General features: G+C 39.6%; 49 protein-coding genes, 1 tRNA gene and 3 riboswitches. Of the genes, 32 read left to right on the forward strand and 18 right to left on the reverse strand.

All coding sequences use genetic code 11. The annotated features are described in order from the left end of the window. Positions 1 to 264 precede the first annotated feature (264 nt). From spxA to pepF, 4 genes are all read left to right on the forward strand, one after another. On the forward strand, positions 265 to 660 hold the full coding sequence (gene spxA, locus WKU33_RS12850) for a transcriptional regulator SpxA (RefSeq protein WP_156854564.1): 396 nt from the start codon (positions 265 to 267) through the stop codon (positions 658 to 660). 761 nt (positions 661 to 1421) lie between these two features. Continuing rightward, complete coding sequence (gene mecA / locus WKU33_RS12855; protein WP_188859117.1) at positions 1422 to 2105, forward strand: adaptor protein MecA; 684 nt, start codon at positions 1422 to 1424, stop codon at positions 2103 to 2105. 98 nt (positions 2106 to 2203) lie between these two features. After that, positions 2204 to 3379 carry a competence protein CoiA gene (locus tag WKU33_RS12860; RefSeq protein ID WP_188859119.1) on the forward strand — a complete coding sequence of 392 codons (1176 nt, stop codon included), beginning with the start codon at positions 2204 to 2206 and terminating at the stop codon, positions 3377 to 3379. A gap of 105 nt (positions 3380 to 3484) precedes the next feature. Beyond that, positions 3485 to 5293 carry an oligoendopeptidase F gene (pepF, locus tag WKU33_RS12865; protein ID WP_340454996.1) on the forward strand — a complete coding sequence of 603 codons (1809 nt, stop codon included), beginning with the start codon at positions 3485 to 3487 and terminating at the stop codon, positions 5291 to 5293. Between the two features lie 36 nt (positions 5294 to 5329). On the opposite strand, the gene WKU33_RS12870 is transcribed toward pepF, so the two are convergent. The 4 genes from WKU33_RS12870 to WKU33_RS12885 form a co-directional block, all read right to left on the reverse strand. Beyond that, a complete protein-coding gene (locus WKU33_RS12870; RefSeq protein WP_156854556.1) occupies positions 5330 to 5509 on the reverse strand; it encodes a hypothetical protein in 180 nt (59 codons plus the stop codon). A gap of 1113 nt (positions 5510 to 6622) precedes the next feature. Continuing rightward, on the reverse strand, positions 6623 to 7483 hold the full coding sequence (locus WKU33_RS12875; protein ID WP_188859123.1) for a DsbA family protein: 861 nt from the start codon (positions 7481 to 7483) through the stop codon (positions 6623 to 6625). A gap of 18 nt (positions 7484 to 7501) precedes the next feature. Then, positions 7502 to 7888, reverse strand: a complete 387-nt coding sequence (locus WKU33_RS12880) for a globin domain-containing protein (RefSeq protein ID WP_340454998.1) — start codon at positions 7886 to 7888, stop codon at positions 7502 to 7504. Between the two features lie 95 nt (positions 7889 to 7983). After that, positions 7984 to 8571 carry a CYTH domain-containing protein gene (locus WKU33_RS12885; RefSeq protein ID WP_340454999.1) on the reverse strand — a complete coding sequence of 196 codons (588 nt, stop codon included), beginning with the start codon at positions 8569 to 8571 and terminating at the stop codon, positions 7984 to 7986. A 135-nt stretch (positions 8572 to 8706) separates the two neighbouring features. On the opposite strand from WKU33_RS12885, the gene WKU33_RS12890 reads away from it, so the two are divergent. Genes WKU33_RS12890 through WKU33_RS12900 form a run of 3 tightly spaced genes read left to right on the forward strand, consistent with a single transcriptional unit; the run spans position 8707 to position 11071 of the window. Further along, a complete protein-coding gene (locus WKU33_RS12890) occupies positions 8707 to 9315 on the forward strand; it encodes a GTP pyrophosphokinase (RefSeq protein ID WP_156854548.1) in 609 nt (202 codons plus the stop codon). Positions 9316 to 9345: 30 nt separating this feature from the next. Continuing rightward, entirely contained in the window at positions 9346 to 10164 is an 819-nt protein-coding gene (locus tag WKU33_RS12895) for an NAD kinase (protein WP_156854546.1), read from the forward strand. Between the two features lie 16 nt (positions 10165 to 10180). After that, complete coding sequence (locus WKU33_RS12900) at positions 10181 to 11071, forward strand: RluA family pseudouridine synthase (protein WP_340455003.1); 891 nt, start codon at positions 10181 to 10183, stop codon at positions 11069 to 11071. Here WKU33_RS12900 and prpE read toward each other — a convergent pair. Further along, a complete protein-coding gene (prpE, locus tag WKU33_RS12905) occupies positions 11068 to 11808 on the reverse strand; it encodes a bis(5'-nucleosyl)-tetraphosphatase PrpE (RefSeq protein ID WP_156854994.1) in 741 nt (246 codons plus the stop codon). The two genes, WKU33_RS12900 and prpE, sit on opposite strands and share 4 nt — an antisense overlap. Positions 11809 to 11939: 131 nt before the next feature. Here prpE and mgtE point away from each other — a divergent pair, with 131 nt between their 5' ends. Together mgtE and WKU33_RS12915 are read left to right on the forward strand one after the other, a co-directional pair. Then, complete coding sequence (mgtE, locus tag WKU33_RS12910; protein WP_156854542.1) at positions 11940 to 13325, forward strand: magnesium transporter; 1386 nt, start codon at positions 11940 to 11942, stop codon at positions 13323 to 13325. A 546-nt stretch (positions 13326 to 13871) separates the two neighbouring features. After that, on the forward strand, positions 13872 to 14318 hold the full coding sequence (locus WKU33_RS12915) for a CotO family spore coat protein (protein WP_340455005.1): 447 nt from the start codon (positions 13872 to 13874) through the stop codon (positions 14316 to 14318). A 385-nt stretch (positions 14319 to 14703) separates the two neighbouring features. Here the strand turns inward: WKU33_RS12915 and WKU33_RS12920 are convergent, their stop codons facing one another. Beyond that, positions 14704 to 15183: a CotY/CotZ family spore coat protein gene (locus tag WKU33_RS12920; RefSeq protein ID WP_156858098.1), complete on the reverse strand. Its 480-nt coding sequence runs from the start codon at positions 15181 to 15183 to the stop codon at positions 14704 to 14706. Positions 15184 to 15386: 203 nt separating this feature from the next. On the opposite strand from WKU33_RS12920, the gene WKU33_RS12925 reads away from it, so the two are divergent. Further along, positions 15387 to 15644: a hypothetical protein gene (locus WKU33_RS12925; RefSeq protein WP_156858097.1), complete on the forward strand. Its 258-nt coding sequence runs from the start codon at positions 15387 to 15389 to the stop codon at positions 15642 to 15644. A gap of 22 nt (positions 15645 to 15666) precedes the next feature. Here WKU33_RS12925 and WKU33_RS12930 read toward each other — a convergent pair whose 3' ends face one another. The 6 genes from WKU33_RS12930 to WKU33_RS12955 form a co-directional block, all read right to left on the reverse strand. Next, positions 15667 to 16371, reverse strand: coding sequence for a DUF421 domain-containing protein (locus tag WKU33_RS12930; protein WP_188859132.1), 705 nt, complete (start codon positions 16369 to 16371; stop codon positions 15667 to 15669). A 121-nt stretch (positions 16372 to 16492) separates the two neighbouring features. Beyond that, entirely contained in the window at positions 16493 to 16921 is a 429-nt protein-coding gene (locus tag WKU33_RS12935; protein WP_188859134.1) for a GNAT family N-acetyltransferase, read from the reverse strand. A 4-nt stretch (positions 16922 to 16925) separates the two neighbouring features. Further along, positions 16926 to 17438 carry a YjcG family protein gene (locus tag WKU33_RS12940; protein WP_188859136.1) on the reverse strand — a complete coding sequence of 171 codons (513 nt, stop codon included), beginning with the start codon at positions 17436 to 17438 and terminating at the stop codon, positions 16926 to 16928. Between the two features lie 155 nt (positions 17439 to 17593). Beyond that, positions 17594 to 18319 carry an alpha/beta hydrolase gene (locus WKU33_RS12945; protein WP_340455009.1) on the reverse strand — a complete coding sequence of 242 codons (726 nt, stop codon included), beginning with the start codon at positions 18317 to 18319 and terminating at the stop codon, positions 17594 to 17596. Positions 18320 to 18918: 599 nt separating this feature from the next. Next, complete coding sequence (locus WKU33_RS12950; protein WP_340455011.1) at positions 18919 to 20748, reverse strand: ABC transporter ATP-binding protein; 1830 nt, start codon at positions 20746 to 20748, stop codon at positions 18919 to 18921. Beyond that, the gene (locus WKU33_RS12955; protein ID WP_340455013.1) at positions 20738 to 22477 is read right to left on the reverse strand and encodes an ABC transporter ATP-binding protein; all 1740 of its coding nucleotides are present in this window, start codon (positions 22475 to 22477) and stop codon (positions 20738 to 20740) included. Before WKU33_RS12955 ends, WKU33_RS12950 begins: the two co-directional genes overlap by 11 nt. Positions 22478 to 22686: 209 nt before the next feature. Here WKU33_RS12955 and WKU33_RS12960 point away from each other — a divergent pair, with 209 nt between their 5' ends. From WKU33_RS12960 to WKU33_RS13020, 13 genes are all read left to right on the forward strand, one after another. Then, on the forward strand, positions 22687 to 22938 hold the full coding sequence (locus WKU33_RS12960; RefSeq protein ID WP_336251830.1) for a hypothetical protein: 252 nt from the start codon (positions 22687 to 22689) through the stop codon (positions 22936 to 22938). A 222-nt stretch (positions 22939 to 23160) separates the two neighbouring features. Further along, positions 23161 to 23355 (forward strand): YjfB family protein, encoded by a 195-nt coding sequence (locus tag WKU33_RS12965; RefSeq protein ID WP_336251829.1) that lies wholly within the window; start codon positions 23161 to 23163, stop codon positions 23353 to 23355. A gap of 76 nt (positions 23356 to 23431) precedes the next feature. Next, a tRNA-Val gene (locus WKU33_RS12970) sits at positions 23432 to 23504 on the forward strand. 316 nt (positions 23505 to 23820) lie between these two features. Next, positions 23821 to 24714: a GNAT family N-acetyltransferase gene (locus WKU33_RS12975; protein ID WP_340455015.1), complete on the forward strand. Its 894-nt coding sequence runs from the start codon at positions 23821 to 23823 to the stop codon at positions 24712 to 24714. Between the two features lie 359 nt (positions 24715 to 25073). Then, positions 25074 to 25454, forward strand: a complete 381-nt coding sequence (locus tag WKU33_RS12980; protein WP_336253595.1) for a thiol-disulfide oxidoreductase DCC family protein — start codon at positions 25074 to 25076, stop codon at positions 25452 to 25454. 84 nt (positions 25455 to 25538) lie between these two features. Next, complete coding sequence (locus tag WKU33_RS12985; protein WP_336251827.1) at positions 25539 to 25973, forward strand: PH domain-containing protein; 435 nt, start codon at positions 25539 to 25541, stop codon at positions 25971 to 25973. Positions 25974 to 26451: 478 nt separating this feature from the next. Continuing rightward, positions 26452 to 27306, forward strand: coding sequence for a 3D domain-containing protein (locus tag WKU33_RS12990; RefSeq protein ID WP_340455018.1), 855 nt, complete (start codon positions 26452 to 26454; stop codon positions 27304 to 27306). Positions 27307 to 27526: 220 nt separating this feature from the next. Next, positions 27527 to 28444 carry a LysR family transcriptional regulator gene (locus WKU33_RS12995; protein WP_156855687.1) on the forward strand — a complete coding sequence of 306 codons (918 nt, stop codon included), beginning with the start codon at positions 27527 to 27529 and terminating at the stop codon, positions 28442 to 28444. A gap of 237 nt (positions 28445 to 28681) precedes the next feature. Continuing rightward, positions 28682 to 29095, forward strand: coding sequence for a GlcG/HbpS family heme-binding protein (locus WKU33_RS13000; protein WP_156855688.1), 414 nt, complete (start codon positions 28682 to 28684; stop codon positions 29093 to 29095). A 739-nt stretch (positions 29096 to 29834) separates the two neighbouring features. Next, the gene (locus WKU33_RS13005) at positions 29835 to 31985 is read left to right on the forward strand and encodes a tetratricopeptide repeat protein (protein WP_340455021.1); all 2151 of its coding nucleotides are present in this window, start codon (positions 29835 to 29837) and stop codon (positions 31983 to 31985) included. Positions 31986 to 32512: 527 nt separating this feature from the next. Continuing rightward, positions 32513 to 33184, forward strand: a complete 672-nt coding sequence (locus tag WKU33_RS13010) for a YczE/YyaS/YitT family protein (protein ID WP_188858651.1) — start codon at positions 32513 to 32515, stop codon at positions 33182 to 33184. A 133-nt stretch (positions 33185 to 33317) separates the two neighbouring features. After that, entirely contained in the window at positions 33318 to 34733 is a 1416-nt protein-coding gene (locus tag WKU33_RS13015) for a hypothetical protein (protein ID WP_188858653.1), read from the forward strand. A 322-nt stretch (positions 34734 to 35055) separates the two neighbouring features. Next, a complete protein-coding gene (locus WKU33_RS13020) occupies positions 35056 to 35652 on the forward strand; it encodes a DUF421 domain-containing protein (RefSeq protein ID WP_336251824.1) in 597 nt (198 codons plus the stop codon). Between the two features lie 219 nt (positions 35653 to 35871). Here the strand turns inward: WKU33_RS13020 and WKU33_RS13025 are convergent, their stop codons facing one another. Further along, positions 35872 to 37299 (reverse strand): amidase, encoded by a 1428-nt coding sequence (locus WKU33_RS13025; RefSeq protein ID WP_336251823.1) that lies wholly within the window; start codon positions 37297 to 37299, stop codon positions 35872 to 35874. A gap of 123 nt (positions 37300 to 37422) precedes the next feature. Here WKU33_RS13025 and WKU33_RS13030 point away from each other — a divergent pair, with 123 nt between their 5' ends. The 4 genes from WKU33_RS13030 to WKU33_RS13045 all read left to right on the forward strand — a co-directional run bounded on the left by WKU33_RS13030 (position 37423) and on the right by WKU33_RS13045 (position 41255). Next, entirely contained in the window at positions 37423 to 38889 is a 1467-nt protein-coding gene (locus tag WKU33_RS13030; protein WP_156855694.1) for a sodium:solute symporter family protein, read from the forward strand. A gap of 447 nt (positions 38890 to 39336) precedes the next feature. Further along, positions 39337 to 39606, forward strand: coding sequence for a holin (locus WKU33_RS13035; protein ID WP_156855695.1), 270 nt, complete (start codon positions 39337 to 39339; stop codon positions 39604 to 39606). A gap of 118 nt (positions 39607 to 39724) precedes the next feature. Next, positions 39725 to 40747, forward strand: coding sequence for a DUF3231 family protein (locus tag WKU33_RS13040; protein ID WP_156855696.1), 1023 nt, complete (start codon positions 39725 to 39727; stop codon positions 40745 to 40747). 37 nt (positions 40748 to 40784) lie between these two features. After that, on the forward strand, positions 40785 to 41255 hold the full coding sequence (locus WKU33_RS13045) for a hypothetical protein (protein WP_156855697.1): 471 nt from the start codon (positions 40785 to 40787) through the stop codon (positions 41253 to 41255). 1043 nt (positions 41256 to 42298) lie between these two features. On the opposite strand, the gene WKU33_RS13050 is transcribed toward WKU33_RS13045, so the two are convergent. Beyond that, positions 42299 to 42613: a DMT family transporter gene (locus WKU33_RS13050; protein ID WP_336251821.1), complete on the reverse strand. Its 315-nt coding sequence runs from the start codon at positions 42611 to 42613 to the stop codon at positions 42299 to 42301. Beyond that, a complete protein-coding gene (locus tag WKU33_RS13055) occupies positions 42613 to 42954 on the reverse strand; it encodes a DMT family transporter (RefSeq protein WP_156855699.1) in 342 nt (113 codons plus the stop codon). Before WKU33_RS13055 ends, WKU33_RS13050 begins: the two co-directional genes overlap by 1 nt. Positions 42955 to 43024: 70 nt before the next feature. Continuing rightward, positions 43025 to 43120, reverse strand: a riboswitch (guanidine-I (ykkC/yxkD leader). A gap of 147 nt (positions 43121 to 43267) precedes the next feature. Between WKU33_RS13055 and WKU33_RS13060 the strand changes: the two genes are divergently transcribed. Both WKU33_RS13060 and WKU33_RS13065 read left to right on the forward strand, forming a co-directional pair. Continuing rightward, entirely contained in the window at positions 43268 to 44728 is a 1461-nt protein-coding gene (locus WKU33_RS13060; RefSeq protein WP_336251820.1) for a protein adenylyltransferase SelO, read from the forward strand. 331 nt (positions 44729 to 45059) lie between these two features. Next, positions 45060 to 45142, forward strand: a riboswitch (ZMP/ZTP riboswitch). Positions 45143 to 45238: 96 nt separating this feature from the next. Beyond that, positions 45239 to 45314, forward strand: a riboswitch (glycine riboswitch). A gap of 127 nt (positions 45315 to 45441) precedes the next feature. Next, positions 45442 to 46641: a phosphoglycerate dehydrogenase gene (locus WKU33_RS13065; RefSeq protein ID WP_188858662.1), complete on the forward strand. Its 1200-nt coding sequence runs from the start codon at positions 45442 to 45444 to the stop codon at positions 46639 to 46641. A gap of 169 nt (positions 46642 to 46810) precedes the next feature. On the opposite strand, the gene WKU33_RS13070 is transcribed toward WKU33_RS13065, so the two are convergent. Continuing rightward, complete coding sequence (locus tag WKU33_RS13070; protein WP_188858663.1) at positions 46811 to 48355, reverse strand: multicopper oxidase family protein; 1545 nt, start codon at positions 48353 to 48355, stop codon at positions 46811 to 46813. A gap of 530 nt (positions 48356 to 48885) precedes the next feature. Between WKU33_RS13070 and WKU33_RS13075 the strand changes: the two genes are divergently transcribed. The 3 genes from WKU33_RS13075 to WKU33_RS13085 all read left to right on the forward strand — a co-directional run bounded on the left by WKU33_RS13075 (position 48886) and on the right by WKU33_RS13085 (position 50838). After that, entirely contained in the window at positions 48886 to 49527 is a 642-nt protein-coding gene (locus WKU33_RS13075; RefSeq protein ID WP_336251819.1) for a deoxynucleoside kinase, read from the forward strand. Continuing rightward, on the forward strand, positions 49524 to 50216 hold the full coding sequence (locus WKU33_RS13080) for a deoxynucleoside kinase (protein WP_156855704.1): 693 nt from the start codon (positions 49524 to 49526) through the stop codon (positions 50214 to 50216). The genes WKU33_RS13075 and WKU33_RS13080 overlap by 4 nt, the downstream gene beginning before the upstream one ends. Before the next feature lie 67 nt (positions 50217 to 50283). Further along, positions 50284 to 50838, forward strand: a complete 555-nt coding sequence (locus WKU33_RS13085; RefSeq protein ID WP_336251818.1) for a hypothetical protein — start codon at positions 50284 to 50286, stop codon at positions 50836 to 50838. Between the two features lie 51 nt (positions 50839 to 50889). Here the strand turns inward: WKU33_RS13085 and WKU33_RS13090 are convergent, their stop codons facing one another. Both WKU33_RS13090 and WKU33_RS13095 read right to left on the reverse strand, forming a co-directional pair. Continuing rightward, positions 50890 to 51927, reverse strand: a complete 1038-nt coding sequence (locus tag WKU33_RS13090; RefSeq protein WP_340455027.1) for a PTS transporter subunit IIC — start codon at positions 51925 to 51927, stop codon at positions 50890 to 50892. Positions 51928 to 52132: 205 nt separating this feature from the next. Next, on the reverse strand, positions 52133 to 52528 hold the full coding sequence (locus tag WKU33_RS13095; protein WP_336251816.1) for an RDD family protein: 396 nt from the start codon (positions 52526 to 52528) through the stop codon (positions 52133 to 52135). Positions 52529 to 52897 lie beyond the last annotated feature (369 nt).

A 52897-nucleotide genomic window follows, 5' to 3' on the forward strand; every position in this document is an offset into this window, starting at 1 on the left:
TCAGAGATCGTGTCCCGGTTTTTTCAATTAACTAGGGATTAAAGGGTTTAATTGAAAACAGTTCGGGTACAATACCGAGTAGACAGTCGTTTATGCGGGCGAATTGGAAATCTACAAATAATCGTGATTACCCCCTACTTTTTTAAAGGGAAATGTAGTATACTATAAAAGGGTTTTATTTAAACTTATTTTAATATAAGAATGAGAAATAAGTTTAACCAATGCTTGCGTACCGATAGAAATAAATATTGAGGAGTGAAGTACATGGTAACACTTTATACCTCACCAAGTTGCACGTCCTGCAGAAAAGCTAAAGCTTGGTTGGAAGAACATAACATTCCGTTCAAGGAGCGAAATATTTTTTCGGAACCGCTAACAATTGAAGAAATAAAAGGAATTTTGCGGATGACGGAAGATGGGACAGATGAAATCATCTCGACACGTTCAAAAGTATTCCAGAAGTTAGATGTAAATATTGATCAATTACCAATGCAGGATTTGTTTGATCTCATTCAAAAAAATCCCGGCTTGTTAAGAAGACCGATTATCCTTGATGAAAAACGGCTTCAGGTTGGATATAATGAAGATGAAATCAGACGATTTCTTCCTAGAACCGTTCGTACATTCCAATTAAAGGAAGCACAACGAATGGTAAACTAAAGGAATTTATACATTTAAAGCACAGGACTAAGTACAACGTCTTGTGCTTTTATTTATCACGTATTAACGGTCTGTAATCCCCCACCTCTAAACATGAGGGAAGTCCAACATATGAAGGTAGGGGATAAACAGTCCGTAAATTCCTGATTCTGTTCAACTAACATTCAGTGGGGAGGAAAGGAACGTCCCACTGAATGAAGTTTCACTTTATCTTAAGCAGAGGCGCCCTTACAGACTAAGTACGTGATTCGTTTCGCAACGCCTGGGACTGCGATTACTCGTCCCACTGAGGAGCGTTTGTACTAGCACATCCAGTAGTCGCAGCAACGTACGGACCGGGCCATCTAGGACGTAAGGTAGTTCGATGTTGCCACAATGAGAGCGTTGTTAATCGAACTTCCTATTTTACCTATAGGAGGCAAAGGGAGCGATGTTGATTTTTACTACTTAGGCATAAGTGCAGCTAAGCTTCATGTCTTAACCAATCGGCAAGGCTTCTTTACCGCGTCCTGAGGTGAAGAAAATCCGTTAGTCGCTGGGCTCTGGAGCTGGATGTTGTGATGATTAAAAGAAAATGCGTGACAAATTGTTCAAACTGCTTTAGAATAAACATTTAATTATAGGCATATTCATTTCCAAACCGCCATACTTTATCATACAATAGCTATAAGTTAAGGAGGAACACACTTTTCTTAGCTAAACAGTCCGTACGCATATTATTTTAATAGATTCAAATCTTCGCTTGAAGGGAGAGTAGAAGAATGGAAATAGAAAGAATAAACGAAAATACGATTAAGTTTTATATTTCGTATCTGGATATTGAAGATTTAGGCTATAAGAGGGAAGACATTTGGTACAACAGAGAACGCAGTGAACAATTATTCTGGCATATGATGGATGAAGTGAATCAGAAAGAAGACTTTAGTCCGGATGGCCCGCTCTGGATTCAAGTGCAAGCGATGGAAAAAGGTCTGGAAATTATCGTTACGAAAGCCAAGATTTCTAAACATGATGAGGCATACGAACTTGATGATGATGACCTTGAATTGAACGGGGAAGAGGATATTGATGATATCCTTGAAGACACATTCGGAAAGAGTGCAGACAATGTGGATGACAATCCTGGATTCCATGAAGAGAGACTGTGGGTCATCGTGAAGTTTGCCGATTTTGAAGATGTTATCCAGCTTAGTCATTTGATGAAGCATGACTATGAAATCCAAGAAGAAACACTCTACCATTATGAAGGTGCGTACTATCTTTACGTACAGTTTGGCATCGAGGTTCTGGATGATGACGATATTCAGACGAACCTTATGAGTAAAATCCATGAATTCGCAACGAACTCTGATATCTCCTTACATGTACTTGAAGAATACGGGAAAATAATAATCGAGGAAAACACGTTTGCTGAAATAAGAAAATACTTTCCAAGAGAAAAATAGACATCTGGACAGGATGTCTATTTTTTATCGGAAAAGATCTGCTTAAAAGCAGGAATTTATTGTTATTTGTCGAATATAGCGAGCATGGAGGTGTTTGCATGCTGCAAGCAAGATTAAAAAGTGGAAAATATATTATACCTGCTCTGTACCCGAAAAGTGAGCTTTTGCAATTAAGGGCAGGAGAAGAGTCGTTTTATTGCCCGGTTTGCGATGAAAAGGTCATCTTGCGGGTAGGTGAGAAAGTAGTTGCCCATTTTGCCCACACAGCAAACGTGAATTGTCCGTCCCGGGGAGGAGGGGAAGGCGCTTATCATGAACAAGGGAAACTGCAATTATATGAATGGCTCCTTCGTCAAGGTCTTAGTGTAGAGCTTGAAGCATATATGCCGGAAATTAATCAGCGACCAGATATACTGCTCCATCACGGTGAACGCAGAATCGTGCTAGAGTACCAATGTTCTAGAATATCCAATGAGGAAATCATTGAACGAACCAATGGATACAAAGAAATTGGCGTCCCCGTTATCTGGATTCTCGGAGAAATATTATTAAAGCGAAAAGGAAAACAGGCGCTACGGATTGATTCCTTTACGAGAACGCTCATCCATCAATTTACCTCAGCTTATCCTTTAAGTCTTTTCTACTACTGTCCCTTCACTTGTGATCTCATTAAATTCCAAGACTTTACTTTTACGAATAAGAACCGTGCACTAGGAAAACTAACAGTAAAACGGCTTGAAACAATGACGTTTCCCGAACTGCTTGCAAAAGAATTTTTACCGGATTATCATTTTATAACGATTTGGAAACGGGAAAAGAAATATTTCCGCTTAAGAAGGTGGGGTAAGCTGTTTGGAGAGGAGCGGAAGTGGCATCACTGGCTATATAGGAAAGGTTTGCATTTTGAAAAGCTACCTTCATTTGTTCATCTTCCCGTTTCCGGAGCTTATCGTATGAAGCTACCCGGTTGGATTTGGCAGAGTTGGATTCTGTTCGAAGTGATTGCACCAAGGCCGATCGGATCTATAATTACGACGAAAGCGTGCAATTATCTAGTTCAACATTATTTATTCCCCTGTGAATATTTCCCCTTGATTAAGTCTCCAGCACAACCCGTCCGCGAATATCTTACACTTCTTTGTTCAGCAGGCCTCTTACGGAGAACCAATACTGATACTTTCGAAAAGTTGACAGACATCGATCTACCCGAGCGACTTGAGCTAGCTATAATAGAAGACGGCGATTTTATTACAGAACTTTTTCAGAACAAATAAACATTATTCGAGCATGATAACCCATTAATTCGTTATACTAAAAGAAGGGGTTTTCTATAATTTTCTAGAATTAGTATAGTAAGCAGATATAAAGGAGGAAATTTGATGTCAAATACGACGAAAGAATTGAAATCAAGAAGTGAGGTTCCAGTTGAACGGACTTGGCGACTGGAAGATATTTTTGCGAGCGATGAGGATTGGAAAAAGGAACATGCACAACTTACAGAAGACCTGCCGGAAATTGAAACGTATCAAGGAAAGTTAGCTTCGTCAGCTGATACGTTATATGAATTATTGAAACTGCAGGATGACCTCTCCAGTCGGCTTGGCAAATTATATACATACGCTCATATGCGTTATGATCAGGATACGACAAATTCCTTTTATCAGGGGCTGAATGCCGAGGCGGAAATGCTGCTTACGAAAGCTTCCAGTGCAATGAGCTATATCGTTCCAGAGATCCTTGCGATGGATGAAGGCAAGCTGGATGAATTTTTGCGGGAGAAGGAAGAACTAAAGCTTTACGAAAAAGTATTAACAGATATTGCGAAGCGCCGTCCGCATGTGCTGAGTGAAAAGGAGGAAGCATTGCTAGCAGAGGCTGGTGAAGCTCTAGGAACGGGTGAACAAGCATTTGGTATGCTAAACAATGCGGATCTTACATTCCCGGCGATTAAGAATGAGAACGGGGAAGAGGTTGATGTGACCCATGGCAGATATTCAATCTTCCTTGAATCAAAAGATCGCCGAGTTCGTAAAGATGCATTTATGGCGATGTATGAAACATATGGTAAATTTAAAAATACCTTTTCAGCTACGTTAGGTGGAAATATAAAGAAAGATAATTTCTATGCGAAGGTACGTAATTATGATTCAGCAAGACAAGCAGCACTCTCGAGCAATCATATCCCTGAAGAAGTATATGATAATCTAGTAGAGGCAGTGAATGAGCGTCTGCCTTTATTACATCGATACGTGGAATTGCGGAAGAAGATTCTCGGTGTCGATGAACTGCATATGTATGACCTTTATACACCGTTAGTGACAGATGTCGATATGAAAGTTCCATATGAGAAAGCGAAAGAATATGTCGCTAAAGGACTGGAGCCGCTCGGTAGCGATTATCAGCAAATTTTAAAAGAGGCGTTTGAGAATCGCTGGATTGACGTGGAAGAGAATAAAGGGAAGAGGAGTGGTGCTTATTCCTCCGGTACGTATGGAACGAATCCATACATTTTAATGAACTGGCAAGATAATATCAATAATACATTTACGCTTGCTCATGAACTTGGCCATTCGGTGCATAGCTATTATACACGAAAACATCAGCCCTTCCGTTATGGAAACTACTCAATTTTCGTAGCTGAAGTAGCTTCCACGACAAACGAAGCGTTGCTGAATGATTATCTACTGGAAAATTTGGAAGATGAAAAAGAGAAAATGTATATTCTGAATCATTTCCTGGAAGGTTTCCGAGGCACCGTATTCCGCCAGACAATGTTCGCGGAGTTTGAGCATGACATTCATGTCCGGGCCCAGAACGGGGAAGCACTTACTGCAGATAGACTGACTGAGATTTATTACGACTTGAATAAGAAGTATTATGGTCCAGCGGTAGTAAGTGATGAGGAGATTGGGCTCGAGTGGGCAAGAATCCCTCACTTCTATTACAATTATTATGTTTATCAATATGCAACCGGTTATTCAGCGGCGACTTCACTTGCAAAGCAGATTTTAGAAGAAGGGGAACCAGCAGTCGAACGCTATACTGACTTTTTAAAAGCGGGTAGCAGCGATTATCCAATCGAAGTGTTGAAAAAAGCCGGCGTTGACATGAACTCCAAACAGCCGATTTCCGATGCACTTGATGTATTTGAAGAAAAGCTTAAGGATTTAGAAAATCTATTAGGGTAATGGGAAAGGGAGCTGGTTGCATAACCGCTCCCTTATTCACCGCATTCGCCGATATGCTTTTTTGCGGTGCAAGATTGAATAAAGCATGAAATAAATTGAAATAAATAACAATGGCAACGTCAAGAATAAAGGAATCAATCGCATTAAACCAATCATGTTAATAAATAAAGCAAGCACCGTTAAAATAAAAAACAAAACCGGATACAAATGGTTCATAAGCATCCCCCTCGTTTAGTATAAAATATGAAGCAGGAACGTAAATATACCGGATAAACGTAAATATTATTGAACAATTTGTGAAAACTTGAACATATATCTTGCGCATTGAAAAAATACCTGTTAATATATAATTGTAAGTTGAAGCAAACAAACCCCTTTTGTTTGATCATGAAACTTTCTCCCATCCCCTTTGTATTCATACAAAGACGGAATTTAGAGAATGTACGCTGCCCCGTATATTCTCTATTTTTTTGTTGTATAAGAAACTATAAAATAAAAATGCAGTGATAACTTAGGGACCCAGGGCTAGCCACGTCCGCTCTGCGCCTAGCAACTAGCAGATCTTTTGGTGGGACGAGCAGTGCGCAGTCCCAAACTTCACACTCCTCCAATCGATAAAGAAGACTTGCCGAGCGGTCTTTGTGAGGCCTAGTTGCCCTTATACCCTTGTGGTGAAAGCGGGCATCAACTCAAAACTAAAGGAGGGCCGCTTAAATACGGGCTAAAGCCCAACTCACGTCTACCCCTAAAGGGGCACGTTTCCTTTATCTCATTCCGGTAAAAAGGAAGTTCGATTAAGTTCGCTCACGTATGGGGCAACATCGAACTACCTCCCATCCTGGGAGGCACAGTTTGTACGTTGCTGCGACTACTGGATGTGCTAGTGCAAACGCTCCTCGGTGGGAGGAGTAATCGCAGTCCCAGGTGTTGCGTAACGAATCGCGTTTTTAACCTGCGAGGGTGCTTCCGCCTTTGTTCTCATTTTTAAGAGAGGGACGAAAAAAACCACCCCGGGCATAAAATGTCCAGAATTTGAACTTTTTGTGAACTATCACACAAAAGTATTGTCAAATCGATAATGAGTTGTTATGATATATACATAAGTTGAAACAAACAAAAACCCCTTTTGTTTGATCATGAAACTTTCTCCCATCCCCCCTTTGTATTCATACAAAGACGGAATAAGGATATACGCTGCCCCGTATATCCTTTATTTTTTTGTCTATTTTTGGGACATGGGGTCAGAGGGTCTGTCCCAATCCAAGTGGGACAGTTCCTCTGACCCCATGTCCCGAACCCAAAAAAATAGACCGACTAATGGTTAGTCCGTCAAATTTTTGGTTTCCAGTAGATTTCGTTATCTGCTTCAACTTTTTCTACTAGTTGCTTTAATTGTAATTTCTTCATTTCACTTAATGTTTTTGTTTCTGACCAGTCATAAATAATAGAGATTTCTTGGGTGCCGATAATTGTTGAACGGCTAACCAATTCTTCTAGTGACGGTTTCGTGGATGGAATCGGGTGATATTGTAAGATTTCGCTTAAAACAAGCTCATATATTTCATAAGGATATAGTCCGGAAACTTTTATTCCATGCTCTTCCACCGTCTGATTAAAGAATACCATTGTCGGCATCGCATCGACGTCCATTTCATTCGTAAGGCGCAAATCACATTGATAGGCCCTTTTTGCCGATGGAGAAACAATGTCTTTCTCAAATTCCTGCATATCTAATTTTGTTTCCTCTGCACAAGAGAACAGTACATCTAACTCGGAAATGTTCAAGCGCTCGATAAACAGCTTTTCTTGCAACTTTTGTAAAAACTCTTTCCCTGCCCGCTTTCCCTGCAACTCAGATGCCTTAATGGCGAGGGAGGTAATCAGTGGATGTGTGACTGGATAGCGTTCACTACTTTCACTTACCATTTCTGCATGATTTGCGAAGGGAGCGTGTACCTGTTGCCTGTTCACTAAAGAAAAGCGGCTATTTACAATCACTCGCACGGTGAAAAATCTGCCATATTCCAATGTTAGTTTCCTTAAATAAAACTGGAGAGACCAGCAATCTGCGGAAAAAGGATCCAAAAACAGATAAATTTCTACAGGCTTTTGGACAGAATCCGAATCATGATATGTTGCTGATGGATTAGAGTGATTCATACTCAATAACTCAGGCTGCTGCCAGCTCACATCAAGTCCTCCTTTCCTTTATTCTGGTGTATTCATCATGTGATTAGCTGTCATCGTTAATTTCTCAAAAATAATCGTCCGATAAGGCTCATCGATACCTGCTTCTTCCAGTGCCTCTTTCATACAATCCAGCCAGGCATCACGCCTGCTTGGTGTAATGGGGAAGGGGAGATGCCTTCTGCGCATCATCGGGTGACCTCTTTCCACTTCGTAAAGTCGAGGTCCGCCAAAGAACTGGGTGAGAAACAATTTTTGCTTTCTTGCTGTCTCCGTCAAATCTTCCGGGAAAATCGGAATGAGTAACGGATGTTTTGCTACTCGTGCGTAAAAACTATCAACTATTTTCTCAATTTCACTATAGCCGCCTATTGCGTCGTAAATGGAGCGGTGTCTAATGTCCTGCATATGGATTTCTCCTAATTTTGTTTTTCATTATTGTAGCAGGGCTTTAGTATATGAGCAACAAATGTGATTTATGATAGTGAATATTTACTTATCACCTAATGTCTTCCATCGAGATTCTGCAAATTCATAAAGAACCGTTCAATCTTGTTCGGTGTCTGCCGCAAGGGAATATGATTTGTTTCCAGTATCCATTTAAACACCTTTTCACCTTCAGCACGGTTTTTCGCTTCCAGTTCAAATTCATAATCATCTTGATTGTTATACATACTGTAATCAAGCACGTAAAGGGTGTCTTTATTTTCATATTCACGGCGTTCGGTTGTCAGGTCACCAAAGTATTTTAAATCTCTGAATTCGATTCCCAACTGCTTCAGCTGTTTTCCGGTATTCGCTTTTGCTACTGGTTTCCCGTTTAGCCAACTTGCAGCTTCCTTTTGCGATAATTTATCATGTGTCTCCAGCAATCCATCACCGAATGGTTCCTTTAATGTTAATGTAAACTCCCCGTTTTTCTCTCTGATCCTTAAGGCACTGCGTTGCTTCTTCAACCTCAGATCTTCAGTTTCAAAATAATGGTTCGTTTGTTTGAAGGGTTCCTTAGGGAAGGGGAATGTTTCCAGTAACGTATCAAATTCAGCTTTCGTCAATAAATTCTTAAATTCAATTTCAATTTCCTGTGCCACTCGAAATGCCTCCGTTGTAAAGTGATTATAATTGATTATGGCAATTTCTCAAGTAATATGCAATGAATAGCCTTTTTCTCTGCATGTGTTAAAATAGACTAGGTACATACTCAAACGGAAAGAGGAGTGGTGACTGTGAATTGGGAAGTAATCCTGGCTCCTTATGAACAGGTAGTTGAAGAATTAAAAGTGAAATTAAAAGGGATGCGCAAACAATTTGAACATGAATCAAGGCACTCACCGATTGAATTTATTACAGCAAGGGTGAAGCCAATCCCGAGTATCCTGGAAAAGGCGGAGAGAAGACAAGTGCCGCTGGACCAGATAGCAGATGAAATTCAAGATATTGCGGGAATCCGTGTTGTTTGCCAATTTGTCGATGATATTTATACCGTAGTCGACATGTTACGTGAAAGAAGCGATTTTACAATTCTTGAGGAAATCGATTATATAAAAAGTAAGAAAAGCAGTGGATACCGATCCTTTCATATGATTATTCAATATCCTACCGAAACGATTCACGGAAGAAAGCTCGTAACTGCGGAAATTCAAATCCGTACACTTGCCATGAACTTCTGGGCGACGAATGAGCACTCCTTAAATTATAAATATAAAGGAAGAATACCTGAAAAAATTCAAAAACGTTTACAGCTTGCAGCAGAAGCAGCTTTTAATCTCGACGAAGAGATGTCAAAAATCAAAAGTGAAATTCAAGAGGCGAATCGGATTTTCCACCGGTTGTAATCAGGCACTCGTATGTAAGGGGGAGGAAAAGTGAAATTTGTAATTGTTTCAAGGGACGATCATCGCTCCAAAACAATTAAAGCAACAATGAAGCAATATTTAACAGAATTTGATTTGGAATATAGTAAAGAAGAACCTGAACTTGTAATATCGGTCGGAGGAGATGGTACATTCCTGGAAGCATTCCACCGTTACCACCACAGATTGAAGGAAACTGCTTTTATTGGTGTACACACAGGGCATCTTGGCTTCTATGCCGATTACACACCGGATGAACTGGAGAAATTAATCATTGAAATTGCGAAGACGCCATTTCAAACGGTGGAGTACCCGCTCCTTGAAGTCATTATCCGCTCCAAAACCGGAGAAAAAGAGGACCGGTTACTTGCACTAAATGAAGTCATGATCAAAACAGCGGATGGATCTTCCGTTGTTCTCGATGTTGAGATTAAGGGTGAGCATTTTGAAACATTCCGTGGGGATGGTATTTGCATATCTACACCGTCAGGAAGTACTGCTTATAATAAAGCGCTTGGTGGTGCAATTATCCATCCTTCATTTGAAGCGATTCAGTTAACGGAGATGGCGTCGATAAATAATCGGGTGTTCCGAACGATCGGCTCACCGCTTATTTTACCGCAACATCATACCTGTATGCTGCGTCCGATGCGTGATAGCAGCTTTCTAATTTCGATTGATCATTATACGAACACGTATACAGATGTGAAATCAATTCAGTGCCGGGTTGCCAAGGAAAAAGTACGTTTTGCAAGGTTCAGACAGTTTCCATTCTGGAACCGGGTGCGTGATTCTTTCGTTTCTGAGGGAAATCAAAGGTTTGGAGAATAGAGAGGCAATTATTTAAATGAAATGGATAATTAAGGAAGAACAGGCAGGCATGTTAATCCGTGACTTTTTGCAGCAAGTGGGCGGGTTTTCTAGACGGATTTTAATTGCGGCAAAATCTGCTGAGGGGAATATTTTGCTGAATGGGGTAAAGCAGACGGTAAGGGGGCAACTGCAAGCGGGAGATGTCTTGGAGGTAAAGCTTCCCCCAGAGCCTGTGAGTAAATGGCTTTTTCCCGAATCACTTGAACTTTCCATTGTATATGAAGATGAAGCGGTACTAGTCATAAATAAACCGGCAGGGATGCCAACACTTCCCTCGCCAAAATATAAATCGGGCACTGTTGCAAATGGGGTGCTTGCCCATTATGAAAAAATCGGAAATCCTCATACAATCCATGTTGTCACAAGACTGGATAAAGATACTTCCGGTTTATTACTCATTGCAAAAGACCGACTGAGCCATAGCTTGCTAGCAAAAAGTCAACAGCAATTCACAATTAAGCGGAAGTATTTGGCGATTGTAGAAGGTGAGATGGCAGAGGATGAAGGGAAAATTAACGCGCCGATCGGAAGGAAGCCTGGTTCTATTGTGGAACGCGTTGTCACAGAGATAGGGAAGCCGGCAGTGAGTCACTATAAAGTGAAACAACGGATGGATGAGCATACACTTTTGGAAGTGGAACTTGAAACAGGGAGAACCCATCAGATTCGGGTCCATTTTTCACATATTCACCACCCTTTACTAGGGGATGATTTATATGGTGGGAAAAAAGACTACTTAAATCGTCAGGCTCTCCATTGCCATGAAATTAGTTTCTTGCACCCATTTACAAGGAAGCTTCATACAACGAATGCTCGCTTACCAGAAGATATGGAGCAGGCAATAAAGCAATTATCAAACGATTAATCGAATGTACGAAACTTGTCTTCGTTCAAAGGTTGTTGGGAACGAACGGAAACTAAATTTTTTTCGGGAAGCTGATAGGCCGAAAGTGCATTCCCGAATACACAGCCAGTATCAATATTTATCGTATGATTGACAATTCTTGGCTCCTTAACAGGGGTATGTCCATAAATAATCCAGCGTTTTCCGTGATAGTGTTTTGCCCAATCACGTCGAATTGGTCTGCCCTTTTCGTCGGATTCGCCGGTAATGTCCCCGTAGAGAACAAAAGTCTTCACCCGTTTATCCGTACGACCGATGTATTCTTCCTTTATTCCGGCATGACAGATAACGGCATTCAGTTCAGGGATTTCGAGATAGAGCGGGGCTTGTTCGTATAAAGTCATGAACTGTTTGCGAATGTGCTGCTTTTCATCTTTACTTAGCGACTCGAATTCCTGAACCGTTGTCTCCAGTCCATGCGTTTGTTGGACATTATTCCCTAGAAAGAAGCGGTACAGTTTATTACAATGATTTCCGGGCACATAGCGAGCGATTTTTTCCGTAATAACCATACGATAGACAAGACGGATTACCGCAAGCGAATTCGGGCCACGGTCAGTTAAATCACCGAGAAAAACAGGAACTCGGCCACCGGGATGCTTGAAAACTTGATTATCATAATGGTAACCTAAACTTTGGAAAAGATTGTGCAGCTCATCGATGCAGCCGTGCACATCACCAATACAATCAATTTTCATCATTCGTGCCTCCTTTAAGAACTATTGTACACAACATGACCGATATTAATAAGACTTTATTCTCTTCGTTTTTTTATTTTTATTCGTGGAAAGATATAAATGGAGAGGTTTGCAGGAAAGGATTGGTGAACATGAGCGAATCATTAGAGAGATACGAAGCAGAAAAGCAGGAAAACTACCAAGCCCGCTTTAATAAATTACAAATATCTCTTGAAGAAGACGATATTAAAGGCTTCCGGGAAGACTTTCTTGATATGCATACGTATGAACAGGCAAGTTTTTTCAGGGAACAGCCTGTAGAGCTCAGGCGTTGGATTTACGGCTATTTATCTCCAGCGGAATTTGCTGAGATTATCGAGAGTATGGATTTTGAAGAAACGCTAGAGTACTTTACAGAAATGGACCCACAGTATTCCGGCGCCATTATGACCGAACTTCCGGTGGACGATGCGGTCGATATTCTAAGTTTATTGGAAAAAGATGAAGTTGCAAGCTTCCTGACGCTCATGGACCAGGAATCCGCCGAAGAAATTAAACTCCTTTTAAATTATGAGGAAAAAACTGCCGGTAGTATTATGACGACGGAGTTTATCGCCTTGTATGATACACAAACTGTCGAACAGGTCATGAAACTGCTGAAAGAAGAAGCGCCTGATGCTGAAATGATTTATTATTTATATGTTGTGGATGAAGCGAAGAAAATTGTTGGAGTGCTCTCAATTCGTGATTTGATTGTTTCCGATTACGATGCATTGATTAAAGATGTAATGAGTGAGTGGGTCATCACTGTCTCTGCCGGCAAAAACCAAGAGGAAGTTGCACAATTGTTTATGGATTACGATTTTCTTGCTGTACCGGTTGTAGATTTTCAAAATCACCTTATCGGGATTATTACAGTTGATGATATTTTAGATGTAGTGGATGAGGAAGCGAGTGAAGACTATTCCAAGCTTGCTGGGGTAGCCGATGGCGAACACCACACAGACACACCATTTGAAGCAGCGAAGAAACGATTGCCGTGGCTTATTATACTTTTATTTCTTGGTCTGTTCACAGCAAGTCTTATCGGACAGTTTGAAGAAACACTGGAACAGGTTGCAGTTCTTGCAATATTCATTCCGTTAATTGCTGGGATGGCAGGTAATACCGGAACACAGTCTCTAGCGGTTGCAGTGCGTGGTCTTGCAACAGGAAACTTTGGAAAGCAAGGGAAATTTAAGTGGCTGCTGCGCGAACTTGGAACAGGGATGATTACGGGAGGTGTTTCTGGTGTAATCCTTGCTATTGTCATCTTTATCTGGCAACAGAATCTCGTTTTAGGATTACTTGTCGGGGTGTCGATTTTTGCGTCCTTAATTGTAGCGACGATAGCAGGGGCATTTATTCCAATACTCATGGATCGGCTAAAGATTGATCCGGCTGTCGCATCCGGCCCTTTCATTACGACGTTGAACGATATCACATCAATCCTGATTTACTTCGGCATGGCAACATCCTTCATGTCGTACTTGGTGTAAGAACAAAGGCTCCTTACAGGTTAAGTATGCGATTCATTTCGCGGGCGCAGTTTTTAATTTTTAAATCGAAAAAAGGGGGGAGTGTTTCTTCCCTCCTTTATTTCATTACCGGGGCCAATATCTTTGGTTCAAGTAGACGAACGTTATCTCACCTTTCTGATTAAAAAAATTGGTCAAAAGCCATGGACCTTGTGGAAAACCAAGACCTCTCTCAACGCTCCCGTACCAAGAAGTCCATATTCCCTAACAAGAGGGAATTTTTCTACAATACTCCTAAAAAATCTCCAGGTTTTACTGTGTTTACTCCTCTTTTCTTATCTGAATTAGGAAGACCTAAGGCATAATAAATGATTATGCTTAATAGCAGATTAATTTGTTCCCCTTTTAGAAATTGATAGTGGGCTCAGACAGGGGAGTGCCGGTTAATTCTATGTAGAGTTTATTCGGGTAAACAGGTCAGTATATGTATCCCATTTTACTCACACACGGCTGGGCGGTTCTCGCATATACTGAATATGAAAATTTAAAACAAAGGGGAGAGGGATTTTGGATAAGGAACGGTATGCCAAGGATCCATTGTTATATATTCATCAAACCCGTACGGAGAAGATTAATGCAAACATGCAACAGTACTATCGGTCATCCAAAATGAAGCCAGAAAGTGCAGAAGGAAAGCCACCCAGTCCCGGTCGGATTAAAAAAATGTCACCAGTCTATAATCATAACTCAGAGACAGATGAAAGCGAATCGGAAGACACGGAACAAATAAAGAATAAAAACTTCCAAGAAATGACGGTAGAAGAGCAGTTGGTTTACTTAACGGATAAACCTTCCTATGCGCCACGAATAGTTTGTGAGATTAGAACCAATCAACGAAGCTATAGGGGGGTAGTGTTAAATTATCTGGATGGCGTAGTAACAATCCGAAGTGGAAGGAGAAGACTGGAAATTTCCCGTGAAGAAATCGAACGAATCCGGCTGCTCAGCTTATAAAGTGAAGCTTCATTCAGTGAGGGTTTCCTTCCCTGCCCCACTGAATGTTGAACAGAATCAAGGATTTACGGACTGTTTATCCTCCACCTTCACATATTGGGCTTCCCTCATGTTTAGAGGTTGGGGTATTACAGACCGTTAATGCGTGCTAAAGTGAAACTTCATTCAGTGGGGAATTCCTTCCCTCCCCACTGAATGTTAGTTGAACAGAATCAGGTATTTACGGCCTGTATAACCCCCACCTTAACATTTGGTTTTCCCTCATGTTTAGAAGTGGGGTATTACAGACCGTTAATACGTGATAAATACCACAAGCAAATAAAAAAAGATAGGCGCCCAAAATGAGGGAACCCCATTCATCATCTGGGCGCTTAACTTATAAAGCTTAATGGAATACGCTGATTGCTGGAAGACAAGTGACATGGCAGAAACAATGCAAGTCGACCGTAATGCAAATCCCGGTAGCTTGTAAATTTTTCGTTTTCTGCTCGGTTGGATCTTTCAAATCATTGTAGCCACATGGCTGTTCATGAGCTAATAACAACTCTAAAACTGCACAGTCATTTTTATCGATGCTTTTCACACGGAAAATGAAGCTTGCAACAATTGGACCAATTTTATCTTCCCGCTTGCGGTCTGCTCCAAATCCTTTAAATGGCTTACACCCGTCTTCACAATATAAAATGATTGGGACGGTGTCTAAACCTCTGCCATGATCTGACTCCCCAAGTAGGTCATTGATGGAGCGTTCACAACTAGTGCTACAGTGATTTTCCACTACATCTCTCTGTGCTCTCTCTATTTCTTTCAATACGTCGATAACACAGCTCCCTGTGTCAAAATCTTTTCCACAACCACAGCTCATACATCATTACTCCTTTCACAAATTAATCACTTTCTGTAATAACATATGTGCAAATGGATGGTTGGTGTGGGCAAATTACTATCTAAAGTGGGCATACTTTTCAGAATAAAGGGTATAGAATAATAGAACTACCGCCATAATTCAACATTGATTTACGAAGCATTATCATAAGATGGAAAGATTAAAGGGGGAGGGGGAAGCTGATGGGCTACATTATGCCGATTGATCGATATCAATACATTAATTATCAGGAACGGATAAGTACAGATAAATTAGCTGTATCACCGGTGAGTGCCAGTTTTCGCCCGGTACTGGAAAGAAAACATGAAGAAATATCCAGTGAATACGAACGATTACTTCCGAGCAATTATAAAACAAACACACCACAACATCAGCAAACAGTAGAAGAGACCTATGCAGAGTTAACAGGGAAAGGAAGAAGGTTCAGTGAAATAATCTAAAAAACGGGATGTTTAATAATTATTAAACATCCCATTTTTCATGGTTCCGATTATGAATCGGATATAATTGGATATCTTTACCTTTTTCATACTCCGCGTGAAAAATGTCTTCCAACTTGTAATTCTGTTTCCTCAGTTCCTCAAGCAGCCAATCTTCTGTAAGATTCCTTTCCTTGAGATTATCATAAATAATTTCACCATCATTAATTAATGAAATCGGAAGTTGAACCGGTTGAGCCGCAAGCTTCATATCTTTCCTTGTCGGTGTTTGGTAATCCGATTTCCGTAATACCGAGACTGTTCCGTTCGCTTCGAGAATCGCATATTCCACTTGATCCATGGAGAAGATATCCTTCGCTCGTAACATATGTTTCAATTGATTGACGTCCAATTTATTCTTCTTCATCACGTCACGGATAAGCTTACCGTTGTAAATTACGATTTCCGGGCTTCCTTCCAACAGGTAACGCGAACCCTTGAAGCGCTGGGTTATATATTCCGTCGTATACATTAAACCACCCCAGACAATGACGACAAATCCGATATGAGGAATGCCAATTTTATCATCAAAAAGGGCATTTCCTATTAATTCACCAAGGACAATCGCAGAAATAAAATCAAATGCTGTAATTTGGGATATTTGTGTTTTACCAAGAATTTTCGTCAAGGCGAATAAGGAAAAGAAGCCAAAGACAAGATCAAAGAACATCTCGGCATAGCTAGACATAGCAATCTCCTCCAATCAACGAGTATAGTTTAACCGTAAACTCGTATTTTATTCGAGGAAAGTCTATCGAATGGGAAGAGGACAAAAAAATAAACCGCATGCTCCCATACGGTTTATTTCTTCATTCAAATTCTTTTATCATTGCTACGTGGGGAATCCCGGCATCCATAAAAACATTTTCTGATAGCTTTTCGTACCCTTGGTCTTCATAAAATCCGATTGCGTGGGTTTGAGCATTTAATTTAGCTTTCATGTAGCCGTCTTGCTGAAGTTGTCGTTCCATTTCCTCCATTAGCATTTTACCGAAGTGTTTACCACGAAATTCTTTTCGTACACAAATTCGTTCCAGCTTGCCGTATTCATCTACATAGCGAAGCCTGCTCGCAGCAACTGGTTCATCCTGAACATAACCAACAAAGTGAATAGCTGTTTCATCATATTGATCAAGTTCTTCATCTTCAGGAACATGCTGCTCCTTCACAAACACAATCATACGCACATAAATTGCGTCATCTCGTTCTTTCTGTGATGTCACTTTCCGTATTTCCATTCCATTATTCCCTTCCGAGTACAAATGTTTCATGGACCGTCCATTGGCCATTATCTAATTGGTACAATAATTGGAAACGATCAAACGTATCCTCATATTTATGATTTTCCATATTGAGTCTCCCGAGGATATCCGTAAATTCCACATGGGTTAGGTCCTGTGCTAACGTAACATGTGGTACGAATGGATGCTTGCGGGTATCTTCAAATTTTCCACTGTGTAGTTTTTCTTCTAGTTTTATGATTTCATCAGTCTTTTCCACTTTAAAATAAATCGTATTTGTCACCGGCTCAAAGGAGCTTACCTTTGTAATGTGAATCGGGAAAGGTTCGGTTTCCATTGCGATTCGTTGCAACTCAGTGATAACCTCATCCAGCTTTCCATCCTCAATCTTAAAGCTGTCCTTTAACGTAATATGAGGCGGGATGAGCGTGTAACGTGGGTCATAACGTTTTCTATATGAGTTGGCAGCATCTTGAATTTCTTTTGACGGAAAAAAAGCGATTCCAAAGTTCATCATAAAACCTCCCGTTTAATAGTTGTTTGTTCGAGTCGAGTACATGTAGGATGATGATTTTATTTTTAATTATAACAAACTTAGTAAATTATGCTACTTTTGTTTCAGAAAGTTAACAAAGTAGATGGAAATTATTGGCGCTGCCGTCTTTTTCTTTAGTCGATCGTCGTTGTTAATGCACGGATCATATCTTTCTGCCAATATTTCCACGTATGCTCGCCATCTTCTAACTCATAGTAAAAATAATTGCTGTTGCCTGCTTCTAAAAAGTCCCGCAGTTCACGGTTAGGTGTAAGTTGGTCTACTGTCCTTCCATCTGTCAGTTTCGCCTCATTTTCTTTCTCACCGATTGTGTGATAGATATCAAGTGCGGCATGGTCTTTCGCCTGTTTCACTTGTTCCATCACCGCTTCATCGATGAAAGGGGATTGCAGAATCACCTTACCGAATGTATTTGGGTATCGTAGGGCGGTTAGTAACGAAAATGTTCCAGCAAGGGAGTCACCCATCAAAATACGCGATTTCCCCATATGATAGGTAGGGAGCAGATCATCGAGTAATGGTACAACTTCCTTAACGACAAATTTCGTAAATGCATCGTATTCGTTACCGTTCGGATGGTATTTCCGTCGCCTATCTTCCGCATCTTTATAGTGGATTCCGACAAATATCGTGTTTGTCAGTTCATAGTCTTCATGCAGCCGGTCACTATACGTTGCAATCCGGCCCATTTGATAGTAGTCGTCTCCGTCAAACATGATGCAAATGTTGTACTTGTATAAGTCTGAAAAGCTTTCTGGATAATAGATTTTTAATACTTTTGTTTCATCTAGATACTTACTCTCAATTTCTTTGTCGATCATTTTACCTTTTCTCGCCAATGCTTCCACCCCTTGTATGTATTTTAACTCAACCTTCGCATTTGAAAAAAGAAACACTGACTCATGCTTTCATTCAGCGTAAGTGTTTTGCTCGTTCATTTAATTTGGCGCTCTAATCGCCGTTCAGTTTCCCGGAGGACGGATGCTTTCCGCGGGCTCCGCGCTGAGCCTCCTCGGAAGAAAAGCACTTCCTGCGGGGTCTCATCGTCTCCGCTTTCCCGCAGGAGTCACCGTCCTCCGGGAAACTGAACTGGTAGGGATGATTATTATGAATGGAAACTATCACCCTAAGATCAGCGTTCTATTCCTAAAATGAAAAATAGTGTTCCAAATTTGGCTTTCCCCTCGGAGCAGTCCAGACACCTCGAGACTCCTGCAGGAGGAAAGGCATAGGTGAGACCCCGCAGTACGCAAAGCGTACGAGGAGGCTCACCAGCCGCCTGCGGAAAGCGAGAGGTGTCTGGACTGCGGACCTCCAGGAGGAAGTTGCACACACTTACGCTGAATGAAAGTGATAGTCGCTTCAGTTCTTTTGTTCAAGCTGCGAAGGTTAAGACGTTAACTTTATAGTACCACGTAGGAAGGGCTTGTTCTAATCCTTAGTTTGCTTGTTCGAGCAGCTGGCTTTCATGAAGGTTGTAATAAGCGCCTTTCTGCTTAATGAGTTCATCATGACTTCCTTTTTCAATGATTTTGCCGTATTCAAGCATGATGATTGTATCTGCTTCTTTGACAGTATTTAGCCGGTGCGCAATAACAAAGCTCGTTCTTCCTTCCATAAGCCGTTTAAGAGCTTCTTGGATTTTTAGTTCTGTAATTGTATCAATATTACTTGTCGCTTCATCTAAAATCAAAATGGAAGGACTCGCAATCAGCGCGCGGGCAATTGTGAGTAATTGTTTCTGCCCTTGACTAATGCCGCTTCCGGACTGATCAAGAATTGTGTCATATCCATTTGGAAGTTTCGTGATGAAATCATGAGCATTCGCATCTTTTGCAGCTTGCTCGACTTCTTCATCCGTTGCATTAAGCTTTCCGTAACGGATATTTTCCCGGATTGTTCCGTGGAAAAGGAATGTATCTTGTAAAACGAATGCCATCTGTTTTCTTAAACTGCTCCTCGTTATATCTTTAATATCAACGCCGTCCAGTGTAATTTTCCCTGCATCATAATTATAGAAACGTGAAATCAGATTAATGATCGTCGTTTTCCCGGCACCTGTGTGTCCGACAAAAGCAACCGTCTCTCCAGGTTTCGCTTCAAAGCTTACCCGATCGATGATCGTTTCCTTTTCATAGGCAAACTGGACTTCATCGAATATTACATGTCCCGCAGTTTCAGTTAGCTCTTTTGCATTTTCTTCATCTCGTTCTTCTTTTTCCTCATCCATTACATTAAAGACCCGTTCCGCACCGGCAATCGCGGAAAGAAGGATGTTGAATTGGTTGGAAAGCTCATTCAGAGGACGAGTAAATTGTCTAGCATATTCGGTGAAGATTACGATAATCCCGACCGTGACAAGTTCTTGATTACTATAGATCGCAAGCAAGCCACCAGCAAAAGCAATCAATCCGAAGCTTAAGAAATTCAGCATGTTCATGATCTTCGGAGTGAGACCGGCAATCATCTGCGCCCAGAAACCAGTTCGCTTCAGTTCTTCGTTCCGTTCTTCAAAAGCCCGAATGACCTTATCTTCCTGGGAATATGTTTTTACAACATGCTGGCCGGAAACAATTTCTTCTACATAACCATTGACTTCCCCGAGATGCTTTTGTTGTAGTTTATAGAGCGGCCCGGTCCGGGAAGTGATCCATTTCATCGCGTAAAACATAAGAGGGACGATAACGAGCGTGACAACCGTTAAAATTGGACTGAGTATCAGCATGACAATCAGCGTGCCAGCAAGTGTCAGAACACTCGAGAAAATTTGGATGACCGATTGATTGAGTGTGTTATTGACGTTATCAATATCATTTGTCAACCGGCTCATCAATTCCCCGTGCTGACGTTTATCAAAATAAGAAATCGGCAGTCGATGGAACTGTTCAAATAAATCCTTTCGCAAGTCAAAAACCGTATTCTGGGCAATTCCAATCATCCAAAAGTTCTGTAAGAAAATAGCAAGTGAATGAAAAAGGAAAACAAAGATCAAGCCGACAAGCAGTGTTCCAAGTCCATTTGTTTCCTGGGTCACGATATAATCATCAATCGCCATTCCGATAAGATAGGGACCGAGCAAACCGAGACCAGAACTAAATATCACCATTAAGATGACGAGAAAAAGCATCCCTTTCTGCCGGGAGAGATATGCCCAAATCCTTTTTAGGGTAGCCCCCATATTTTTCGCCCGTTTGTCTTTATCAATCTGGACGGAATCAAGCTTTATTTTCTCATAGTGGAAGGGAGCCTTCCAGTCCTTATTCGACATGTGCATACTCCTTTCCGTGCTGGGATTCCACAATCTGTTGATAGAGCCTGGATTGTTTAATCAATTCATTATGTGTCCCCACTGCGAGCACTTCACCTTCATCCATTAATAGAATCCGATCTGCAGTCCTTGCTGTGGAAACTTTTTGAGTAATGATCATTATTGTACAGTTGTATGATTCAATAGTCTCAAGCAATCTAGCTTCCGTAGCAAGGTCTAGGGCACTAGTACTATCATCAAGCATGAGAATCTTCGGTTTCCGGATCAGCGCCCTGGCAATCGAAATCCGCTGTTTTTGCCCACCGGAGAGATTCACTCCTTTTTGCCCGACTCTCGTGTCATACTGTTTAGGTAAACTCATGATTGTATCGTGAATCTGTGCATCTTTCGCAGCTTGTATCATTTCTTCGTCAGTCGCACCGACTTTTCCCCAAACGATATTATCCCGAACGGTTCCGGTGAAAAGGAGCGGATTCTGTGGCACATATCCGATACTATCCCTTAAGGTATCGAAGGGATAGGAATCAATAGACCGACCGTCAATTAGCACCTGTCCTTTAGTTGGATCATATAGCCGAGGCATGAGTTGGAATATCGATGTTTTCCCGGATCCGGTAGCACCCATAATCGCAAGGGTTTCTCCTGATTGGATGGTGAATGAAATATCGTTCAAAATAATTTCATCTGAAGCAGGGTATTGGAAATAAACATTGCGATATTCCACTGTACCGTCCTTAATCTCAATGTTATCATGCGTTCTATCTACTTCATATTCTGATTCACTTTCATTTTCTAATGTCAGCACTTCATTCACCCGTTCTGCCGATGCTTTTGTCCTCGAAAGAATGATGATAATAAAGGAGAACATTGAAATCGCCATCGCTACCCGGAGTGCATAATTGACGATAGAAACAACTTCTCCAACCGCAGCATTCCCGGCGAGCGACTGGATATTTCCGAACCAGATGATGAAGATAAGGCTCAAGTTCATAATAAATAAAAGGATAGGCATCGTGGATTCCACAAAATGGAAAGTCCTTTTTGTCGAAATCGCAAGGTCGTTATTTGCCCCCATGAAACGCATCTCTTCAAAATTCCGGCGTCCAAACGCTTTAATAATCCGCATACCTGCAAGATTCTCCTGCATGACTCGGTTGACGTGATCGACATTCGCCTGTACTTTAGAAAACATCTTACTAGCATACTTCATCACGAGGAATAAAAAGAGAATAAGTAAAGGCACGGTCAGAAGAAAGATCATTGCAAGGCGAGCATTTACAATAAATGCCATCGTCACTCCACCAAGCACAAGGAACGGGGCTTTTGCCATAATACGAAGCGCCATGAAGATCATATTTTGAATCTGGCGGATATCGTTCGTAAATCGTGTCACAAGTGCAGAAGTAGGGTAATTACTTAAGCTTTTAAAGGAAAAATATTGGATGCGGGCGAACAGCTTCTGTCTCAAATCAAAACCAAAGGCGAAACTGACATGAGAAGAGTAGAATGAGTTCAACACTCCAACGATAAGGGATAAAGCTGCAAGTCCAATCATGATTCCTCCCCACATCGTAATTTTCCCAACATCTTCTTGTAGCACCCCCTGATCAATCATGAGACCGAGAAAGAGAGGGAGGAGAAGCTCAATCATAAGTTCAGAAAACATAAAAATATATGCTAAAATAATGGATGTTTTATATGGTTTTAAAAAGGAAAAAACATTTTTCAAACGCTGACCCTCCAAGTAAGTAAAATAATAACAATTATTTAATTATTATAATGTGTTAGTAGGTAATTATCCAGTATCTTATTTCGGGTGTCGAAGTTTTGTGGGGGTGTTTGGAGATGATTGATTTTCCGTTTTTTTAAGTTAAACTGTGAGTCAAATAATGTGTTTACAATACAAGTATTCCGACACTAGAAAAAGGTGGTGAAAAAATGGCATTCATGCTAGTAATGGTGGGTGTTTTCTGTATTATTTACATGAAACCTCCTATTTTTAAACAAATGAGATATGATTATGTTTATCTCCTGATTGTTTTGATTTTACTATCCATCATTGTGATTAATGGGACTTTTATAGATTTAATGTCTGATGGATTACTAGTAACGCTCACGCTCATGATTTTATCTCCTTTGTATGTAAAAACATTTTCAGCAATAGGCAATAAAGGGGAACAGAATGCTTAATTCTATGCAAAAAATGCACGTCAGTACATAAACTATACGATTAGAATGATGGTTCATAGCTCAGTTGGAAGAGAGATATTTTAACAGGGTAGATGGTTCGATACAGTTGGAGCTTCTCGTTTACTCCTAGCTGTCAAATTGATAGAAAGAGAGACTTGGAAACTTTCATAGATATGGTATGATAGATAGAGTTAAAGGATTCAGAGAGAAAGGGGTAGGAAAATGGATATTGCAAAACTTTCTACAGCATTAAGCCAAGCCCAAGTAAAACAGCAAGCAAGCTTATCGGTTATGAGGATGATGATGGATACAGGGAAAGTTCAAGCTGGTGATATGCTAGAAATGTTGGACGAAAGTGTAAGTGCACCAGATGCAAGTCACCCAAATTTAGGTGGGAAAATTGATATTCAAGCATAAAATAGTACAAAATGTTAAGTTTCGCTTGCAGGAAATATAAATGTATTGTATACTAAATCTTGCAGTTGAAAATAATGATTCCGTAGCTCAGCTGGGAGAGCGCTACCTTGACAGGGTAGAGGTCGTTGGTTCGAGCCCAATCGGAATCACTATAGAACAGAGGTCTGTATCCCTTATATATCAAGGGGTACAGACCTTTTGTTTTAAGTGTAACAGATTCCGAATGCCCCTAAATTTTACCAATTGTTAAAACCTTGCTAACAACCTCATTTTCTTCTCGACTGTAATACATCTTCGAATATGTCTTCGGCTTCATTCCGGTTCGTCTGGGATGATGTGAGCATAAGAAGCTTTATCTCCAATTATACAACCTTAAATAGCGCTTGTTTAAGGTCTGATTTTCATAGGTTAGTCGACATAACTGATTCAAATACTTACATTTTATAAAGTTTGGGAGGTTTTCATATGATAAAGATTCAACGTCATCCGAAACTAGCAGATGTTGCAGCCTTTATTTCCAGATTAAATTCAAATTTAGAACACCATATTGGTTATTGTGGGAAAAAGATGGATGAAATTTTTAATACATTGGAGGAAGACTTTGGAGATATACCTGCACGTGAATCATTTTTTATAGCAACGGAAAGCGATAAGGTTGTTGGAGTCTGTGGGTTTGATGCTGATAACGAAAGGGGAAAAGCCGAAATATGGGGACCATTCGTAGACCGCGCAGATGCATTAAAGGTATCTATTTTGTTATGGGAATCCACTATTAAAGAAATTCCGAATACCATACAGACTGTCTCCTTATTTCCGGATAATCATAATTTAATGGTAGTTGATTTGGCTAATAGATATTCTTTTGATTCTGTTAGTAAAGAGACCATTTTAACTTGTTCCAAACAATCTTTTAGAAGAGTAAATAATGACAATGTAATCCCGCTAATAAGTGAACATTATAGTTCATTGATAAAGTTACACAACCAAATTTTTCCTAATTCTTACCTAACTGGTACTGAAATGGTAGATGGATTGAGTGAAACATCGACTGTTTTTGGTGCTGTAAACGAACATGGTAATTTACTAGGATATCTTTACACTGAGGCAGAGCCAGAGTTTGGAGAAGGAAGTATTGAATTTTTTGGTGTAACTCCGCTGGTGCGTAACAAAGGTTTGGGGACTTCTCTTCTTGTAAAAGGTTTAGAATGGCTTTTTACATTTCCATCCATAGAAGAAGTTACTCTATGTGTCCAATCTGACAATTCGAAGGCGATTCGTCTATATAAAAGACTGGGGTTTCAGATTGAGCATCAACTTACATTTTTCGAAAAAACTCTAGACAAATCAGGCGTAAACTGAATATTGGTCTCTATTATTATGTTAGGTAAATCTTATTTAATATTACAATTTAAGTTAATTTAGGTCCAAAATTATTTAGCGAAAAGTGTTCATTTTTACTTGACGGTTACATGGTGTTGGCATACAGTAGAATGCTTACGATAACCAATATAAAACTTGTTTTAATTCGCCTTGTTTTGTTGGACGCCAACATTGGCATCTGGAACTGAATAAAGGTACATTTATTTGTACGAAATTTAGGTGCTTTTTGAATGACATTAGCACCTTTTCTTGGTACAATATAATTAAAATTCAGAATATAAAATGGTGTCGGGAAATAAAGTTTTCTACAAGAAGGAGAGCTGAACTTAGGAGCCATAATACTATTCGATGGGGTATGTAATTTTTGTAATAAAAGCATTCAGTATATCATTAAAAGAGAGTCGTATGATTACTTCAAATTTGCTTCATTGCAAGGTGAAGTTGGTCAAACCTTACTGAAAAAACACCAGTTACCTTGGGATGTTGATAGTTTTGTATTGATTAAAGACGATCGAGTGTTTTTAAAGTCGGATGCTACTCTTCGGATATGTAGACATTTAAAATGTCCTTGGAAACTACTGACGATACTACTCATTATTCCTAAACCGATTCGGAATGCAGTTTACTCAATCATCGCAAAAAACAGGTACAAATTTTTGGGGAAAAGGGATAGTTGCGCTATACCTTCTCGAGAAATCCGTAGCCGTTTTTTAGATTGAGCTTTTTTATTTTGTTTTGATTGAGAATGTTATCTCAAGACTAAGCTGTTTCACTAATTAAAATTAGATCGGAGGGTATAACTTTTGAAGTTCAATGCAAACAAAGACTTAGCTTATCGAATAATAATTGGGGGATCGGCACTGTTATTCTTAGGACTATCACTTGGACTATTCATACCGATTTACCATAAAGCAGGACTCGCCGCAAGTTTAATCTTTTCTTTGATATTTGGGATTTTCGCTATTGTCATTTTATGGTTTTGGTACCGAACATTTTACTTTGTAACAAATGATTATTTAATTATTCATATTGGCCCATTTAAACGCCGAATTGAGCTCGAAACCATTAAAAAAATCGAAAAAACTAATACTCAATTAGCCTCAGCTGCTCTTTCCAAAGAACGTTATTACGTATACTATGGTTCCAGTGATTTTACAATCATCGCTCCAGAAAATATGGACCAGTTTATACAAGTGATCAATGAACGAAAGGACGAACCGGTAGAGTTTCTGAAATAGAATGTGTACATTCATTTCCAGTGATTAAACCTGTATTTCCGAATAGATGATTCCACGGTGAAGGAACACCATGAAAAGGTTAAGCCGCAATTATTTCATGCGGCTTAATCTTTTTTGGTAAGGTCGGCTAGAAATAGTACTTGTCTGTTTAATTCAACGATTCCGTAATTTCGATAATGTATGCCTCTCTCTCAAGCTGTGAAGAAACTGAGTTTCCTCCCCATAGATATGCATTTTGATATACCCATAGTTCGCCGTTAGTGGTAAACTACGATTAAATGTGTGACATATCCTAAGAGTGAAGGATAGAGATGGTTCTTATATGTTTAAAAAAAGAAAATAGAACTAATTGATAAATATTTATCCAATTTTTAATATATTGCGATTATTTGTAATAACCTCTTAAACGAGCTGTAACCACAGACGTGTCCCCCTGTGCTAGGATTAGACTTAATCAATAACAAAAGGGGGACTACTAATGAAAAAGTTAGTATCCGTATTGATAGGGCTGGTTATTATAGGGATTGCTGCGACTTCAGTGTCAGCAGCTGATTATGAGGTACAAAAGGGAGACAGTCTTTGGAAAATAGCGAATGAAAATAATACAACTGTTGAAATATTGATGGAAATAAATGGACTCAAATCGTCATTAATTCATCCGAAACAAGTATTGAAACTCGGAGTAGAGACGGAGGCAGAGTTTTATATTGTGCAAGAGGGAGATACTCTGACACATATTAGTAATTCCTATAGTGATGATGTAACGGTCGATAAACTGAGGGAATGGAATAATCTACCCTCCGACCTAATTATAACGGGACAGCGTTTAAATGTGAATGGTGTGGGAGTTGAACCAACAGTAAGTGAAGAGTCGGAGCAAACAGCAGATGAACCGGAAGTTGAGACAGGTACTGACGCAAATGAAGAGAATCAAGAGGCAGTGGAAGCGAGTCAGGATTCAGCGGAAGAGAGTCAAGAGACAGTAGAAGAGCAAGTTGAATCGGCCAACAAGGTTGAGGAAACAACAACCGGGGAAGTTAGAGGAGAAACATTTGCTGTTGAAGCAACCGCCTATACTGCAGGCTGTTCCGGCTGTTCTGGTGTTACTGCAACTGGAATTAATCTGAATAACGACCCTTATGCAAAAGTTATTGCTGTAGATCCTAATGTTATTCCGCTAGGTACACAAGTCTATGTAGAAGGCTATGGATATGCTGTGGCAGGTGATACAGGTGGAGCCATCAAAGGAAATAAAATAGATGTACATCTCCCAACAAAAGAAGAAGCATACAACTGGGGAAGAAAAACAGTAAACATCACGCTTATAGAGTGATAAGGAAGCTTATTTTTATAAGAACTTAATCTGTCTTTATTATATAGTTTATAAGTTCCTTGTCTCAGGTTCTTCATTCTTTCTTATCTCCTATGTCTGATAATTGTAATTTGTCTAAAACTAAGAAGTGCTATAAAATGGAAGTAAATCATGTATAACGATTTATAATGACAGATGCCATCACAAATACTGAGCGGTAGAGTAGACAAGGAGGGAAAGAATGGAAATTAAAGACTTGCTAATTTTTCAAAGTGTTGCTCGTAATGGAAGTATTAGTAAAGCTGCAGATGAACTTAATTATGTACAATCCCATATCACTTCTCGAATTAAGTCATTAGAATTAAGTTTGAAAACACGACTATTTGATCGTCATAGTAAAGGAACGACATTAAATTCGGAAGGAAAGAGGCTTTTAGTCCATTCAGAGAAGATTTTACACATGATAGAAGAGATGAAGAAAGAATTTCAAGAATGTAGCAATCCCTCAGGTACTCTCGAGATTGGGACTGTTGAGACCGTCACGAAGCTACCGATGATTTTATCCAACTTTCATAAAAATTATCCCAATGTGGAGTTAACACTAAAAACGGGTGTAAACAATGATTTAATAAATGATATTTTGAATCGCAAATTAGACGGTGCCTTTGTTACAGGATTTGGGAGGCACCCCGATATTGAGCAGATTGAAGTTTTTAAGGAAGAACTCGTTTTAATAGCAGATAACAAAAAAGTTAGTTATAGCAGTTTGAAAAATAGGCCAATGCTTGTTTTTAGTAAGGGATGCAGTTATCGAGCGCGGCTGGAGAATTGGTTACATGATAGCGGAATTGTGAATGCTAAAGTAATGGAATTTGGAACATTGGAAACGATTCTGGAAAGTGTGATAGCTGGGCTTGGGATAAGTCTTGTACCCAAATCCACTGTTCGTTATTTAAAATTAGCTGGGGATGTTCGGTGTTACCCAGTACCTAAAAAATATAGTGAGATATCAACTGTCTTCATTAGACAGGCAGATACGTATTTAACAAAAACGATGCAAAAGTTTATTGATACCATTCATATATTAGAAAATGAAATTCCCCGTCCGTTCGTTAATCCAAATGTAGATATCTCGGCAATTAAAGAATATTCCGTTTGAAGGGCAACTTTGTTCTTTTTATCATATAAAAAACATACATCAGTGGGTGTTTTCTTACCCACTGATTTTTTTATAACTTTTTACAGTCCTATTTCTAATTTAAAAGAATGATATCAGTTTTACAGATGGAGGAATATCAGTATTAGCTATTTTACGGAAGGGAAAGTAACTTTTATACTAAGGATAGAGATGGTTTTTATAAAATTCCTACAATAAGGGGCGGGAGGAGTGTAGTACATGACGAAAATGAATCTTGAGTTAGCAAAGCAACTTATCGAAGGTGCCGAGAAAAAAGCAGCAGAACTTGGAATACAAATGGTTATCTCTGTTGTGGATGAGGGTGGAAATCTTATCGCAGTACATCGTATGGATGATGCCTGGTTGGCTAGCGTTGACATCGCACAAAATAAAGCGTGGACTTCTGTTGCTTTAAAAATGCCAACATCCAATTTAGCTGAAGCGACTGTTCCGCACGCTGAACTCTATGGATTAAACACGACAAATAATGGGCGGTTAGTTCTCTTTGGCGGAGGCATCCCCTTAGTTGAAAATGATAAAGTGATTGGGGCTGTTGGTGCAAGTGGAAGTGCTGTTGAGCATGATATCCAAGTTGCACAAGCAGCAGTTGATGTTTTTGAAAACTTGAAGTAAGATGAGCGGTCAGAGCACTTGTCTTATCCAAGCGAGGCTTTGAAGTTATGGGATTAGTTCCTTGCTGTGCTAAAGTGTTAGCATGGGAGGGGACTGATCCTTTTTTATTGTTCAAACCGAAGTTTCAACCTTAATGCAGAGCAGTCAAAATAACACCGAACGATACGTTTTTCCGGGAATAGCGTAACAGTGCAGGTATGGAACCTCAAGCCGTAAGTTATTAAGGTGACCCTAAGAAGCGTGCTGTTGGTGGCTGGGTTTCCACTAATCCAAAGAAACCGCTAGGAAACTAATTTCTTGAAAAAGCTTTATCTGCTATAATAAATTAATTGAACAAATATTAAAGATGAAGGATAAGTTTTTTCTGCTGTATATTAAAAGAATGATATAGATGACCAAGGCATATATTTACCGTTGGCTATTCTTTTTTATGCTGAAAATGGGTAGATAAATTAAAACAATTTAGGGGGGTAGATAAGGAGCGCTAACAACCTAATTTATTCAATTAACACTCCGTGGGAAAAGAGCAAAAACTCCCACTGAATGAGGTTTTATTTTATCGTAATTATGGAGCGCTATTTCTAGAGCGATAGGAATGGCGCTCTAGTCATAATTTTTGCGCTGTTAGAAGCGGACCAGATGGGGGTAATTATTCTTTAATGAGGATAAGATTTGTGCCCTTTATCATCCTATAGTAAACTTTGGTGATTGATACGTGAATGGATGAATAGTATAAGTTATGTATCCGAAGAAAGGAATGATCGTAACGATGGAGAATAAATTAATTATGAAATCCTATTATCAAACGATTATAGATGAAAATGAAAAAGAAAAAGAGCACCCAATCAAGATACTGGGTGAGATGTATATGGAAGAAATGAAGAAGGAACAGCCTGAACTGTCTGCAATCCGTTTTGCTCAAGGAGAAGTTTATTTCTTGAATCAAGATTATGAAGCTGCGATTTATAAGTGGCAGCACCCTTTAGACAAATCCTTAATACCATGGGGACAGAAAAATATAGCAGATGCGCACATGGAAATGGGGTTATTGGAGTACGCAGAGAAGTTTTATAAGGAAGTGGAGACGGATTCCGTTACATTAAAAACAGAAGTCATGCTGCAACTTTTCTCGCTGTATATCCAACAAGACCAAATGGAAAAGTCCGTTGATATCATTAAAAAAGCGGTTCAATTGAATCCAGATTATGCTGATGTAACAGAAATAGCAAAGCGTTATTTTGAGAGTATCAAAGATTGGGATAGTGCAATCGAACTTGCAGTTAATGAAGCAATCCGGACGGAATCTCTGTCCTGGTTTGAGGTATTAGAAGGGTATGCCAACCTTGGCGTCACATCTAACCATGATCCTGCTTATTTCAATAACGTGTTAGTTACATTATACTCTATTGATAAATATCATTTTGAACGTTTGACGGATGGATTATGGAGGAGCTTTAAGCAAAGCGAGTATTATTTTCGTTGGCTAGAAGAGGTGAACCAGCTTCTCTTGTACCAAAACATGGAAGCCTCTTACAACTGGAGGAAACTACCAAGTCTATTTAAAGAAGGGTACTATTATTTAATTAGTGGTAGATTTTTAATAAATGATGTTTCAAATTTAGTGCAAGATCATTTAACGAATTGGTTAGCGGTATCTTCGACTTCCGATCGTCTCATCTCTTCGGCCGCAATACTAGCCTGGAATGAGCTTTTCCCTTCAGCGATGGATACATCATTGATTCAGGAAGCAGAACAAGCGTTTAAAAATGCAAGTCCGGATCAAAGTGGCAAAGAAGAAGGAATAAAGCTTTTGGATTCTATTAAAGTGTGGGCGGAGAAAGAAGGTTTACTAGAAGGGTTAACAGAATTTATGGGATCTAGGCTAGATGAATATAAAATAGAAGAGGTAGGCCCAACAAGGATTCGAGAAGTTATTAAAGATGCATTAGCATACATTTCAGACCAGCAGGCAGAGCTCGAGAATGTTATTTTGCGGGAAATTGATTGGAGTGAGGAGGTCTTAACAGAACTGCATGATTTCCATCAAGAGATACTTGATGTGGAGAAAGATAAGGCCAACATCATGATAAGTTCGTTCCGTGATTTAAAGAATAAATTAATGGAGAAAGCGCAAGTTAAACTACCTGAGTTACTCAAGAACTGTTCCGATTTAGTGAAAGAGGACAGCGACTTTTCCAAACTTCATCTTGTATTGAATGAAGAAATGAATAACCGGATGGCACAGTACATGGAAAAGGAAGTCTTAGCCGAATTTAAATCTGTGACAGAGGAATGGTTAGATACTTGCGAAAGAGAGTTTCAAGAAAGCCAGATGCTATTTGATGAAGTGAGTGAAAATATAAACCAGCAATTTAAACAAGAGAAAGTTGTATTGTCAGGTGACTTTAAAATATTGGATGACTGGAAGCGGGATATCGAGCGGATATCAAGGGGATTATTACGCTTTGAAGAAGTAAATATTTTGTTGCGGAATAATCCTTCCCAGTTGTTATTAAAAGGAGCTGGAAAACTGTTAGCTCCCCTGTCAAAAAATAAAGAGATGCTCCTCGGGAGGTATAGGGACTATATCGAGAATGCTGATTACAGTGAAGTCGCGGAGGAAATGACAAAAACATTTACCCAGCAATTACAGTTTTTTGAGGAATCCATCGGATGGGATGTAAACAAGTTTTTCTTCAATCCACAGGAAGAGCTCCATCGTATAATAGAGGAAGTACAAGCAGCTATTGAAGAAAAGAACGGTTCTTTAAATGAGATGCGTGAACAACCTGAAATCTATCAAGATCCTCTTTTCTTGTTCGAGTTAAAACTGCGGCATTATGATTTAATGAATGGGATAGATACGATGAGCTATATTGGGAGGTATTAGGGGGGCTTTAAGCGGGTTTGAGTTTCTCTTATGTAGTGGAAAAAGCGCTAAGCTAGAACAGACAATAGCTATTGGAAGCTAACTTCCAATAGCTATTTACTTTTCACTGCCAGTGGTTTTAAATGATGCACTTGCAGGCTCAGTATTTGCAAACCGTACCATCATACCTGTCTATTTCATCTTTCTTCACTGCAATAATCATCAAATCAAATGTTTTATAAGTATAATTAACACTTTTGCTATTTTCAATTTACTCCCCCTCGTAAAGTAACTTATTTTTAGGAAGGAACTTTTTTAACCACTTTAATTGATAACTACACATAGTTCAATAAGATTGTAGCTTAATAATTTAAGAAAAACAAATAAAATTGTAATTTTCCCAAAATAGGAAAGCTGGATGTTTACGGTTCAATTAACCACTTACCAAGCAACTAATTTCTCGTAAAAAGCTTTATTAGCTATAATAGATTAGTTGAATAAATATTAATGCAGATTTTTGCCGTATCTAAATAGAAAGAAGGATGTAGATGAAAAAAGCTTTTGTTTACCGCTGGGTTTTCTTTTTTATCGGAATTATGCTGCTAGGTCTCGGAGTATCGTTAACCATCAAAGGTCAGCGGTTTGGTGTGGGCTCTTGGGATGTGTTGCATATTGGTCTATTTCAAAATCTCGGGTTATCGATTGGCATGTGGTCCATTATCGCAGGGATTATCGTAATTACGATTGCTTCTATTGGTTTACGTGAATTTCCAAAACTAGGTACCTTTTTAAATATGGTTTCGGTCGGTTTATTTATCGATTTTTTTAATTGGCTGATTCCCGATCCACATACATTTACGCTGCAACTGGTCAGTTTTATTCTCGGCATTTTATTATTAGGTAGTGGTTCGGGTATTTATATTTCAGCAAATTTAGGAGCAGGTCCGCGAGATAGTCTGATGCTGCTCATTGTTAAAAAGTTTAAATTAAGTATACGAGTTGCACGTACGATGATGGAAGTTAGTGTTGCGGTCGCTGGATTTTTATTAGGCGGACCGATTGGTGTCGGTACTGTAGTTATGGTCTTTGCACTTGGCCCGGTGATGCAGGTGGCATTAGGAAATAGTAAAAAAATATTAGACAATTTGATTGCGGAGAAGCAGGTTTCTAATTATTCAAGAAGCAGAGATGGCTTAACATCTAACGATAATGCTGTTTAAATCATCGTCTCTCCCTAGAAGACATGTCAATTCTATACACATATTGAACGTGATGAATACAAGGAAGTTTCCAGGAGCATTTCCTCATATTCTTGCATAGGCTATTGCATGTTATATGAGAGGATGTGTGCATTTGGAACTGACCATTTCTCATTTATTATACGGCTTGTTTACGCTTTTGATTATTATGACGATGATTTTCCGTAAAGGTGTTGTATTACTAACCTTACTCGGAACATTTGTCATTGCATGGGTGTATAAAGGGGATATTATCAGCGGATTTACTTCCATTTTCAATGCGAATTTAGTTGCTGCACAGGAGTTATTTAGTATATTTTTAATTATTACGTTTATGTTGGCGCTCCTTCATTCTTTACGTGATTTAGGTGCGGATAAGCGAATGATCCAGCCCATCCAGAGATTTATGGTGAACGGACATATTTCTTTTTTCGTATTGGTAGGAGTTACGTATATTATATCCTTGTTCTTTTGGCCGACACCTGCTGTACCATTAATATGTGCGTTACTTGTACCAGCTGCTGTGCGGGCGGGATTACCAGCTATGATAGCTGCAGTTGCGATTGCGCTTGCTGGGCAGGGAATGGCATTATCATCAGATTATGTTGTGCAAGTGGCGCCGGGTCTATCGGCAGCATCTGCTGGCATCGATGCTGAGTCTGTAGCCGATAAAGCGCTTGTCATGTCATTGATTGCTGGTGGTGTAGCAATTCTTTTAGCCTATCTATTTTACCGGAAATCCATCCGTTCCAAAGATGATCCGCTAAACGAAGTGGACTTACAAACATTACAAACCTCCGAAACCTCTACAAATAAAGTAAGAACAACTCATTTAACTACTTGGAGCAAGATTTTTGCAATTTTAGTCCCTTTATCCCTTCTTATTGTTGTTATATATATGATGTACAATAAGCTTTTTTCAAGAAGCAGTGAATTGGTCGGGGGAGATGGCGCTGCTTTTATTGGTGGCGTTGCGGTAATACTTTTATTGTTATCGACCGTTGCTTTTGGAAAGCATCATGCCCTGGACTATATTAGTAATCATATTACGGAAGGCTTTGTATTTGCTTTTAAAGCAATGGGCCCGGTTATTCCAATTGCAGGCTTTTTCTTTTTAGGCAGCCCTGACTTTTCTGGTAATATTTTAGGCGTAGAAGAAGGGCCTGCATTATTGTTTGACCTTGTTACTTCTACACAGGAATACTTACCGCAGAGTGCACTGCTCGCAGGATTAAGTATGTTGATTATTGGGATCATCACAGGACTCGATGGCTCAGGTTTCTCTGGCTTGCCACTTACAGGAGCTCTTGCAGCTTCACTGGAAACAAGTTCGATTGACGTGTCAACATTAGCGGCAATTGGACAAATGGGGGCAATATGGACTGGTGGAGGAACGATTATCGCATGGTCGTCATTGATTGCAATTGCTGGCTTCTGTGGAGTTTCTGTCATGGACCTCGTTCGTAAAAACTTTTTCCCTGTTATTATTGGTTTAATTGTGATGACTTTTATTGCAGTATTTTTTCTATAATTGCTTATTAACCAATCGGAATAACGAATTTAAGAAAGCGCCAATCTTTTGATTATCAAGGGATGGGTGCTTTTTCTTATGATATAGGAAAGTATAAAATACGAGGGTAGCATTATTTTAAATATTCAACGGTCTTGTGAGACCCTGAACAAAAAGGACAACTATTATAATTTAAACGGATGATTTGCTCATGTTCGGGCAAAATGATTGAGAGAGAGTGACGAAACTTTTATAAATATAGTTGCGTTTCGGAATGTCTACTGACGCAAGAATAAACAGCCATTTTATCCTTGGAAATTCGTAAAGGAGGTCACCCTGTGATATGAGTTTTTTGTTAAGAGCTTTTATCATTTTGGTTGTTGGATACTTTTTAATGAGATTCGTTGGTAAGAAGACGGCAAGTGAAATGACTGGTATTGAAATTATTACGCTTTTGGCAATGGCTTCTATGATTGGACATGGGGTGGGGGAGGATGGATTATGGAAAACAATTTTGGTTTTATGTTTATTCATTGCTCTATTGATCACTGTCCAATTTCTTTCGGTAAAATTTGATTTTGCAGAAAAGTGGATAATGGGTAAAGCAATACTAGTTATCCAAAACGGACAAGTTTTAAGTAGGAATTTAAAAAAGCTGCGTATGTCCGTTGACCAATTAGAATCTAAATTAAGAGAACAGGGGATATCTTCCATAACCGATGTGAAAACTTGTACAATAGAAATTAGTGGTCAATTAGGCTATGAATTAGTGGATGAAGCAAAGCCTGTTACATTTAGGGACCTGCAATCCTTAGCAGCGCAACAACAATTGCCGCCACTTCTTCATCGCCCGAACAATCCAAATGATAATCTTTTCAATGAAGTGATTCAACAGGAAAATAAAAATCAAAAAGACTTAAGCCTGGATCGTCGAGAATAAAATAAACTAATGTATTAACATAAAAAAGAATCTATTTGTTAAAAGTAATTATGAAAGCAGTGAGCAAAGCGATATACTCACTGCTTTTTGTGTTTTTAAATTTCATGAATGGAAAAGATGACACATTACGTGTGGAAAATACGGCGGTTAGTAGTTTATCGGATCCATGCTTTTGTATCTTCAGGGCTTAAAAATTGGATCAGGAATGGGGACGACTGTTTATAAAGACAACATAATAGAATGACGTTTTTTATTGATTTCTTGGGAGATTTCCTGCTCCAACGCAAAGCCGAATTGATACAAAGTAGCTTCGTCAAATTCTTTTCCTATAAGCTGTACTCCGATAGGTAGGCTGTCTTTTGAAAAGCCGCATGGAACAGTTAAGCTAGGGAACCCATTCAAATTAGTCGGGGACGTGAGTTTCGTAATAGTTGAGCGGATATGATTCCCATACCCATTCGTAATTGTTGCATCCCGACTTCCAATATCGGGTGGCAAAATAGACATGGTAGGCGTGAGTAAAATATCACAATCGTCTAATGCCTCGTTGAATTCCTTTTTCGCTAATTCTCTATTTTGGAGTGCACGGGCGAATTCAAAGCCTTTTGCTAGAAGACCTGTTTGTAATCTTTCTTTGACTTCCTCATCCCAGAGGTCCGGGTATTCCTTAAGGTTATTCTCATGAACAGCGTAGGCTTCCGTTCGCAGAATTATCCGTTGTGCCTCTAAACTTCTCTCACTAATGGAGAGTTTAATTTGCCTTATTTCTGCTCCAAGCATTTCAAATGTTTGAATCACATTTTTAATGGCAAATTGAATTTCTTCATCAATATCTTCGTAATAATAAGCTGTGGGGATACCGATTATTTTTCCTTTCATATCTTTCCCTAATAGGCGAGTGTAATCTTCTTTTTTCCGTCGAATAGACTTGGGATCCTCTCGGTCGTACGCAACCATCTCATTTAATAGCAAAGCATTATCAATTACAGATCTTGTCAGTGGTCCAACATGATCAAGTGACCAAGAAAGGGGATAGACACCCCGATTACTAATACTTCCAAATGTCGGTTTCATGCCTACAATTCCGCAAAAAGATGCTGGAACCCGGACGGAACCACCTGTATCGGTTCCTAAGGCGCCGAAACATAGATATGCTGACACGGCAGCAGCTGATCCCCCACTGGATCCGCCTGTCATTTTCTTTATATTATAAGGATTGTGTGCCGGTCCAACATGAGAACGGTCTCCAGTCGGACCAAAGGCAAATTGATGTGTATTATTTTTACCGATTATAATGGCACCTGCTTTGATTAATCTATTAATTACGAAAGCATTTTCTTTTGGTGAGAAATTCCTATATATTTCGGAACCCATCGTTGTTTTAATCCCTTTTGTAAAGATATTATCTTTAATCCCAATAGGTATGCCATGCAGAGGTCCTTTATAGTTGCCTTGCTTGATTTCTTTTTCCATCTCATTTGCATCTTTAAGAGCCTTGTCCTCATTCACTGTAATATAAGCATTTAATGTGGGGTCTGTTTTTTTAATTCGGTCAATTGTGCTTTTAACGAGTTGTACTGGAGAGATTTCACCCTTCTTTATTTGTTTTGCCAGACTGTGGATTTCCTTAGATAAAAAATCATTCATAAAACCTTCCCCCTTTTGATATGTTGATAGTACAAACACTTTATGCTCCAGGAATTGTATTATTGCCTATTAAAGTCAATTAAAAATTATTTCGGAAATATTATGGTCAGTAGGAGTGAAACGATGTTATCAACATGGTTCTGGATTCAATTGATTATTTTTATTTTAGTTATGGCTATAGTTATCGTCGTTGCGACGAAAAGGACGAAAACAATTGATGACTTTGCCATAAGTGGAGCAAATTTAGGGCCTGTTGTCTTAGGCTTATCCTTCGCTGCAACGGTAATGAGTGCTGCGACATTTATGGGGTATCCAGGATATTCGCATGCCTGGGGATTCAGTAATTTATGGCTTTATTTATCGTTATCTGTAGCAACTCCCATCGGCTTTCTTACAGTTGGAAAAATGGTCAGAAAAGTTAATACAAAGCAACGTTCCTTATCCCTTCCCGACTGGCTTGGAGACTATTATAACAGTGACTTTCTAAGAGTTGGCTCCGGACTTATCATGTTATTTAATCTATTTTATATCGCTGCTCAATTCTCCGCAGGTGCACAAATTTTCGAGAAAATTGTGGGGACTAGTTATGGCATCGGACTAGTTATTATTGCTGTTATTGTTATAGCGTATGTGTTCGTAGGGGGTTCCTATGCTGACGTTTATACGGACGCCATCCAAGCGATGTTAATGATTATAGTTGCTGTAATTGTATTTATTTCCGGTATTGTTATATTCGGTGACGGAAATATTAATGCGGCTTTTTCTAACATTACCGAGAACTTCAAAGAACAAGACGGGAATTTATTAAAGGTTTTCAATCCAGAATCGAATTACTATGCCTTTTCAGCAGTGCTAGGTTTATTTATCATTCAATTTGCTTTTGCATCTCAGCCACAACTATTCAACAAAGTCTTATCACTTAAAAAACCTAGTGATTTACGAAAAATGTTTATTGTTTATATTATTACTACGGTGCTTTGCTTACTTGTTTTATTCGGTGGTTTCTATAGTCGTGTTGCTGTACCAGAGTTGCAAAATGCTGACCTAGGTTTACTTGCTTATGTAGAGTGGAGCATGCCGGCGTTTTTAGGAGCATTAGTTGTAGTTACGATTTTGGCTGCTGCCCTATCAACGACAGACGGATTATTCGTCGTCATGTCTACTGTATTTGCGAATGACATTTATAGAAAATTTTTAGTTAAACGAGGAATTGTTAAAGTAACCGATGAACAGATGCAAAAGACGGCTATGAGTATTAGTCGCTGGGCTGTTATTGTTATTGGAATACTTGCCTGCTTTCTCGTATTAAGTCCGCCTCCATTTCTTGGCGACTTGATGTGGATTGGGATTTCCGGAGTTTCTGCGGGCACGCTTGGTCCTATTATGTACGCTGTTTTCAGCCGGAAAAAAGCCTCTCCACGTGCAGCGGAAGCGTCTATGGTTATTGGGCTTGTATCTTATTTAATGATCGTATTCACAGGAATTGAATCCAGTCCACTCGCAGCTGGAGGGTGGGCAACTTGTGTGGGGATTGCTGTAATGATCATTTTGGCTAATGTATTAAAGCGCCCAGATGATCAGACTGCGTAATCACGCATTGACGGTCTGTAATACCCCCACCTCTAAACATGAAGGAAGCCCAACATGTGAAAGTGGAGGAGATATACAGTCCGTAAATCCCGATCCTGTTCGACTAACATTCAGTGGAGACCCTCACTGAATGAAGTTTCACTTTATTTAATCGTAGGATACTGATTCGGAAGGGAGAATAATAATCAATGTGGACTAACCCAATGTTATCGATTTGGTTGTATATGGCTATAGGTGGCTTGATTGTACAAGGGATTATTTTATGGAAGTTTTATGGACCGGAAGATTAGGAAGATAGGAATGACAGAAGTTTAATAAAAGGTGTATTCTCTTATGATTAGGAGACACACCTTTTTAGTATATCAGCGAGCAATTAACTATCATCTATGTCAAATGCAGAGACATCTTTATTTTGCTTTTCATATAATGATGGTGAGGTGGTTAGCCATGGTAGAGATTCTTATGATGGGGACAATAATCGCTCCTGTTACAACAGGCATTGTTCAGGCATTAAAAGTTTCCAAAATAGTGCCTAAGCGGTATTTACCTTTAGCATCCATTTTTATTGGTGTTGCGCTTGGAGCGTCTGCAACATTTCTTGGAGCAGACCTTCTTGTCCGCAGCTGGGCTGGAGGAATTAGTGGACTTGCCGCCACAGGATTGTTTGAATTGAGTAAGAATGGAAGAGATATAAACGATCCAGAGGAAGAGGAGTAAACGGTCATACTTACTTTGCTAAAGAGCGCGCTAATTAAAATGCGCGCTCTTTTATGTATCATTTTACATTATATGTGAAGAATAAAGGTGCTTGTAATTATTCGCTGGAGGTAATGTTATGACTAACTCTAATACACAACTAACATCATCTGAAATCGCAGCAATTTGGACATCCTACATGAATGACAGTATGAATCAATGTATATTAGAATATTTTTTAAAAGACGTTGAGGATTCGGAAATCCGATCACTTGTCCAACAAACTTATGATTTTATAAGTACACATGTGAATAAATTAGACCAACTTTTTATTATGGAGAAGCTCCCGCTGCCAGCTGGCTTTGGTAAGGAAGATGTCAATCTGAATGCACCGCGCTTATATACCGACGGGCTTATGCTTGAATATATTGGGCATTTGACTAGGGTTGGATTAGTTGCGTACAGTGGTTTTATCACCACGAGTGCCAGGAAAGATATTAAAACTATTTTTAAGGAAGGAATCACGGGAGTATTGGAGTTGTATGATAGGGCAACGGATATTTCCGTAGATAAAGGTTTATTTGTGCGGCCTCCATATATTCCTTATCCAACAAAAGCAGACATGATTGACAGCAAGAAATATTTTAGTGGAATGAATCCATTCAGTAATAAGCGACCACTAAATGCAGTGGAAATATCTTATCTTCATATGAACGTACGGACGAATATGATTGGAGGGAAGCTTGCAATAAGCTTTGCGCAAGTCTCTGCCGTTGAGAAGGTGCAGAACTGGATGCTAAGAGGGAGAGATATTACGAAAAAACATATTGGAATCTTTGCTAAGATACTTTCCGACAATGATTTGCTAGCACCTCTTTCATCAGATGTTTCCATAACGGATTCAACGATTCCCCCTTTCTCGGAAAAGTTAGGGATGTTCTTGTTCGCAGAGTTGTGTGCGTTAGGAATTGGAAATTATGCAACGGCTGCTGGAGCAAGTCAGCGGCATGATCTTATCGTGAATTATGAACGTTTATCCCTTGAAGTAGCACAATATGCGAAAGATGGAGCAGAGATTATGATTGAAAACGGATGGTTGGAGCAACCTCCAGGTACAGTGGATAAAGAGAAGCTTGCGAAAAGCAAAAACAAACATAATTAATATGCTATCAAACGTTTAATCTGTAGGATGTGAAAGGATGAAGCAATCACCGCTTGAAAAAATATTTTGGAGTATTGCTCTGCCGGGTTTTGGACAATTGTTGAATGGGAAAATCGTGAAAGGTCTTATCTTCATTACAGCTGAATTCATGATTAATGTGAAATCAAATTTGAATCAGGTGATCATTTATAGTTTCCGAGGAGAGATGCAAACGGCCATTGCGGAGACGAATTATCTTTGGCTTATGTTCTATCCATGTGTATATATGTTTGCCATTTGGGATGCTTATCGGGATGCAGGAGGAGCGAGGTCTCCTTACTCTTTTCTCCCATTTGTTTTCAGCGCATACTTCGGAACAATTGGATTAATCTACTCCTCCACCTTGAGAATATTCGGTGCGTTAATTGGTCCTGTTTTCTTGCCGATTATATTCTTATGTATCGGAACCTTTGTTGGACTTGCTATTGTATCGATCATCAAGCAGATGAGGAAAGTGGCTGGGACATAACAACACGGGCGCTTGCGCCTTTGTGTGGATTTAACTCATTTTAGAATAGTTATGTCCTAGCCATTTCAGCTTTTTTTATGACTCAACTTTTGCACCCTGAAAATATTAAAGCAAATCATCCTAATTAAGCGCCCCTAACCGTTATTAATTAAAAAAGTCTTCTCAAAATGAATGAATGCTTTCATTCAACGTAAGTATCTTGCTGTCATTATTTTGGTGTCCTGATTACCGTTCAGTTGCCCGGTGGACGGATACTTTCCCAGTTAAGTAAGCTAATGATGCATATGGGAAAATAGGGATCGTTTGTTTTCTTATTAGAGCGAGGTAAGCGTCCTAATAGGAAAATAGTTCCCTATTGTTTTCCCATTAAAGTAAGATGGATATGCTGATGGGAAAATAAAACCCAGTTGTTTTCCCATTTAAGTAAGCTGAATATGCTGATGGGAAAATAAAACCCAGTTGTTTGCCCATTAGAGTAAGCTGAGCATGCGAATGGGAAAATAACCCCCAGTAGTTTTCCCATTAGAGTAAGCTGAGCATGCGAATGGGAAAATAACCCCCAGTAGTTTTCCCATTAAAGTAAGCTGAACATGCTGATGGGAGAATAACCCCCAGTAGTTTTCCCATTAGAGTAAGCTGAGCATGCGAATGGGAAAATAACCCCCAGTAGTTTTCCCGTTAAAGTAAGCTGAATATGCTGATGGGAGAATAACCCCAGGTTGTTTTCCCATTAAAGTAAGCTGAACATGCGAATGGGAAAATAACCCCCAGTAGTTTTCCCATTAAAGTAAGGTGAGCATGCGAATGGGAAAATAACCCCCAGTAGTTTTCCCATTAGAGTAAGGTGAGCCCCCTTAGCGCTTAGCCCGAGGCGGTCTAAGAACGCTCTTGTATGTGGCAACGTCTGCATGAGCACATTCTATGCGTCGAGGCTCACAGCCACTTAACGGAAAGTGAGAGGTGTCGGGACTGCGGACCTTTAGATAGCCAAGGAATACATAACTGTTTCAGACGGCAAATGTTGAGTTATGATTTATGAAGTTTTATGAAATCAGCTTCAAACCAACTGCAGCACCTAGTACCATACTAATAAAAACAATCCTTCTCCAGTCCTTGGATTCTCCGTATATTAACATACCTAAAATTGCTCCGCCGGAAGCGCCGATCCCTGTCCAAACTGCATAAGCTGTACTCATCGGAAGCGTCTCCATGGCATATGCAAGAAAAATAAAACTAGCCCCAAATCCAAGAATCAACAAAGCTAATGCTTTAAAGTTTCGGTCGATATGCAATTTATTGATCATAGCAACACCGAACATTTCAAATATACCTGCCAAAATTAACGAAGTCCATGCCATTAGGATTCACCGCCTTCCCTAACGTTATCCGGTGTCACTAATTTCAAACCAACGACACCTGCTAATAAAATAAGAATTAATATTACTTTCTCTAACCCGAATGGTTCTCCAAAGAATACTATCTCAGAAAAAACGGTTCCCGCTGTTCCTAAACCGACAAAAACCGCATAGACCGTACCAACCGGGAGTTTCCTTCCAGCCATAATCATTAAATAGAAGCTGATATAGATGGCGACAACCGTTCCAGCCCAAGTCCAAAAATCTTGTGCGTGTTTTAAACCAATCACCCAAAAAACTTCAAAGAAAGCAGCAATAATCACTTTCATCCATTCTTTATTCAATTGTATTGCACCTCCAAAATAAGAATTTCCGAAAAACAAAAAAGCCTGGGAGAAACTGTGAAAATACAGTATCTCCCAGGCTTTTATCCTTCCGTGGCACAGCAAAGCTGCGAGTTTTCTCTCGGTCTCAGACCAACAAAGTTGCGGAACCCTAGAAAACATTCAACTTATGCAATTACTTTTTACTATACAGGAGTAGGAGCGATTTTTCAAGAGAAGGGGATTTAATTATTGAGTCAAGTTTTCACATTGGAATAATCTAGTCCTTACCAAGTATACTAAAGGGTAATGACAAGCTATAAAAGGAGAGCTTATGACGAATTTATTTAATTTCAACTTGGAGAACACGTACGCGGAACTCCCTGAAACTTTTTATCAAAAATTGAGGCCGAACCCGGTGGCGAATCCTCAACTTGTTTTTTATAATGAGGAACTTGGAAAAGCACTTGGTCTCAATAATGAAGAAATGCAAAGTGATGAAGCAATCGCTATTTATGGGGGAAATGCTCTCCCGCCAAATGCGATACCGCTAGCTCAAAGTTATGCCGGTCACCAATTCGGTCATTTCACGATGCTCGGTGATGGACGTGCGGTACTGCTTGGGGAACAAGTGACACCTGACTCCAAACGCTTCGATATCCAGCTGAAGGGTGCAGGGAGGACAGCCTATTCCCGTGGTGGTGATGGCCGGGCTGCACTTGGGCCAATGATTAGGGAGTACATGGTTAGTGAAGCGATGCATGGCTTAAATATCCCTACTACAAGGGGCCTTGCTGTAGTGACGACAGGGGAAGGGATTCGCCGGGAGACGATACTCCCGGGTGCGATTTTGACGAGGGTGGCTTCCAGTCATATTCGGGTAGGTACATTTCAATTTGCAGCCCACTTCTGTGAAATAGATGAACTTGTGCAACTTACTGATTATACAATTGAGCGGCATGATCCAGAAGTAAAACATGCGGAAAATCCGTACCTCGCTTTTTTGAGAAACGTGTTGGATCGGCAGGCGCAATTAGTCGCGAAATGGCAGCTCGTCGGGTTTATTCATGGCGTGATGAATACCGATAATATGACGATCAGCGGTGAAACAATTGATTATGGTCCATGTGCTTTCATGGATGCGTATCATCAGGATATTGTATTCAGTTCGATTGATGTGAATGGGCGTTATGCCTACCGGAATCAGCCGAGCATTGCCGCATGGAATCTGGCGCGCTTTGCAGAGACACTGCTTCCTTTACTCGGAAGGAGCAAGGAAGAACCCTTGAAATATGCGCAAGAAGCTATTTCAGAATTTGGTCCTTTATATAAGAAATATTGGCTGGAAGGGATGCGACAGAAACTCGGGATATTTGGTGAAAGAGAAGGGGATGAAGCCCTCATTGAAGAACTGCTCACGTTGATGCAACATTATCATGCCGATTATACGAATACGTTCTTAGCGTTAACTTATGGCAAAGAAGAAGATTTTCCGCTTGGACGTATGGATGAATTTAAAAAGTGGAAAATCAAATGGCAGGAAAGGATCAAAATACAAAGCGAGACGCAGGAAGCAAGCAACAAGCTTATGTATGAGCATAATCCAGCATTGATTCCGAGAAATAAGTGGGTAGAGGACGCCATCGAAGCGGCTGTTCAAAAGGAAGATTATACGCCAGCAGAAGAATTAATTCATCTCTTGAAAAATCCCTTTGCCCATACAGATGAACAGAAGGAATTTGCGAAAAGAAATTATGACACCGGAACTTCTTATCAAACATTTTGCGGGACGTAAAAAAGAGAAAGAAACGTAATAATGAAGCGCGTTTCTTTCTCTTTTTTATCACATTCTCCTTACAACGCATAATTTCTTCTTCCATCCATAAAAGGAGTCCCATTAGACTATCGCTTTAGCTGCTTCCATTGCTGATAAGCTTCCTTTAAACGAATCTGGTTCGATAATAATATTCAAAAAGTCCACCCTTTCGAAACAACTACAATAATGTGAATACATTATATAAGAGACGGTCTATAATGGGAAAGACCATTATTGAAAAACTTTAAAAAATCCCTGTTTATCCATTGAAAAAATAATTTAATTCTGATAAGATAACATCAACAATTGAAACGTTATGTGTAACTGGCGAAACGCGGAGACCACCGCGGGGGAGCACATAATGAAATCATGTCGATCGCCTGGGCAGAGGTAAGGGATTTTTAACTCCTTGCCTTTTTATGTTTAAGGAGGCGACTTGAATGAATAGAATATTCAAAAGCGACGAATGTTATGGGTGACACTATAACGGGAGCGGCTTCTGGAGAGAATGCATATGCATCGCCGAAGGGTTCAAAATCTCAGGCAAAAGGACAGAAGAACAACAAAGGTTTATTTGTTGTTTTCTAGATCTTTCTGAGATTGGGGTTTTTTCCAGTCTCTTTTTATGTTTCTAGGCTGCGTTGTGGAGATTAGAAAGAAAAGTAAGAGTAAAAAGGAGAAAGAGTAGAGAGATGACAACAATAACTTTAGACAAAACAAAAAGAATTAAAACGTTGAATCATATTGCTGAGGTAGGCCTCGCAATATTTAATGAAGAAGATTACACGATTGATAATGAAGCAAATGATCCGGATGCAATTGTTGTCCGGAGTTATCCGATGCACAACATGGCATTCGGTGGAAATTTAAAAGCTATCGCACGTGCTGGCGCGGGTGTGAATAATATTCCCGTTGATACTTGTTCCAATCAAGGTATTGTTGTATTCAATACTCCTGGGGCAAATGCGAATGCCGTAAAAGAACTCGTGCTTACTTCTATTATGGCATCCTCTCGTAACCTGTTTAACGGAGTCGATTGGGTGAAAGATTTAAAAGGCAAAGGGGAAGAAGTACCGCAGCTCGTTGAACAAGGGAAAAAGCAATTTGTCGGACGTGAGGCGAAAGGGAAGAAGCTAGGCGTCATTGGACTTGGTGCAATTGGAGCGATGGTTGCTAATGATGCACTGAATCTTGATATGGATGTTATTGGGTTTGACCCGTATATTTCTGTTGATACGGCTTGGGAACTATCCCGGAATATTAAGCGTGCGATGTCTCTTGGAGATGTATTTGAACAGGCGGATTTTATCACAATTCATGTTCCCCTTACAAATGAGACAGCAGGTATGCTAAATAGGGAAGCTTTTGAACAGATGAAGCCAGGCGTCCATATTCTGAACTTCTCGCGTGGCGGGCTTGTCGATGAAGATGCGCTTGAAGTGGCTCTGGAGAAGGGCCGTGTCGGTAAATACATTACTGATTTCCCTAATGATCGCTTACTTCATATGGAAAATGCGATAACATTACCCCATCTTGGTGCGTCAACGATTGAATCAGAGGAAAATTGTGCACGAATGGCAACTCGCCAGGTGAGAGATTTCCTAGAGACAGGTAATATTAAAAACGCGGTGAACTTCCCGAATGCGTTTCTTCCTTATACAGGAAAGCGCCGGGTTACGGTTTTCCATCATAATGTACCGAATATGCTCGGCCAAATTAGTGCGATTATTTCTAAAAGGGGTCTAAATATTGCGGCAATGATTAACAAAAGCCGTGGTGACTTGGCATATACGATGATTGATATTGACGAGAAAGTGAACGGGGACGTCATTCCAGGAATGGAAGCCGAAATTAATACAATCGAGGATGTAATCCGAATTCGCACAATCTAATCCAAATGGGACAGAGGCTCTGTCCCATTTTTTCGTTGTAAAGGAAAATTTTAAACAAGATGTTGTGAGAGATTCTAGCGCTTATGTCCGTTCTGACTCTTATCAATCAAAATCAATATGGAAAGCATGAAAACCAGCTGGAATGTGTTAGTTTTTCCAGCCGGTTTCATTATTTTTTGTCCTTTCTTTCATCTGTAATTACGCGATACGGGCGCATCATGTCATAATCTTCATGTTCGAGGATGTGGCAATGCCAGACGTATTCACCGGTATAGGGACCGAAATTTGCAATCACGCGGGTCATCGTTCCAGCGGGTACTTCAATTGTATCTTTCCAACTGCGATTATTCGCAAGAGGAGCTTGTGGTGCTCCTGTAAACAAAAGGGTCCCATCTTCATTGAATCGTTCAAGATCAAAGGTCTGATGATCCAGCACTTGAAATTGAATAAGATGAATATGGATTGGATGGGAGAAGTTGGTTGTGTTTATGAATGCCCAAATCTCTGTCGAATCTAACTGTGGATTTTCCGTAACTGGATCATGCCATTTCAGATTATTTAAAAGCAGTAAAGGACGATCATATTCATCAGTGGAACCAACTAGTTTTAAATAACGGACCGTCTTAATTTCATCTTGTTTTAAGGAAGGGACATAGGAAAGGTTAACAGGTAAATTACTCGTATCTTTACTTTTTAGCTTTTCTGTAACCCGGAATTGCATAATTTCTCCCATTCCGTCAGCTGGATCAGCACCTGGTCCAAGATTATTTTTTAGTATAATCGTTTGGCCTTCTAATTCCGAAAAATCGATGATGACATCGATACGCTCGGCAGGCTGCAGCCCGATTTCTTCCATTTCGACGCGTTTTCTAAGCAGCCCGCCATCTGAGCCGATTTGATGTAAAACCTCTCCATTATCAAGCGACAGCCGGTAACCTCTCGTGTTGGAGCCATTTAAAATACGGAAACGGTATTTCCGAGGTTCTACTTCCAAATATGGCCAAATTTTTCCGTTTACAACAATTGTATCTCCTAAAAATGCTGGCACAATGGAAGGGTTCGGTAAATTGGGATCAGCGTCATTTGGTTGCGCTGGGTAGGATAAGGAGCCGTCTGGATGGAAGCTCCGATCGACAATCATTAATGGAATTTCGTAGTCACCACTTGGGAGGTTTAGGGATGCTTCATGTTTATCCCGTAAAATGTACATTCCGGCAAGCCCGGCATATACATTGAGCCTTGTCAGTCCCATTGCATGATCGTGATACCAAAGTAAGCTGCTGCGCTGATGGTTTGGATAATGAAACGTCCGTTGTGTAAATGTTGGCCCTGTAACTTGGAAATTTCTTGTATACCAAGCATCAGGATGCCCATCGCTTTCTGGCTTTGTTTCCATCCCGTGTAAATGGACAACTGTACGGACGGTAGGGAGTTTATCCAAATCATGGATGGACGTATCAACGGGGAGGATATGTCTGTTCGGCAGCTCATTATGCCATGTTACAGATACCGGTTCATCACGGAATGCTTCAATCAGCGGTCCAGGAAATTGCCTATTATATCCCCATAATGTGGTTCGCGGCAAGTCACGGTGTAATTTGGCCCGGAATTCTTCCATCGTTATATCGTAATGTGCACCATTCCTTGTTTTTTTACTTGGTTGAAGTGTGTTTAAAAGCGGTAGAGGATCCACAAATTTTTCCAGTCGTTGCATTCTTTCACCTCAAATCTTCCTTATAACTAAACTCTCGCTCCTGAAAAAATCAATCTTACCAGGGATTTATAGTCGATGATGTGTATAGTTAGGCATGGTATTGCAACAAAAGGCATTCTCCTTAAATAAACTGTGGGCCTAAATGAAAGTTTCACTTACGCTGAATGGAAGTTCTTTCAATTTTTTTAAGATGTATCCTGTGTTTCAGGTTACGAAAGTTGAGCTTATAATAGTAAATGCAGTAATTTTTAATTGGGAAAGGCGAATGTACTATATAGCTATGAAAGTAGCCGCGACTATCGAGTGTAACAGGCTGGATGTATTGATGTATCATGCTTCAGGGTTTTAGAAACACATTAATACGAAGTGGAAAGATCTAACATCCGGTAGTAGCTCGATTCGTTCAACTATACCATTTAGTGGGGAATAAAAAGTTCCTCTTATTAAATGAAGTTTCACTTTAATGGTGATGGTTGGAACATATGAAGTATGATAAAATATGAAGGATCTAATTTGAAGGAGGAATAATAATGACGAAGGTACCTTTTCTTGCAGTTGAAGGTCCAATTGGTATTGGTAAGACTTCACTTGCAAAAAAGATCGCCAGTCATTTTGAATTTCATTTGTTGAAAGAGATTGTAAGTGAGAATCCTTTTCTTGACAAATTTTATGAAGATATAAATGAGTGGAGTTTTCAAACAGAAATGTTTTTCCTGTGTAATCGATATAAACAGTTAGAAGATATAGATAAGGACTATTTGAAGCATGGTCATCCGGTCGTGGCGGACTATCATATGGCGAAAAATATGATATTCGCAAAACGGACTTTAGATGAAGGTCAGTTTGATAAATACAGGCAGATTTATGAGATTTTAACGAAGGACATGCCGCAACCTAATCTTGTCATTTATATAACCGGTAGTCTCGATACGATTATGGAACGAATTAGGAAGCGGGGAAGAAAAATCGAGAAAAATATTGAATCGGAGTACTTACAGCAACTGTCGCTGGATTATAAACAATTCATGAACGACTTTGAAAAAGAAAATCCCGATATCCCGCTAATTCGGATTAACGGGGATGAGATGGATTTCATGCAAAATCAGGATCATCTGGAAAAAATTTTAAACATAGTTAACGAACAGCTGACAATTAAAGGAGCAAGCAAATGAATTGGAGAGAGAAATACGGTATACCGAATGATGCAGTAATTACGATTGCCGGTACAGTAGGTGTTGGGAAATCGACGATGACTACAGCTTTGGCGGAGGCACTCGATTTTAAAACATCTTTTGAAAAAGTGGATCATAATCCATATCTGGAAAGCTTTTATAAGGATTTTGAGCGTTGGAGTTTCCATTTACAAATTTATTTCCTGGCGGAGCGTTTTAAGGAACAAAAGAAAATATTTGAATACGGTGGCGGTTTTGTTCAAGATCGCTCGATTTATGAAGATACTGGAATTTTTGCGAGAATGCATTACGAAAAAGGAACAATGTCACCTACGGATTATGAAACATATAAAAACCTATTCGATGCGATGGTCATGACGCCATATTTCCCGCACCCAGATTTATTGATTTATTTGGAAGGATCTTTAGATGAAATAATTGGTCGTATTCGCCAGCGGGGGCGAGAGATGGAGCGGAAGACACCGGTTAGTTACTGGGAAGAAATGCATGACCGGTATAGTAAGTGGATTGACAGCTTTAATGCCTGTCCTGTTTTACGAATTAATATTGCAGATTATGATTTGAAACAGGAGGAATCTCTTGAACTGATTCTAGAGAAAGTTGGCCGGCGGATTGGCAAGCGTAAGATGAGATCCATGATTCCAATAAATGAGGACTATCGGCTGTAATGAAGAATTCCCTAACGGTCGATTTCTTGCATAAAATAAGGGGAGTAACCAAGTAAGGGGTGAAACCATGGGATTATATATTAATGGCGATTACGAAGATATTTATCAGACGGATGAAGCGGTTGATGATAATAATCAGGTAATATATTTTCATAACCGTACTACTGAAAGGCTTAAAGAACAAACGCAATTCAATGAATCGGTCGAGAAGCATGTAGCGGAAATAAAATCATCAACTGACAGGCAACATGTGCTGAATATGCAGAAATGGCATGAATTCGAGACGGAATATAGAAGACTGTTAGCGAAATTAGCAGCTATTTCAGAGGAGAATGAACGGCTTGCAAAACAAGTTACAGCATATATGGAGCGTCAGGAGGAGATTACGAACCAATTAGCCATTGACAAGAACAGGATGAAAGGTCTGGAGAAGCGAGTCGAGGAGCAGGAAGCAATGACAGCAAAGGTAGTGCGGCAACTGGATCATTTTCGCAGTGTCTTATATGAACGCACGAACTATTTAGCTGAAAAGGTTGAGGAAGCGACAGCATCTATTATCCGGTTTTTAAAAAATGAACCATACACATCAAGTACAAAGGAAAAAGAAAAGGCGATACGTTGAGTCGGGATATAAGTTGGAAAGAAAATAGGGCGGGGACATTTATCCCCAGCCCTATTCAAAGTTCAATTTATAGTCATCTGCTTTAATCATTTTTAATTTCCGGGAGAACACATAGATTAATCCTAAGTTTAATATAATTGGCAAGATGAGGAACGTGCCAAGCATAATCGTAATATTATTTAACGTCCAGCCGCCCTCAGCAAGATTAATATAATTTAAAGGCCCGACTAGACCAGATAAACCGAAACCCGCACTATAAGGCGTCCCTTGAATATTTAATACCCCCGCAAGTCCTCCAAGGAAAGCTGCGGTAATCAGCATAGGAAATGCAATTTTCGGTTTCATGATGAAGTTCCGCATTTGAATCTTCGGGGAACCAAGCACATGGGCAAGAGCTGTACCGAGCGAGTTTGCTTTATAGCTTGCAATCGCAAGCCCAACACCTGCTGCTACAATCCCGAGATTTGCCGCTCCAGAGCCGATACCGGAAAGCATAATTACCGTTGCAACACCAACAGTAGAGATAGGGGAGAGGATAATGAGACAGAAAATCACTGCAATCATTGCGCCCATCAAAACCGGCTGCATATTTGTAACAGCAGCAACCAATTCTCCTAACAATTCGGTTGAATAACGGATGAAAGGAAGTAAAGCATAACCTATCATACCTGGAACAATAATACTTAAAGTCGGTATTAATAGAATGGAATAGCCTTTCAAACGATTTCCAATCCATAGAACAAATAAGACAGCAAGTGCCGCCGTAATACCAGTGTTAATCACGATCCCGATACCGTTTAATGCGAATAGCCCTTCTTCGGTTTTCATAATAGCCCCGCTGCCGATCATCGCTGCAATGCCGACAGAAGCTGTTTGAATCGGTGTTAACTTAAATGTTACTCCAACCATTACTCCAATTAAAATCGGCAGTAAACTCATGACCATTACGGTTATATCAAATAAATGCTCCAAAGCTGGAAAATATGGAATTAATATTTTTAAAATTTCACCTAATAAAGCATTTGGAATTAGTGCGACAACAATCCCGATACTCATTCCGTTTAATAACTTACTGAAAAAATCCTTCATCCCCGCTCGTCTCCCCCAAACAAAGTAATTGCAGTAAATTATAAGATGAGTTTCGTTAATAGTCAACCATTTTTCTTTTGCAGAGTAATGCTTTTATGTATTAAAGTGAATGAGTGGCAAAAAAGATTGGGATAGAAGTCAATTCAGTTTCGCTTTTCTCAAAAATAAAACAGCTCTGTCACTTTTTGGACGAGCTGTAGATTATTTATTTAGTTGTTTCCATTACAATTGTTCCAGCTTTGCGGTCATGAGGGAATAGTTTTCCTGCTTGGCCTTCAAAGCTATCCCTATTCTTTATGTACGCGATGGTGCTAGTAGTGTCCCGGTGCAGCATTCTTTTTAAGATCTGTTCGTTCGTCAATTCCTTGCCGTCTTCACTTTTTAGTTCGATTCCCATTAGTTTGTAACCAATTGTCTGTCCACTGTTTTTGAGTTGCACATATTCTAATGTGTACTGGCTCAGAATTGGTAACACAATCATATGGAATGCTTCGTTTTTTATTTTTTTCCGTAAGAAATATTCTGCAGCTAGAGAAGCTGCCGTGCTAATACAGCCATCAATTAGTGAGGCCTTTAAGCGTTTTTTCGTCAATGGTTTCATCATAATTCCTCCCTTTGTCCTCATTACATACCTCTACCATATACGGAAATTGATTAGAATAGGTTTCATTTATAATAGAATATCTTTTGAGTTTGTGTTGTCGATTTTCGTTCTGTGGGAAAGAAATGCTGTCGTAAGATAGAGGCTCTTTCAATAAATTTAGCATGAACGCTCGTTTTATGACGAAAAGGCATGAACTATGGATAATATTTCTACTATCTAGTTCTTAAGCAAGATAAGGTACGGATTATCTTTTTTCCAATTTAAAGAAATATCTATTAAAAGAAACCGTTTTGGGAGATAAATCCTATCCTTTAAGACTCTGATCGTTTCTTCCTCTTTTAAAAGATCTCTCGTAAAGACTCTTTC

The organism is Oceanobacillus sp. HCA-5259 (assembly GCF_037892815.1).
Lineage (GTDB): Bacteria > Bacillota > Bacilli > Bacillales > Amphibacillaceae > Oceanobacillus > Oceanobacillus indicireducens.

Excerpts from the sequence above, each read along its gene's own strand:
- WKU33_RS12920 (WP_156858098.1), bottom strand. The coding sequence starts at position 15,183 with ATGAGCTGTGGTTGTGGAAAAGATTTTGACACAGGGAGCTGTGTTATC.
- WKU33_RS13035 (WP_156855695.1), top strand. The coding sequence starts at position 39,337 with ATGGTAGAGATTCTTATGATGGGGACAATAATCGCTCCTGTTACAACA.
- WKU33_RS13020 (WP_336251824.1), top strand. The coding sequence starts at position 35,056 with ATGAGTTTTTTGTTAAGAGCTTTTATCATTTTGGTTGTTGGATACTTT.
- prpE (WP_156854994.1), bottom strand. The coding sequence starts at position 11,808 with ATGAAAATTGATTGTATTGGTGATGTGCACGGCTGCATCGATGAGCTG.
- WKU33_RS12940 (WP_188859136.1), bottom strand. The coding sequence starts at position 17,438 with ATGAACTTTGGAATCGCTTTTTTTCCGTCAAAAGAAATTCAAGATGCT.
- WKU33_RS12925 (WP_156858097.1), top strand. The coding sequence starts at position 15,387 with ATGGGCTACATTATGCCGATTGATCGATATCAATACATTAATTATCAG.
- WKU33_RS13070 (WP_188858663.1), bottom strand. The coding sequence starts at position 48,355 with ATGCAACGACTGGAAAAATTTGTGGATCCTCTACCGCTTTTAAACACA.
- WKU33_RS13025 (WP_336251823.1), bottom strand. The coding sequence starts at position 37,299 with ATGAATGATTTTTTATCTAAGGAAATCCACAGTCTGGCAAAACAAATA.
- mecA (WP_188859117.1), top strand. The coding sequence starts at position 1,422 with ATGGAAATAGAAAGAATAAACGAAAATACGATTAAGTTTTATATTTCG.
- WKU33_RS13085 (WP_336251818.1), top strand. The coding sequence starts at position 50,284 with ATGGGATTATATATTAATGGCGATTACGAAGATATTTATCAGACGGAT.
- WKU33_RS13095 (WP_336251816.1), bottom strand. The coding sequence starts at position 52,528 with ATGAAACCATTGACGAAAAAACGCTTAAAGGCCTCACTAATTGATGGC.
- WKU33_RS12900 (WP_340455003.1), top strand. The coding sequence starts at position 10,181 with ATGAAATGGATAATTAAGGAAGAACAGGCAGGCATGTTAATCCGTGAC.
- WKU33_RS12995 (WP_156855687.1), top strand. The coding sequence starts at position 27,527 with ATGGAAATTAAAGACTTGCTAATTTTTCAAAGTGTTGCTCGTAATGGA.
- WKU33_RS13090 (WP_340455027.1), bottom strand. The coding sequence starts at position 51,927 with ATGAAGGATTTTTTCAGTAAGTTATTAAACGGAATGAGTATCGGGATT.
- WKU33_RS13075 (WP_336251819.1), top strand. The coding sequence starts at position 48,886 with ATGACGAAGGTACCTTTTCTTGCAGTTGAAGGTCCAATTGGTATTGGT.
- WKU33_RS13010 (WP_188858651.1), top strand. The coding sequence starts at position 32,513 with ATGAAAAAAGCTTTTGTTTACCGCTGGGTTTTCTTTTTTATCGGAATT.
- WKU33_RS12930 (WP_188859132.1), bottom strand. The coding sequence starts at position 16,371 with ATGTCTAGCTATGCCGAGATGTTCTTTGATCTTGTCTTTGGCTTCTTT.
- WKU33_RS12960 (WP_336251830.1), top strand. The coding sequence starts at position 22,687 with ATGGCATTCATGCTAGTAATGGTGGGTGTTTTCTGTATTATTTACATG.
- WKU33_RS13080 (WP_156855704.1), top strand. The coding sequence starts at position 49,524 with ATGAATTGGAGAGAGAAATACGGTATACCGAATGATGCAGTAATTACG.
- WKU33_RS13005 (WP_340455021.1), top strand. The coding sequence starts at position 29,835 with ATGTATCCGAAGAAAGGAATGATCGTAACGATGGAGAATAAATTAATT.
- WKU33_RS12965 (WP_336251829.1), top strand. The coding sequence starts at position 23,161 with ATGGATATTGCAAAACTTTCTACAGCATTAAGCCAAGCCCAAGTAAAA.
- WKU33_RS13050 (WP_336251821.1), bottom strand. The coding sequence starts at position 42,613 with ATGGCATGGACTTCGTTAATTTTGGCAGGTATATTTGAAATGTTCGGT.
- WKU33_RS13040 (WP_156855696.1), top strand. The coding sequence starts at position 39,725 with ATGACTAACTCTAATACACAACTAACATCATCTGAAATCGCAGCAATT.
- WKU33_RS12860 (WP_188859119.1), top strand. The coding sequence starts at position 2,204 with ATGCTGCAAGCAAGATTAAAAAGTGGAAAATATATTATACCTGCTCTG.
- WKU33_RS13065 (WP_188858662.1), top strand. The coding sequence starts at position 45,442 with ATGACAACAATAACTTTAGACAAAACAAAAAGAATTAAAACGTTGAAT.
- mgtE (WP_156854542.1), top strand. The coding sequence starts at position 11,940 with ATGAGCGAATCATTAGAGAGATACGAAGCAGAAAAGCAGGAAAACTAC.
- WKU33_RS12950 (WP_340455011.1), bottom strand. The coding sequence starts at position 20,748 with ATGTCGAATAAGGACTGGAAGGCTCCCTTCCACTATGAGAAAATAAAG.
- WKU33_RS12990 (WP_340455018.1), top strand. The coding sequence starts at position 26,452 with ATGAAAAAGTTAGTATCCGTATTGATAGGGCTGGTTATTATAGGGATT.
- WKU33_RS12975 (WP_340455015.1), top strand. The coding sequence starts at position 23,821 with ATGATAAAGATTCAACGTCATCCGAAACTAGCAGATGTTGCAGCCTTT.
- WKU33_RS13000 (WP_156855688.1), top strand. The coding sequence starts at position 28,682 with ATGACGAAAATGAATCTTGAGTTAGCAAAGCAACTTATCGAAGGTGCC.
- WKU33_RS13060 (WP_336251820.1), top strand. The coding sequence starts at position 43,268 with ATGACGAATTTATTTAATTTCAACTTGGAGAACACGTACGCGGAACTC.
- WKU33_RS13030 (WP_156855694.1), top strand. The coding sequence starts at position 37,423 with ATGTTATCAACATGGTTCTGGATTCAATTGATTATTTTTATTTTAGTT.
- WKU33_RS12880 (WP_340454998.1), bottom strand. The coding sequence starts at position 7,888 with ATGCAGGACATTAGACACCGCTCCATTTACGACGCAATAGGCGGCTAT.
- spxA (WP_156854564.1), top strand. The coding sequence starts at position 265 with ATGGTAACACTTTATACCTCACCAAGTTGCACGTCCTGCAGAAAAGCT.
- WKU33_RS12935 (WP_188859134.1), bottom strand. The coding sequence starts at position 16,921 with ATGGAAATACGGAAAGTGACATCACAGAAAGAACGAGATGACGCAATT.
- WKU33_RS12870 (WP_156854556.1), bottom strand. The coding sequence starts at position 5,509 with ATGAACCATTTGTATCCGGTTTTGTTTTTTATTTTAACGGTGCTTGCT.
- WKU33_RS13045 (WP_156855697.1), top strand. The coding sequence starts at position 40,785 with ATGAAGCAATCACCGCTTGAAAAAATATTTTGGAGTATTGCTCTGCCG.
- pepF (WP_340454996.1), top strand. The coding sequence starts at position 3,485 with ATGTCAAATACGACGAAAGAATTGAAATCAAGAAGTGAGGTTCCAGTT.